The organism is Geofilum rhodophaeum, assembly GCF_002210225.1.
Classification (GTDB): Bacteria; Bacteroidota; Bacteroidia; order Bacteroidales; family Marinilabiliaceae; genus Geofilum; species Geofilum rhodophaeum.
The window spans coordinates 230,686-283,915 of the sequence record NZ_MWUJ01000004.1; the positions used below are offsets into that span (position 1 = coordinate 230,686).

45 protein-coding genes (1 of these 45 cut by a window edge) are annotated in these 53,230 nt (G+C 51.1%); 17 read left to right on the forward strand and 28 right to left on the reverse strand.

Features of this window, described 5'->3' with window-relative positions:
- Both B4W65_RS06020 and B4W65_RS06025 read left to right on the forward strand, forming a co-directional pair.
- Positions 1-1,422, forward strand: partial view of a right-handed parallel beta-helix repeat-containing protein gene (locus B4W65_RS06020; protein WP_088654221.1) — the 3' portion only. Its footprint begins 9 nt before the window's first position; the window shows 1,422 of its 1,431 coding nt (coding positions 10-1,431); its start codon lies off the left edge, out of view; it ends in the stop codon at positions 1,420-1,422.
- 35 nt (positions 1,423-1,457) lie between these two features.
- Complete coding sequence (locus B4W65_RS06025; protein ID WP_088654222.1) at positions 1,458-2,693, forward strand: T9SS type A sorting domain-containing protein; 1,236 nt, start codon at positions 1,458-1,460, stop codon at positions 2,691-2,693.
- Here the strand turns inward: B4W65_RS06025 and B4W65_RS06030 are convergent.
- The 25 genes from B4W65_RS06030 to B4W65_RS06150 all read right to left on the reverse strand — a co-directional run bounded on the left by B4W65_RS06030 (position 2,685) and on the right by B4W65_RS06150 (position 27,620).
- The gene (locus B4W65_RS06030; protein ID WP_088654223.1) at positions 2,685-3,248 is read right to left on the reverse strand and encodes an acyltransferase; all 564 of its coding nucleotides are present in this window, start codon (positions 3,246-3,248) and stop codon (positions 2,685-2,687) included. The genes B4W65_RS06025 and B4W65_RS06030 overlap by 9 nt on opposite strands.
- Before the next feature lie 16 nt (positions 3,249-3,264).
- The gene (locus B4W65_RS06035; RefSeq protein WP_146697722.1) at positions 3,265-4,071 is read right to left on the reverse strand and encodes an SGNH/GDSL hydrolase family protein; all 807 of its coding nucleotides are present in this window, start codon (positions 4,069-4,071) and stop codon (positions 3,265-3,267) included.
- Between the two features lie 11 nt (positions 4,072-4,082).
- Positions 4,083-5,345, reverse strand: coding sequence for a glycosyltransferase family 4 protein (locus B4W65_RS06040; RefSeq protein WP_088654225.1), 1,263 nt, complete (start codon positions 5,343-5,345; stop codon positions 4,083-4,085).
- 18 nt (positions 5,346-5,363) lie between these two features.
- A complete protein-coding gene (locus B4W65_RS06045) occupies positions 5,364-6,734 on the reverse strand; it encodes a lipopolysaccharide biosynthesis protein (RefSeq protein ID WP_088654226.1) in 1,371 nt (456 codons plus the stop codon).
- 15 nt (positions 6,735-6,749) lie between these two features.
- Positions 6,750-7,913 (reverse strand): aminotransferase class I/II-fold pyridoxal phosphate-dependent enzyme, encoded by a 1,164-nt coding sequence (locus tag B4W65_RS06050; protein WP_088654227.1) that lies wholly within the window; start codon positions 7,911-7,913, stop codon positions 6,750-6,752.
- An 11-nt stretch (positions 7,914-7,924) separates the two neighbouring features.
- The gene (locus B4W65_RS06055; protein WP_088654228.1) at positions 7,925-8,593 is read right to left on the reverse strand and encodes an acetyltransferase; all 669 of its coding nucleotides are present in this window, start codon (positions 8,591-8,593) and stop codon (positions 7,925-7,927) included.
- 12 nt (positions 8,594-8,605) lie between these two features.
- Entirely contained in the window at positions 8,606-9,367 is a 762-nt protein-coding gene (locus tag B4W65_RS06060) for an SDR family NAD(P)-dependent oxidoreductase (RefSeq protein ID WP_088654229.1), read from the reverse strand.
- An 11-nt stretch (positions 9,368-9,378) separates the two neighbouring features.
- Positions 9,379-10,440, reverse strand: coding sequence for a ketoacyl-ACP synthase III (locus tag B4W65_RS06065; protein ID WP_088654230.1), 1,062 nt, complete (start codon positions 10,438-10,440; stop codon positions 9,379-9,381).
- A gap of 7 nt (positions 10,441-10,447) precedes the next feature.
- Entirely contained in the window at positions 10,448-10,678 is a 231-nt protein-coding gene (locus B4W65_RS06070) for an acyl carrier protein (RefSeq protein ID WP_088654231.1), read from the reverse strand.
- 30 nt (positions 10,679-10,708) lie between these two features.
- Positions 10,709-11,311, reverse strand: coding sequence for a sugar transferase (locus B4W65_RS06075; RefSeq protein WP_088654232.1), 603 nt, complete (start codon positions 11,309-11,311; stop codon positions 10,709-10,711).
- Positions 11,292-12,158, reverse strand: coding sequence for a polysaccharide deacetylase family protein (locus tag B4W65_RS06080; RefSeq protein WP_158522787.1), 867 nt, complete (start codon positions 12,156-12,158; stop codon positions 11,292-11,294). The genes B4W65_RS06075 and B4W65_RS06080 overlap by 20 nt, the downstream gene beginning before the upstream one ends.
- Before the next feature lie 37 nt (positions 12,159-12,195).
- Positions 12,196-13,182 (reverse strand): GNAT family N-acetyltransferase, encoded by a 987-nt coding sequence (locus B4W65_RS06085; protein WP_088654234.1) that lies wholly within the window; start codon positions 13,180-13,182, stop codon positions 12,196-12,198.
- Between the two features lie 11 nt (positions 13,183-13,193).
- Positions 13,194-13,982, reverse strand: a complete 789-nt coding sequence (locus B4W65_RS06090; RefSeq protein ID WP_088654235.1) for a glycosyltransferase family 2 protein — start codon at positions 13,980-13,982, stop codon at positions 13,194-13,196.
- Entirely contained in the window at positions 13,969-15,231 is a 1,263-nt protein-coding gene (locus B4W65_RS06095; RefSeq protein WP_088654236.1) for a glycosyltransferase, read from the reverse strand. The genes B4W65_RS06090 and B4W65_RS06095 overlap by 14 nt, the downstream gene beginning before the upstream one ends.
- Positions 15,228-16,313: a glycosyltransferase gene (locus B4W65_RS06100; RefSeq protein ID WP_088654237.1), complete on the reverse strand. Its 1,086-nt coding sequence runs from the start codon at positions 16,311-16,313 to the stop codon at positions 15,228-15,230. The genes B4W65_RS06095 and B4W65_RS06100 overlap by 4 nt, the downstream gene beginning before the upstream one ends.
- Entirely contained in the window at positions 16,310-17,338 is a 1,029-nt protein-coding gene (locus B4W65_RS06105; RefSeq protein ID WP_088654238.1) for an ATP-grasp domain-containing protein, read from the reverse strand. Before B4W65_RS06105 ends, B4W65_RS06100 begins: the two co-directional genes overlap by 4 nt.
- Complete coding sequence (locus B4W65_RS06110) at positions 17,335-18,465, reverse strand: CapA family protein (RefSeq protein ID WP_088654239.1); 1,131 nt, start codon at positions 18,463-18,465, stop codon at positions 17,335-17,337. Before B4W65_RS06110 ends, B4W65_RS06105 begins: the two co-directional genes overlap by 4 nt.
- A gap of 9 nt (positions 18,466-18,474) precedes the next feature.
- Complete coding sequence (locus B4W65_RS06115) at positions 18,475-19,611, reverse strand: hypothetical protein (RefSeq protein WP_146697723.1); 1,137 nt, start codon at positions 19,609-19,611, stop codon at positions 18,475-18,477.
- Positions 19,601-20,737 carry a polysaccharide (de)acetylase gene (locus B4W65_RS06120; RefSeq protein WP_088654241.1) on the reverse strand — a complete coding sequence of 379 codons (1,137 nt, stop codon included), beginning with the start codon at positions 20,735-20,737 and terminating at the stop codon, positions 19,601-19,603. Before B4W65_RS06120 ends, B4W65_RS06115 begins: the two co-directional genes overlap by 11 nt.
- Positions 20,734-21,942, reverse strand: coding sequence for a glycosyltransferase (locus B4W65_RS06125; protein WP_088654242.1), 1,209 nt, complete (start codon positions 21,940-21,942; stop codon positions 20,734-20,736). The genes B4W65_RS06120 and B4W65_RS06125 overlap by 4 nt, the downstream gene beginning before the upstream one ends.
- Positions 21,939-22,571 (reverse strand): acyltransferase, encoded by a 633-nt coding sequence (locus B4W65_RS06130; protein ID WP_240509495.1) that lies wholly within the window; start codon positions 22,569-22,571, stop codon positions 21,939-21,941. Before B4W65_RS06130 ends, B4W65_RS06125 begins: the two co-directional genes overlap by 4 nt.
- The gene (locus B4W65_RS06135) at positions 22,568-23,794 is read right to left on the reverse strand and encodes a hypothetical protein (protein ID WP_088654243.1); all 1,227 of its coding nucleotides are present in this window, start codon (positions 23,792-23,794) and stop codon (positions 22,568-22,570) included. Before B4W65_RS06135 ends, B4W65_RS06130 begins: the two co-directional genes overlap by 4 nt.
- A gap of 76 nt (positions 23,795-23,870) precedes the next feature.
- Positions 23,871-26,231, reverse strand: a complete 2,361-nt coding sequence (locus tag B4W65_RS06140; RefSeq protein WP_088654244.1) for a GumC family protein — start codon at positions 26,229-26,231, stop codon at positions 23,871-23,873.
- A 19-nt stretch (positions 26,232-26,250) separates the two neighbouring features.
- The gene (locus B4W65_RS06145; protein ID WP_158522789.1) at positions 26,251-26,949 is read right to left on the reverse strand and encodes a polysaccharide biosynthesis/export family protein; all 699 of its coding nucleotides are present in this window, start codon (positions 26,947-26,949) and stop codon (positions 26,251-26,253) included.
- Positions 26,950-27,209: 260 nt separating this feature from the next.
- The gene (locus B4W65_RS06150; RefSeq protein WP_088654246.1) at positions 27,210-27,620 is read right to left on the reverse strand and encodes a bacteriohemerythrin; all 411 of its coding nucleotides are present in this window, start codon (positions 27,618-27,620) and stop codon (positions 27,210-27,212) included.
- 141 nt (positions 27,621-27,761) lie between these two features.
- Here B4W65_RS06150 and B4W65_RS06155 point away from each other — a divergent pair, with 141 nt between their 5' ends.
- A complete protein-coding gene (locus B4W65_RS06155) occupies positions 27,762-29,096 on the forward strand; it encodes an MATE family efflux transporter (protein ID WP_088654247.1) in 1,335 nt (444 codons plus the stop codon).
- 79 nt (positions 29,097-29,175) lie between these two features.
- Positions 29,176-29,682, forward strand: a complete 507-nt coding sequence (locus tag B4W65_RS06160) for a flavodoxin (protein WP_088654248.1) — start codon at positions 29,176-29,178, stop codon at positions 29,680-29,682.
- A gap of 29 nt (positions 29,683-29,711) precedes the next feature.
- Here the strand turns inward: B4W65_RS06160 and B4W65_RS06165 are convergent, their stop codons facing one another.
- Positions 29,712-31,085, reverse strand: coding sequence for a glycoside hydrolase family 43 protein (locus B4W65_RS06165; RefSeq protein WP_088654249.1), 1,374 nt, complete (start codon positions 31,083-31,085; stop codon positions 29,712-29,714).
- 159 nt (positions 31,086-31,244) lie between these two features.
- Positions 31,245-33,317 (reverse strand): hypothetical protein, encoded by a 2,073-nt coding sequence (locus B4W65_RS06170; RefSeq protein ID WP_088654250.1) that lies wholly within the window; start codon positions 33,315-33,317, stop codon positions 31,245-31,247.
- Positions 33,318-33,501: 184 nt separating this feature from the next.
- Between B4W65_RS06170 and B4W65_RS06175 the strand changes: the two genes are divergently transcribed.
- The 11 genes from B4W65_RS06175 to B4W65_RS06225 all read left to right on the forward strand — a co-directional run bounded on the left by B4W65_RS06175 (position 33,502) and on the right by B4W65_RS06225 (position 50,360).
- A complete protein-coding gene (locus B4W65_RS06175; RefSeq protein ID WP_088654251.1) occupies positions 33,502-33,912 on the forward strand; it encodes a hypothetical protein in 411 nt (136 codons plus the stop codon).
- A gap of 27 nt (positions 33,913-33,939) precedes the next feature.
- Positions 33,940-34,764 (forward strand): hypothetical protein, encoded by an 825-nt coding sequence (locus tag B4W65_RS06180; protein ID WP_088654252.1) that lies wholly within the window; start codon positions 33,940-33,942, stop codon positions 34,762-34,764.
- Between the two features lies 1 nt (position 34,765).
- Positions 34,766-35,443 carry a response regulator transcription factor gene (locus tag B4W65_RS06185; protein ID WP_088654253.1) on the forward strand — a complete coding sequence of 226 codons (678 nt, stop codon included), beginning with the start codon at positions 34,766-34,768 and terminating at the stop codon, positions 35,441-35,443.
- A gap of 16 nt (positions 35,444-35,459) precedes the next feature.
- Positions 35,460-36,776, forward strand: coding sequence for a sensor histidine kinase (locus B4W65_RS06190; RefSeq protein ID WP_088654254.1), 1,317 nt, complete (start codon positions 35,460-35,462; stop codon positions 36,774-36,776).
- A 118-nt stretch (positions 36,777-36,894) separates the two neighbouring features.
- On the forward strand, positions 36,895-37,821 hold the full coding sequence (locus B4W65_RS06195) for a DUF4382 domain-containing protein (protein WP_088654255.1): 927 nt from the start codon (positions 36,895-36,897) through the stop codon (positions 37,819-37,821).
- A 187-nt stretch (positions 37,822-38,008) separates the two neighbouring features.
- On the forward strand, positions 38,009-38,518 hold the full coding sequence (locus B4W65_RS06200; protein ID WP_088654256.1) for a hypothetical protein: 510 nt from the start codon (positions 38,009-38,011) through the stop codon (positions 38,516-38,518).
- Between the two features lie 137 nt (positions 38,519-38,655).
- Entirely contained in the window at positions 38,656-43,029 is a 4,374-nt protein-coding gene (locus tag B4W65_RS06205; RefSeq protein ID WP_240509496.1) for a CusA/CzcA family heavy metal efflux RND transporter, read from the forward strand.
- A 6-nt stretch (positions 43,030-43,035) separates the two neighbouring features.
- Positions 43,036-44,154 (forward strand): efflux RND transporter periplasmic adaptor subunit, encoded by a 1,119-nt coding sequence (locus B4W65_RS06210; protein WP_088654258.1) that lies wholly within the window; start codon positions 43,036-43,038, stop codon positions 44,152-44,154.
- A gap of 126 nt (positions 44,155-44,280) precedes the next feature.
- Entirely contained in the window at positions 44,281-47,154 is a 2,874-nt protein-coding gene (locus B4W65_RS06215; RefSeq protein WP_088654259.1) for a PAS domain S-box protein, read from the forward strand.
- A 158-nt stretch (positions 47,155-47,312) separates the two neighbouring features.
- Positions 47,313-49,652, forward strand: coding sequence for a glycoside hydrolase family 3 N-terminal domain-containing protein (locus tag B4W65_RS06220; RefSeq protein WP_088654260.1), 2,340 nt, complete (start codon positions 47,313-47,315; stop codon positions 49,650-49,652).
- A 312-nt stretch (positions 49,653-49,964) separates the two neighbouring features.
- On the forward strand, positions 49,965-50,360 hold the full coding sequence (locus tag B4W65_RS06225) for a bacteriohemerythrin (RefSeq protein ID WP_088654261.1): 396 nt from the start codon (positions 49,965-49,967) through the stop codon (positions 50,358-50,360).
- 111 nt (positions 50,361-50,471) lie between these two features.
- Here B4W65_RS06225 and B4W65_RS06230 read toward each other — a convergent pair whose 3' ends face one another.
- Complete coding sequence (locus B4W65_RS06230; RefSeq protein ID WP_088654262.1) at positions 50,472-51,782, reverse strand: methyl-accepting chemotaxis protein; 1,311 nt, start codon at positions 51,780-51,782, stop codon at positions 50,472-50,474.
- A 482-nt stretch (positions 51,783-52,264) separates the two neighbouring features.
- On the opposite strand from B4W65_RS06230, the gene B4W65_RS06240 reads away from it, so the two are divergent.
- Positions 52,265-52,807, forward strand: a complete 543-nt coding sequence (locus B4W65_RS06240) for a hypothetical protein (protein WP_146697724.1) — start codon at positions 52,265-52,267, stop codon at positions 52,805-52,807.
- A 4-nt stretch (positions 52,808-52,811) separates the two neighbouring features.
- Positions 52,812-53,213 carry a helix-turn-helix domain-containing protein gene (locus tag B4W65_RS06245; RefSeq protein ID WP_088654265.1) on the forward strand — a complete coding sequence of 134 codons (402 nt, stop codon included), beginning with the start codon at positions 52,812-52,814 and terminating at the stop codon, positions 53,211-53,213.
- The last annotated feature ends 17 nt before the right edge of the window (positions 53,214-53,230 follow it).

The window sequence follows — 53,230 nt, forward strand, 5'->3', positions numbered from 1 at the left end:
CCCCGTTTTTACAAGCTGCTCTTTTTGCTGGTTCTGGCCCTTCCTTTGCTGATGACCTGCGATAAAGACAAAACAAAAGAAAAACCGTTGATCCATGAAAACGGCAACGCTGATGACAATGGTGAAACCCCACCGCCCCCTGAACACATAGGCGGACAATACTTTGTTGCTCCCACTGGATCGGACAACGGCCCCGGTTCGCGCGAGCAACCCTGGAAAAGCTGGAACAAAGCCTTTAAAACTGCTCAGGCGGGAGATACGGTTTACTTCAGAGGCGGGGTTTACCATTCATCGGCCGACAATGGTGGCGAGCGGGATTTCAATTCCGGCACCGATGAAAAGCCCATTTGCTTTTTCAACTTTCCCGGTGAAATTCCCATTCTGGATTGCAGTCACCGTCCCCTTGATTTGGGTTACAACAAAGGCATAGCCCTGTGGCACGCCCAAAACATTCACATGAAGGGCCTGCAAATACGCAATGTTTTTCAACGTATGGATGCCCATGCCGTTGGTCTTGAAGCCTGGAATGTGGCCAACATCACCTTCGAAAACATGACCATTCACAACGTTTCGGGCGAAGGCTTTTTGGTGGCCGACTATCACGGAACCATCCGCTACCTAAACTGTGACGCCTATGCCTTATGCGACACCCTGCAATCGGCCGTGTATCCCACACCCGGCTCGCCGGGACAAAACGGAGCGGGTTTTCACTTCCGCGCCTACAGCGACACTCCGGGGGCCACCGAGTCAAAACTGCTTTACGAAGGTTGTCGTGCCTGGCAGTTTTCGGACAACGGTTTTGCAGGAACCTCGGTGGGCTATGTGGAATGGAACCATTGCTGGGCCTTTAACGGAGGAGACTTCTCAGGCGAAGGCTGTGGCTTTAAATACGCCTCCACATACCGCGAAAACAACACCCTGGAACTGGCGCGCGTAATCAAAAACTGCATTGGGGCCCACAACGGGGCCTATGGCTTTTCGCCCAACAACTCGGGCGATGCGCCCATGACGGGACGCTATTTCCACAACACCGCCTATTACAACGGCTATAAAGAAGACATTGGGCACGGACTGGGCTATGGCTGGATCATAATGCAGACCAACAGCCCACAAGCACCCGAAGGGGAGCTGTACGCCAACAATCTGTCGTACGACAACCGTAAGGGCGACTTCCACCGGGTACGCACCCAGGAAACCCACGACACGCACAACAGCTGGAACATGGATGTAACCCTGAGCGATGAACTCTTCGAGAGTGTCGACTGGGACGAACTTCGTCGCCCAAGGAAAACCGACGGCAGTCTGCCCGATATCGCTTTTATGAAACCCAAAAGTGGCACTCCGCTCATTGATGTAGGACGCGAAGTGGGCTTGGATTTTAGAGGCGAAGCCCCGGATTTGGGCGCTTTTGAAATTGAATAAACCTGGATGGCAATGGCCTCCTAAATACAACTAATATGACCAAAACAATCCGATTGCTGTTGGCCCTGGCGTTGCTGCTGCCAACCAAGCTGCACAGCCAGCTTATTGCCGACCATACCATTGTGGAAGACTATGCCTTAATTCCGGAGTATTACCGAAACGAGGTAAAAAAGATGCTGGTCTCCATTCCCGGAGCCTCTCATTCCACCGCCTATCGGCTGGGACTTCAATTTTTGGAAGAACTGGATGCGCGCTTTGCAGTAAACATAGCTTACGAAGAGAGCTATACCGAAAATCATCTGCGCTGCAACAGCATTGGTCGTGATTTTTTGGACGATGAATGGTACACTTGGTTTGCATGGCCCGATGGTCAGCGACCAGCTGAAGCCAATAGTGTTAAGGATATGATTCGACGCAATTACGAAAACAATCGAAATCTTGCAGCCATAGGCTACGGCTGGTGTTGGATCATGATGAGCAGCTATCACAGCCGGGAGTATGATCCCGAACACAATGTCAGGTGGTGGGGAAGCACCCGGGGGGGACCCGATGCAGGAACCTTGGGCTGGGGTTTAGATGCCGGGGATTTTGACATTACAGGCAACCGTGTCAATCTGGACACCTACCTGGAGGCTACATTGGAGCTGATGGAGTACTGTCGGACCAACAACTACCCAACCAAAGTGCTTTTTACGACCGGACCGGTAGATAAGTATAATGGTGAAGCAGGATATCAGGCCTGGCTCAAACACGAAAAGATCCGGGCCTTTGTTAATGAGGACCCGGACCGCATTCTGTTCGACTATGCCGACATTTTATGTTACAATACCGACGGCAGCACCAATACCGAAAGCTACAGCTATGAGGGAGTAACCTACACCTACCCCTTTATTACCGACATCAACCTGGGTGATGAGGCGGTGGGACATATAGGTCGCGAAGGAGCCCTCCGCTTGGGTAAGGCTATGTGGTGGCTCTTGGCTCGTATTGCCGGATGGGACGGAATATCCACCGGAGTCAGCACACAACTGCCTCCTTCCCCTTCCGATTTTAACTTAACACAGCACCCGGGTGAGATACAAATCCTCTGGACGGAAAATCAGGTACAGTTCACGACCTATTCCCTATTCAACACCACAGGGACTTGCGTACTTCGCGGCACGATCTCCGGTGCCGAGTTAAACATCTCCACCAGTCATCTGCCAGCTGGAGTCTATATTCTCCAATTGGAAGGCGACTTAAAAGCCCATCGAAAATTGGTATTAAACTAAATTATTAGAAGGCTTGTGGTTCAGTTGGGCAGAAAAATGCTTTTTCAATAAACGCACGGTATCTGCCATATTTAATTGGAGGGTGGCACACAAACCAGGACTCATCTTATAAAGCAGTTTTTGAGCATTCATCTTCATAATGACTCTGGCCGGATTACCCATAATCACAGAGTTGTCGGGAAAGTTGCCCCGCACAACACTTCCGGCGCCTATCAGACAGTTGTTACCGATACTGGTATTGGGTAATAGGATACTATTCATGCCAACAAAAACGTGATTGCCCAAGGTAATGGTACCAAAAACGCCGGCCTGCAAATCCTCCCGAAAAAACCAGGAGGCCGCACCGTCGTGGGTAATAAACTGCACACCAGCTGCCACGGCCACGTGGTTGCCCATTTTTACTAAAAAGTGTTCATTGGCAATCTTAAGCGTCTGCACAAAACAGCCCTCCCCAATACCAACCCCTTTCTTTCTCAAGTAACGAATAATGGCGGGACTGCCCGAATAGGCAGCCCAATAACGCTGTAAAGCATCCCATGCACGCGATGGTTTCATATCAAATGGTTTTAAACTATTGTAAGGTTATTTTTGGGGGGTAGTGACTCGCACAATCCACAACAAAGCTTGCAAAGAGCGGTGCCATGCGAGCAGCAAAGGCACGATTGGGGTGCGAATCACCGGGTCCGACAGCATACTCCGGTTTCAGATACAAAGAGCCCTCGGTTTCCAAGGCATAAAAATCCCACAGGAAAATATTGTCCCCTTCCTCATCCCACTCGCGAACCATCCACAAATAAAAATCCCGCAAACGAAGAGCTTGTTCCTCTGAGGTGGCCTCCTTCAGCAAAGCAGGTGGCGTCCAGACCACAAAAACCGTTTTCGGAAAGCTGTGCATTTTTTGCTTAAGTGCATTGTACTGCATCTGATAATTCTCCAAGCGCTTTTCCGGATCGTCGGCCGAAGGCTGCCCAGTGTCCTCAAGCATCATCCCTACCGGAAAGCAGTGCTTGAACACCACCACATCGAACTGTCTTGTGAGCAATTCAAGCGTCTCCTGGCCTTTATAAGGCAACTCTCCCGCATGCTTAACCCAAATATTGTAATAATCGTAGGGATAATTATAGCCTCCATACCCCGCCTCTCCGGGATAGTCCTTGGCTTGCACAGCAAAATCCGTTTTGTACTTACGGTTGTATCGCACCAAAAAATTATACACATCCCCTTTGCCTGTTAAACGGTACCACAGGGGCGATGTGCCGCCACGCAACACGGCACGCCCCGTGCTGTGATGCAAAAAAACGATGGATTGCATAGTCTCATTTTTTTCAGAACCACAGCTCCCCAACAACAGGAGAACCAACAGCCACAATGCCTTCATGTCCTCAATTATTAAGCTCCGGAATTTAATACATCCGCATACATTTTGCGAACGGCCCCAACCACACAAAGCGGGTCGTGTCGTTGCAACGCCCTTTTCCTGGCAGCGCGTCCCATACCGGCGGCTCGCTCAAAATCATTACCCAGCGCCGTCACTGCAGCCGCAAGGGCATAAGGGTCACCGTCCTGTACCAGCCAGCCCTCCTGCTCATGTTCCAGTATGGAAGAGGTTCCCCCTACAAAAGATGCAATGCAAGGCAGACCAACCAGCATCGCTTCACAAAGACTGTTGGGACTGTTTTCGATATGACTTGTTTGGCAATAAAGATCAGAATCAAGCAAAAGTGCACTTAGAGACTTTTCATCCAGTGAACCTAAAAAAGACAAGGGGAGTTCCGCCAAATCCACCTTGAGCCAACGGGCAACCGTTCGACACAAAGGATGCGTGGCGGAGAGTCCCGCCACTCGCCATTCCACTTCCATTCCTCGCGCTTCTTTCAACACCACCAAAGCTTGCACAAGGGTTTCCAACCCCTTATAAACGCCCGGCCCCAATGTAGAGACCACACGTAAAGGCCGACCAAATGTTTTTTTGGACCAAACCTGATCAAAAAAGGAAGGACGCAACAACTCCTGAATCTCAAAATACCAGCTCCGAGGCGCCAACAAACGACTCACCTGCTGATCCCACAAAGTTCGTCCAGCTACAAAACGAGTCATAGCCAATATTTGTCTTTCACGCAAAGCTCCCTGGGCTATACCCTTATAATGCCGACCTATGGTGGCCGCCTTTAATCGTGCTCTTAATACGTCAGAATGCCTTAAAACCGAAAAAGGGATGCCGGAAAAATATTTCAGGGCAATCACACTCAGTATTCCTTGAAGCGAGATCACCACAGGCACCTCAAGCTGTCGCTGTATCAAGCCATAATTTTCTTCGGTACCATGAATGTGAACAAGATCGGGAGCCACCTGTCTCACCACCTCCATGAGTCGTTCCAATTCAGCCTTTTGATTGTTCCAACCTAAAAACCGCCCCATAATTCGTTGCAGCGGCCTTCGTCCCCCACTTCGCAACACCGGATAATACCTGGTTCCATCCGCAGCAAAAGGAGCCAGGGGTTTGGGCCAGTAAAAGGCAACCGACAGACTAATGTCCACATTTTTCACCAGCTCACCCTGCAAGGCGTTGAGCCATCCTCCTTTGCTGTATGACTTCCCAAGGAGCTGTGCGGAAGCACTGCAAGGGGTATTGCTGAACCAGAGTATCTTCATTTACTTTAGATTTTTCAATTATTGGTCCCACAGGCCCCTTGCCTTGCCCGACAAAATGCGATGGGTTTGCAAAGGAACATAAAGCAGTCCCACACCATTGACCAGAGCAATGGCCAGGATGACACCGGAAACCCCCAGGGGCGATTTTACCAGGGCCACTGCCAGAGGAATAAAAACCAGGGTTTGTACCACCACCACCCGAATGGTGAGTTTGAGTTTGCCAAAACCATTTATGAATTGCGTGTAGGGCGACAACACGACATTGACCAGGGCATAAAGAGCCATACAACACGACAACAGCCAGGGAATCTCAACCCTGCTGCCCACCCACAGCTTATAAACCAGAGAGCTGCACGCCAACATCAAAAAAATACCTGCGACAAACAAAAGAGAGGCCCAATTCAGTCGTCGAAGCGTATGCTTCAGCCAGGGAAAATCACCTTTAACATAGGCCTCGGTAACCGCCGACCAAATGGGCGTCATGATAATGGCATAGACCATTACCGGAAGTGAAAAATACTTATAAGCCACATTATATACAGTGACCGCCTCGGGCCCCAACAATTGAATGATGATCATATTGGAGGTCATAAACAAGACCACTGCCGACATTTGAATCACAAAAAACTTTTGGCCCAAAGTCATCAAGTCGCGCGACAAACTAAAATTGATACAACGCCACGAGGGCCGGTAAGACCGGTAGCGCCCCCTAAACAGTACCACCGTAGCCACCAGCAGAATCATTGCTGGAATTACACTCAGCAACAAACCCAAAATAATGAGCGATCCTTGCTGATTGACTTTTATCAACAGCACAATCAATACCAGGGTAAGCACATTGCCCAAGGGCATAAAAGCGTTGTAAACCGCCGGACGCTGATCGGCAATAAGTATAACGCCAATGAGTTTAAGCACAAAACGGAGAATAAAAAAACCAAAGACCAAAGCGGCCAAAAGCGACAATTCTTCAGGCGGCACAGAAGTGGTATTCAAAATCTTGTCCCAACTCAAAAACGGATTCACAACAAAGAACAACAACAAAACGCCCGAAAAAATCAGTCCCACTACCGCATAGGTCGTACTGACATACACCCGGGCCAATTCGTGCCTGCCCTGGGCCACCGTTTCGGCAAATTTATTGCGCAAACCGCTGCCCAGTCCGACATTAAAAAACTCAAACCACCCAATAATCGAAGTCATTGTCAACCAAATACCATAACGCTCACTGTCGAGGTAATCCAGCAAAAGCGGAACATATACAAAGCCGATCAACACACTCACGCCCTGTAAAAAAAAGGAGTACAAAATATGCTTTTTGGCCCTGACGCTGCGTTCGGGGCCCCGACCAATGAACCGGGTAAGGACTTGCTGCCAAATTTGCTTGCTCATCAATTTTTCGTTGGCTTAAACCGAGGCTCCGGCATGGTGGGTGGTAAAACAATGCGACAATAAGGCGCCGACTCGTTCCAGATCATCGGCATCCATGTTGGTGGCGGAGGGCAAACAAAGCCCAAAATCAAAAATATGCTCGGCCGTACCGTTGATGTAGGCCGGACAATCTTTAAAAACGGGCTGCAAATGCATGGGTTTCCAGGCGGGACGTGACTCTACATTGTCGCTTTCGAGATACAGGCGCAAGTCCTCCCGCCCAAATCCACAAACCAGGGGATCAATCAACACCGTGGTCAGCCAGTAGTTGGAAAAATAATCCCCAGCGGGTTCTGAAAGGAACTGCAAACCCGGCACCCCTCCAAATCGCGCCAGATAGAAGTCGTGCAAAGCTCTTTTTTGTGCCACACGCTGCTCCAGGACCTCCATCTGTCCCAACCCGATACCCGCCAAAACATTGCTGAGTCGGTAATTATACCCAATGCAGCTGTGCTGGTAGTGGGGCGCATGATCGCGCGCCTGAGTGGCATAAAAGCGTGCTTTGGCGATCAACTCACCATCGTCGCTGGCCAGGGCCCCTCCTCCTGAGGTGGTAATGATTTTATTGCCATTGAACGAAAAAGCCGCCACACGCCCAAAAGACCCCACCGCCCGACCTTTGTAGCGACTGCCCAGTGCCTCCGTGGCATCCTCAACGACGGGGATTTGATACCGGTCTGCAACGGCCATTATCGCTTCCATATTGGCCGGCATTCCATAAATATGTACCGGCACAATGGCTTTGGGCAACTTACCCTTGACCAGTCTGTCCAAAATGGCCTCTTCGAGCAAAACCGGATCCATATTCCAGGTGCCCGGCTCTGAGTCGATGAGTACGGGAGTGGCCCCCAAATAAACAATCGGGTTGACGGTCGCCGCAAAAGTCATCGTAGCGGTCAGCACCTCATCTCCGGCTTGTACGCCACAAAGCAAAAGACCCAAATGAAGGGCTGCCGAGCCCGAAGACAGCGCAGCGACATGCTTCACCCCCAAATAATTGGCCAAGACCTGCTCAAACTTCTCAATATTGGGCCCCACAGGGGCAATCCAATTTTGTGCAAAAGCCTCGCAGATGTATGGCAACTCCTGCCCGCCCATATGGGGACAAGCCAGGTAAATACGCTTGTTTTGTTTATCCATAGCTTTTGGTGTTAATCCTGATTAGCGAGCGGTTGTCCCACAGCCACCAATCGTTCTTTGTAACGAAAAAATACAACGGTATCGTCCTTAACCTTGCGGTCGAGGACCATACCTGCAGCTATCTGATTGCGATCCCCTATTTCTGAATGGGGCAGGGTGGCGCTGTTGATTCCGAAAAGATTGTCGCTGCCCACCCGGGTAAAACCGGAAAGAGAAACATTGGGACCAATAAAATTGAAATCGCCCAGGCAGGTGTCGTGCCCGAGACTGCAGCGGGCATTTAAAAAATTGAAGGCCCCAATCCGTACATTGGGCCCCAGATTGGCGTAGGGACCAACCACATTGCCGGGCCCTATTGAAGCGCTGGGAGACACCCAGGCGCTGGGATGAATAAAAGTGGCAAAGCGGGCTCCTTGTTCTAAAAAGAGCTCCACAAAGCGCCGACGGTACTTCAAATTGGCAATACCTATCAGGTAATGGCAATCGCTGCGCACCCGATGCGCAGCAATGCTGCCCAGCCAGGGTGCTGAAAAGCGATAACGCTCGTAATTGGCCGACGAATCGTCAAGGTAACCCAGGAGCTTCCACAAACCGCCCTCTTCGGGGGACTGGGAAAAATGCAGATAGTCGTCCAGCTCGGCACCGTGACCACCGGCACCTATAATAATGAGATTTTTCATAGAAAGACTGGTTTATTGACTCGTATAGCCCCCGTCCACCACCAGATTGCTACCCGTTATCCATCGGGCCGCATCCGAAAGCAAATAAACGCAGGCTGCCGCCACATCGTCCGCCTCACCCAGGCCCAAAGGATGTCGGGCCCGGATTTCGGCCAGCGCCTGTTCGTCACGGCTGTAAACTGCTGCGGCCGACATGGGGGTAGCGACTACACCGGGACTGATGCAATTGAAGCGGATTTTGCGCGGAGCGTACTCCAAAGCCAGGGAACGGGAGGCCGACAGCAAGGCCCCTTTGGTCATTCCGTACAGGGTTTTACCCGGGCTGCCGGTGAGGCCCATAACCGAGGACAAAAAAACCACACTGCCTCCGGCTTCGGAAAACAAGGCGGGCTTTAAGAGGCGACGGGTAAGGTGCAGGGCCGCAAAAACATTGGTTTCGAAAAACTGTTGCAGATGCTGTTCACGCACCATGCGAAAGGGCAAGGTGGTAGAGATACCTGCACAGTGCACCATTCCCGAGAGAGGGGACAGCAAAACACCGGGCAGCAGGGCTTCCAAAGCCTCCTGATCACAAAGGTCCACACTCAAAACCCGGTGAAAATCCGGCCTCCCGGTCATCCCCAGGGTCTCGGCCAGTCGTTCGGCATTGCGACCCAACATCAAAACCCGCGCGCCCTGTTGGGCACACAACAGGGCTGTGGCCCGACCTATGCCTGAAGAAGCACCGGTAACCAGAATGGTCTTATCTGCTAAAGAAAAAGGGGAAGTTGTCATAGATTCTCCGCTTAATCCACCTCCACAATGCGACTCAGGTGACAATTGTGCAGGTCGAGGACTGCCGAAGCCCAGGACATTCCCACGCCAAAACCGCTCATCAGCACCCGCTGATGAGCTTTCAGCTTTCCACCCAATTCAGACACCAGGGTAAGGGGAATAGATACCGACGAGGTATTGCCGTACTTAGCAATGGAGGAAGGTACCCGCTCGCGGTCCAGTTTGAGCTTCTTAATCAAATAATCGTTCATGTAGTTGTTGGCCTGATGCAGCAGCACATAATCCATTTCGTGTGCGGTGCAGCCCACCCGCTCCAACAGCTGCCTAACATCGCGCGGCACCTCACTGAGTAAAAAGTTAAACACATCGGCACCATGCATGTAAGCCTGCTCATCGGACCGGATGTTGCCTTCCTCATCGACCACCCGCTCGACCAGGGTATCCGGAGAACTGGGCTTACGGTAACCGCCTGCCTCAATCTTAATCAAATCAGCCCTGGAACCGTCGGAATTCAAGGAGAACCAACTGTGTCCATAAGCGGCATCCCTATCGATGAGGGCAGCAACGCCCCCATCTCCAAACAGAAAAGCAGTCTTGCGGTCGCGCGGCGAATACACTTTACTCCGGGTCTCCCCATCGAGCAACAAAGCCTTTCGCAAACCCTGCTGCTGCATTAAAGCATACACCACAGAGAGTCCGTACAGAAACCCCGAACAACCCAGGCCGATATCGAAGGCTATGGTCGATTTACTCAGGCCCAACCGTTCCTGAAGAAGAATAGAGGTCGCAGGCATCCGATAATCGGGGGTTTGAGAAACAAACACCAGCAAATCAATGTCGCTGCGATCCACCGACATATCGTTCAACAAGCTGTCGGCCGCTGCAAAGCAGAGGTCCGACGCGCAGGTGGTGGCGGCGGCAAAACGCCGCTGCCGAATACCTGTCTTGGCCACAATATCGGCCGCATCCTGCGCACTAAAATGAGTGGTATACTTCAGGTTATCAATAATCTGCCGCGGAACCGCAGCCCCCAAACCCGCAATACCCACTCCTTCAAATTCGAGATAAGCCATAATGCGTTCAACTTGCCAAACGTTTTTGGACTTCCTTAAGCACATCGCCTACAGTAAGCAGACGCTCAAAGGCTGCATGCTCAATAACCACCTCGTACTCCTCGTCGAGCATAGCAATAAGCGAAAGCTGTCCCAACGACGACCACTCGTCAAATTCTCTAAAAACATCATCGAGTGCCACATCCCGATCTTCGATCTCCAGCGCCTCCTTAAAGGCATTCAAAAATTGCTTTTCCATAGTTCTTTGATTTAGTAATGATTGTTTGTTCTATTTTCCAGTAAAAGCCGGCATGGTGGTCTGCTCATCGCGGTCGACCGACTCCCGCAAGAGCACTTTCAGCAACGTCCGCCACAAGATTTTTAAATCAAGGACCAGACTCACATGATCCACATAGTAGATATCCAATTCAAACTTTTCGTTCCAAGTGATGGCATTGCGCCCATTAACCTGGGCCCAGCCGGTAATACCCGGTCGAACCTCATGCCTTCGTTGCTGCCTGCTGTTGTACAAGGCCAGGTAGCGTACCAAAAGGGGGCGGGGACCAACCAGACTCATATCGCCTTTGAGCACATTCAGCAGGTTGGGCAGCTCGTCGAGCGAGAGACTGCGAACCAGGCGACCCATGGCGGTCAGCCGCTCTTTATCGGGCAACAAACGCCCGTCGCTGTCGTAAAGCTCCCGCATGGTTTTGAGCTTGAGCAAACGAAAAACCTGGCCCCCCTTACCGGGCCGCTCCTGTACAAACCACGGTCGCCCATGAAGTCCCGGAGCCAACAACAACAAGAGCAATAAAAGCAGGGGCCACAAAAGCAGCAACAAAATCAAGGCGACTATAAAATCAAAAAAGCGCTTAAAAAAATGCCGGTACATCTTCCCGTTTTTTACCATAAGGCAGGGCCCCCTCCTCCAACAGCGAAAGGGCCTCCCCCACGCTCACAAAAGAAAAATCAAGACCCAGACGTTTAAACTTTTCAAAGGCCTGACCAACGCCGAAGTACGACTGGATATAATGTCGTGAAAGCACCCGTTTCTGTCTGCCATCAAAGTCGCGCAGATGAAAATAGGTCATATTGTAGACAGAACGACTCATCAACCTATGAATCAAAGCATAAGGCAGCAAGCGAAAATAACCCCCACCCGAAAAAAACACCTTCTGCCCCCCCAAGCGACCAAAGCTCATCGGCAACTCCCACAAGGGACCACCCGAAGTGGACCAGCGAAAGGGTTGCCCCTGCTCCAATGAAGGCCATCCGCCGCCCCGGCGATTTCCGGGAAAAAGGGAGCAATCGCAGCGAATACCCTCTTGAATCAACACCTCAAAAGCCCAGGGAGTCGCCGCCGTAATGGAAAATGCCGGCGCCCGGTAAAAATCGATGGCGGAACCGACCACTTGAGCAAGTCCGTCAATGGCCCGATGGGTGTCCTCTTCAAAAGCGGAGCGACTGAGTTGCGTTACACGCCGGTGCAAGTCGGAGTGGCAGCCCACCTCGTGCCCGCGCCCGGCAATGCTTCGAATAACCTGGGGGTGACTGCGAGCCACTGCACCCAGGCAAAAAAAGGTAGCACGGAACTGCCGCTCCTCCAAAAAATCGAGCAGTTCATTCAGCAAGCGGTCCAGGATGGGCAAATAATAGGCACTCCCTCCCTTGGCGTAAAGCTGGTAAACATACCACTCTTCCAAATCAAAAGTCAATACATTTAAAGACTCATCTTGCATCTGCCCATCCATTTTTTGACTGTGTACGAATAAAGGCTTAAACCGAATCGTGTAAGCCCGCCACCAAACTCCACCTGTCGTAGGTCCTCACCTGAGTCTCCAAACCCCAATCTAAAGGCAGCACCACCATATTTTTATAGGCGTAAGGCACAAAACCCTGGCGCCACAAACCCGCAGTCCCGTAAAAGCTGTTCTGCATAAGCGCCACATAATTGGCCCCCAAATGGCGGCCTGCACCAACCACCTCTTGCATCACTTTTGGGAAAAGAGAAGGCGCCCCCAATAAATCAACCACCACCAACTCCCGGTGTGGGCCCTGCTCATTCACCGTAAACACAGCGGCACACGATTTTCGGCCCTGACTCACCGCCACCATGCCGTAATGCCTAAAAGGATGTTGCAAATAGCGCCATTCAAAAAATCCATTTACCAAGTGGGTCCGGAGCACAGCGTCGTAGGGACTGATTTGCTGTCCGGCCTCTTCCAAAATATCGACTTGCAAAAGATAGGCATCCTCTAAGGGAAGCGAGCGGGTTTTTCCCCCTGCCTTAAAAGAGCGCAAGGCGGCCCAGGGACGCAACACCCTAACCATCCAGGGCAGACTGGCTTGCCGGTGCCAACCCAGGGAAAGGTAACCGGGGAGACTGTTTTGATTGGGGAAATTATAGATCAGACCGATGCCTTCTTCCCGGGCCATTCGCAAACCCTCCAATCGCAGGGTTTTGAACAGTCCCTTTCCACGAAAATCTTTCGCCACAGCAGTATCGCAGGGCTGGTAGGCCCTAAGCACCTTACCCCGGAGACTAAAAGACCAACTCCACCAATTGTTGACGGCAACCAGTTGCCCCTGACTCTCGGCAACCAGGAGCAGCGAAGGGCCAAAGGGACTGTCACAAAACTTCCAGTCCCAATACGCAGCATCGCGCTTTGAGGCGGTGCGCTGTCCCTCCGAAAAAACCTCATTAAGCAAGGCCAACACCGCAGTCTGGTCGGCCTTTTCGGCCTTTCTCATCACCAAATCCATAAGCCCTGAATTCAATTAAGCGGTAAAGCTCCTCGGAGTCGCCATACCGCAGCTCGTACAAACTGCAACGGCTTGCGTAAAAGTTTTAAAGGCACCAGGTAAAACGGGGGAGCCTCCCCGTTTGTCCGCCAACAGTCCTTGTGCTGCTTTTGCGCCCGAATATTATTGCGGTAATCACGCGTACTGCGACCACCAATGGCAAAACGAACCACATAGGCATTGAGCCGTTCGATGCGCAGACGATGAAAATAGAAATAGCGCAGAAAAAACTCATAATCGGCCCCCGGATGCAGCTCAAGACGATAAAGCCCCAGGCGATCGAGCAGTTCGCGTCGCAAATAAATGCTCTGATGGGAGGGCATCCAGCCCAGGGGGATGCGCCATCGGCGGAAGGCGGGACTGCGGTTGATGCGCACCGCCCGGCCTTGTTCATCCACCATCACGCTGTGTCCGTAAATTACATCGGGCTGTTTGCGGGCAAACAGCGCAACAATACGAGCAATGGTATCCTTATCGTACAAGCGGTCGCCCCCGTGAATGAGTCCCACCACCTCCCCGGTAGCGGCACGCAAACCCTTATTTATGGCATCGTACAAACCCTTGTCGGGACCGTATAGGATCCGCGCAATTTGGCCCCGATAACGCTCTACCAGCTCCAGGGTCCCATCGGTCGATCCCCCATCCACCACCAGGTATTCGATATTGGCATAGCTCTGTTGCAATACCGAAAGCAGGGTGGCCTCAATGACCAAGGCATTGTTGAAGCAAATGGTAACAATGCTGACTTTAATGTTCTCCATTAACCAAGGCTTTAGTGTTTGGAAGAAAGGGGCTCCCTGATGTGCTCATACGCAGCCTTTGGTACAAATCTACATAGGCCGCCATACTGTCCTCCTTATCAAAATATCTTTGTGCCCACAGCCGATATTCGCTCCGCAAAGTGGCCGAGGCAGTCAACACCTCCACGATACGGGCGGCCAGACCGGCCACATCGCCGCGCGCCACTACTCCGTTCCATGCAGGATTCAAGGCTTCGGGACTCCCTCCGCTGCGGTAAGTGAGCACGGGTGTACCGCAGGCCAGAGCCTCAAGGTTGGTGGTGGGAAAATTATCGATGTAGGTAGGGTTGACAAAAACCGAGGCCAGACTGTACAAAGCCGCCAATTCACCTAAATTTTCGGTCCGCTCGAGTCCCCGCACTCCCCTGGGAAGACTTTTAAGCTGGTGGGCTTGCAGGCCCACCAAAACAATTTCCACCTCCTCAGGCAAAAGGGTTCGCAAGGCCAAAAAATCACCCAAGCCCTTGCGACGATCCCACTGCCCCGCCACCCCCAGAACAATCTTCTTATTCTCCAAGCCATACTTCTGCGCCGTAGCCTTTGCATCGGTCGGACAAAAAGCGCCTAAGTCTATCCCATTGGGAATTACCTCAACGGGATAATCCTGTAAAAAGGATGTTTGCAAATGACGCCCCAGCCATTGCGATGGGGCCACCAATACCATGCGGTCGATCCCCTGAAAAGCACTGCGTTTTCGCTCAAAATTACTGAAAGACCGATCGAGTCCCCAACTCTTGGGGTAGCCGTGGGTATTGGGACAATGGTGACAGTGGCTCTGCCAGCGGAGACAGGCATAGCGATCGAAATAGCTGCAATGCCCGGTGAAGGGCCAGCAATCGTGGAAAGTCCACACCACCGGCAAGCCCTTATCTTTCAGCCAATCGCTCAGCATTTCTACCTGAAGGTAATAGCCGTGCAAATTGTGCAAGTGCACCAAGTCGGGCTGCAAGCGATCCAGCTGCTGCAAAAAAGATCGGGTAGCCCGCTTTGAGGCAAATCCATGCGCATCCAACAAGCGGGTTTGCAAAACATGCCAACGCCTATCCACCCCGTTTCCTATGCGCAGCAATTGCGACGCACTGGGTTGCATTCGCCCGCCATAGGCCACAATGCTTTCGTGTCCGCCCGCCAGCAGCACTTTGCCCAGATCCTCAGCAATGCGTCCTGTGCTGCCGGTATTTACCGTCGTATTGATTTGAACAACCCTCATTTACCGGACATAAAATCGTAATACGCCTTCCCAATGTGCTCGAGACTGTAACGGGCAATTCCGGCACGTGCATTTTGTCCCATTCTCTGGCGCAGATCTTCATCATCCATCAACTGTTTCAGGCGCTGAGAAAACAAAGGATAGTTGTTCAAAGGGACCAGGAAACCATTGTGGCCATCGATGAGCAAGTCGGCGGGACCGGCCACGCAGTCGAAAGCAACAGCAGGAAGACCAAAAGAAAGCGCCTCGGCCAATACGTTGGGGAAACCCTCCGATTCGGAAGTAAAGGCAAAGACCTTGGCCCTGCGATAGTAGGAGGCCACATCGGTCTGATCACCCGCCAATTGAATACTGTCCGTTGCATCGAGCTCCTCAATTTGCTTTTGCAAGCTGTTGCGCAACTGCATTTTCTGAGCATCTCCGCCCACAATTATCAGGCGCCAGCCCGGCTGATTCAGCGCCGCAAAAAGCGCAATGAGGCGATCGTGGTTCTTACCCGGGATCAAGCGGCCCACCGAAAGCACCAACTGCTCTTTGGGCACACCGTTGGTCGATTCCGGAATACGAACCGGATTGGCAATGACCCTGATGTTGCGGTGCCTCAATTCACGAAAATAAATATCCCGTGCCTGGCCTGTTTGCGCAATCATTCCCTTAGCCCCCGGATATAAACATCGCCGCAATACAAAATGCATCAGCGACATTTTTTTCCCGGGCTGGCAACGGTCCGACACATACACCGGATAAGGAAGGCCCAACAGAGCCAAAAGCACAAAACTGTTCCAATACTCCCCGAAACTCAGAATTTTTTGGGGCTGTAGCATTTTTACGGTGCCGCGCAAAAACATAAGTCGTTTAAACATAGCCACAAGTCGCAGGCGATCATTAAACACAGCATGGGGTTGATGCACCACCAATCGCTCAGGTAAGGGATAATAAAACCGAATGTTCCTGCCGTATAAAATGAGATGCACCTCATCCCGATGTCGGGCGCAGAAATAGCCGGCCAACTCGGCCATTACCCTTTCCATCCCACCGGCCTGAAAAGTGGGAAGCAGCAAACACAATACGGGTCGTTTCATAAAGACACTTCTGTTTTGGGTGCTTCTTTTAAGAGACTTTCTATCATCCAGCCAAAGGGATTAAAGGGCCCCTTATGGAAAACCAACTCAGTGTCCCAATAACCCCACTCGAACTGTCCGTCGGCGTAACCAAAAACACAACTGACTTCTACAATAAGCGGCCGATCCTGCTCAAAAACAAAGTCATAGGCCGCTGACTGCAGCCCTAATCGGCGGGTAAAATCCAAGGCCATTTGTAATGCATCTTTCGGTATCAGGTGCTCCTCAAGTCCAACCAGTCCGCTGCCCGAAGCCCGAAAATCTCCGGGACGAACACCACGACGTGCAGCAAAAAGGCGGTCATTAACACAATTTACCCGCACATCGTAGTGATTATTGGGAATAAAATCCTGAAAATAAACGTAGCCCCGCTCCCGTCCGCTCATACGGGCATAGGCCGGCGGGAAAAACAAACGCAAGACCCCGGCGAGCACCTGAGAAAAACGATCCTTCCCCTGACGAAAATGCCGCCAGCGCTCCACCAAACTGCGCCATCCATTATAGGGCGAAAAGCCACGACCAAAGGCCCTTTTCACCAGACGACGGCCCTGCCGTTCATTTTTTACCAGTCGCACATTGAGCGAGCCGGCTCCTCCCCGCAATTTGAACACCTTCGGGTAACTGCAGGCCCTGAGCCAACGGAGAGCCTCCTGCTTGCGATAAAAAACAGTACTGGGGACCAGCGGTGCACCAACAGCCTCAAAAAGATACTTCTGAGCCACCTTATCGTCGAAATGCCATACTGTTTGAGGGTTGGGGAATACACGAATGGGCAAACCTTCCAGAGCAAACAACAACTGCTTGGCCATCAGTCGGTCGGCCACCTTATTCTGATGTACCTGCCACAGCAGGACCCGACAAGAGCGCAATTGCTCCACAATATCGCTGCTGTAACAATCTACTTCAACAAAGGGCAGTTTGTTGTCGCGGCAATAGGCCGCCCACCGGCTGCCAAAATCGCCCTTTGTATTGTGAATGGCTATCATAATTGAGAATTTTGAAAAAGTCGAAGCAAAACCTCGTGGTGTGACTCGCAACGCAATAAATTGTGGTACAATCGCTTTTTACGGGGCGACAAAAGGGAGGGAAATAGTTTTTGCCTTTGTAAAATTCCCAACCAGGTGCCGGAAAGGGGTTCAAGGAAGGCCCGATAACGCCGGGCCACCTGAGCGCAAAATTCATCGAAAGCTGCCTCCAGCAAGTTCGAATCAGCTATTATTTGATTCAATCGTGCCAAATTCTCCTCAAAAGCCGCCAGTTCCTCTTTCTCGAGAAGTTGCAGTCCCGGCTTCTGCCGGCACTGTGCATAAGGGTAGCATTTGATTTCCACTCGCTCACCCAAATCCAGTCCCACCATAAAACCCAAATGCCAATCGGCCCTTTGCACCCGCGGATCATCAAATAAGAAGTTTCCCAGGCTGTAAACCAATGGTACCCCGTGATAGTACTCATAACCGCTGGACACATGCGGATGGTGACCGACAACGGCACAGGCGCCGGCATCGGCAAAAAAACGAAACAGTTGTTGTATGCGGGGACTGGGTAAGGCATACATCTCGTGTCCGCCGTGAAAAACAACCACCACGTAACGAGCCCTTGCAGCAGCAGCTTTAATGGCTGCGAAATTACGAATGGGATTCAGGGGATGGGCTCCGACACCATTATTCTGAACGGTAGAAAATTCGTTTTCGGTAAGGTTAACAAGGGCAACTTCCTTACCGGCCAATTGAAAAAAGTTGGTGCTTTCTGCTTCCTCCAGATTGAAACCAGCCCCTACGGTAGTCAAGCCCGCCTCCCTGCAATGCACAAGGGTGGATTCAAGGCCGGCCCGACCATAGTCCATGATGTGGTTGTTGGCCAGGGTAGCCAGGCCAAAACCAGCCTCCACCAAAACTTGGGCAGCAGCGGGATCGGCCTGCAAGATGGGACCAATTTTCGCGAGCCCGACTGAGGCCGAAGTAAGGGGGCATTCGAGGTTGACAATGGACAAACGGGCTGCTTGAATGAGCGGCAGCGCAGCACCAAATATTTCGGCGCCCGACTGCGATTTCAGAACAGGAGCCAAGCGGTTTTGGGGACAAAAATCCCCGGCTATAAGCAGGTCGTGCGACATATACAATATTCAGGCAGTAAGAAAGGCGGCGTGGTGGGTCATGCAGCGCCCCAATTCATCGCTGGTGACAAATTCCACATCGGGCCAACGTTTTAAAACAGCATGCAACAAGGCGCGCAGCTGACGCAAATTGCGACGGCGGTTTTCCTCATCCAATGCGCCAATAAAATTCAGGCGATGCACCCCAACCACTGCGGGCCGGTTCCAGGCAAAAGCAGCAGATATGCGGGCCAAACAGGTGGCTACGGCATCGCTGTGGGGATAAAGACTGGGTTCAAAATAGGCGTTGCGAACCAGGTAAACTTGCCCCAGTGCATTGCGCTGCCCCTGATGATGGGTCAGCGCCGGCTCCCCTGCAATGGCCGGCAACTGCCGGCGCTGGCCCTGTATAAAGCGGACTCCGGCGGCTGCGGCCAATTCTTCGTGGCGGGGCGACCAGCAATAGTTCGGGGCGATCATGCTCTGGGCCGGCTCCCCAAATACTTGATGAAACATTTGCAGGCCTTCTGTAATACTTTGGTTCACCCCTGCCTCATCTTCGGGCCGGTCCACGGCCCAAGCCTCCAGCAAGCTGTTTGGCAGCTCCTTGCAAACGGTGCGACTGATGCCAAAAAGCCGCAAATCAAAGGCTTGTCTGACCACCGGCAGCCCACCTTGTAAGGCCCGCATCCATCGGGCTACATTCAAATGCTCACGTCCGTGAAACTGAGGCTGAAACAAGCCTTCTCGCCGGCCTTGGTTCCAAAGGGCGAAGGCGCCTTCCCTGCCGGGGTAGGCGGCCAGGGTTTTTGTCATACTTTCGAAGTGATAATGCTGAAAACCGTTTGCCCGAATGGCCTCAAAGTCGGGATTGGCAAGCACACAATTGGCCGTGAGCACAGGATGTTGGTGCCTGTGGTCGCGAAAGGAAGCGAGCACCTCAAACAAAGCCTCCAGGTCCTCTTCCGTAGCCAGCGTGTCGTAGCGCAGGTAGGGACAGGCATCTACACGCAAACCACCCTTAAGCAGGGCCTTGTAACTGGTCCGGTCGGGCATGCGAACACTGCCCCAGTCGTCGCTTTCCAGCACCAAAAAACGACGACTCAATTTTTGACCGCGCACATTGACCCAATGCCTGCGCAAGCCCTCTTTCCAATTATTCATCATGGGAAGATTCTATTAATGCCCCCAATTCGGGGGAGCTCATAAATTCCAAATCGGGCCAACGTTTCAACGCGGCCCTCAACAAAGCATCCAATGCTGTTAGTCCCCGCTCTCGATTGGCGACATCCAGTGCCCCTACATAAGATACCCGGTGGGAGCTGATGACGGCCGGTTTGTGCCACGCAAAGGCTACAGCCATTTGCTGCAGACAGCTGTTGACCCAGTCGCCCCCCTGCCAGGGCTCAAAAAAACAGTTGCGCACCAAATAACGCTGGCCCAGCTTATTGCGCTGGCCCAACCAGTGCAACACACGGCGATTGCGCCCCTTCCCCAGGGGTTCGTGTTGGATTTTTGCCGTCGACATATAGCGAATACCGCACTCTGCTGCAACAGCTTCCAGGGTCCGGTTAAAGGGACCGTTCGGGGGGACAAAAAAATTGGCTTTATAGCCCATCAAATGCGCAAAGAGTTCGAGGCCTTCCCGAATGGCCTGGGACTGGAGGGACAAATCCGCAGGATCCTGCAAATCAAAGGCAGCCTGAAAGGACGCCGATGCAGCGCCCTGCTTACGAACATAGCCCCAAAAGCCCCCATTAAAAGCTTGGTGCGCATCCTGGTCTTCTTGTTGAAGGGCGCGCATCCATTGGGGCACATTCAAGTGCTCCCGACCGTGAAACTGAGGAACAAACCACCCTCCGGCAATTCCACTTTGCCATTTGGCAAACACCTTTTCACCGGGATAATAGCGCGCCAAAGTAGTGGTTACCGGCTCAAAATAATACTGCTGAAACTGCTCCCGGGCAATGCGCTCAAAATCGGGATTGGCCACCAAACAGAGCGGCGTCATGATGCAACATTGCCCTTTGCAATCGGAATGCGCCTGCAATACCGAAAACAGTGCATCCAGGTCTGCCACCCCCGCAAGGGTATCGTAACGATTGTAGGAAGGCTGCCCCGCCAGACCCAAATTCAATCCCCCCCGTTGTGCGGCTTCATAAGCCTTCAATGAGGGCATACGGATACTGCCCCAGTCGTCGCTCTCCAGAACCATAATTTTACGGGAGCTGCGCCAGCCCGGGATATTGCTTGCATGACGCAGCACTTTTGTAACAATGGGGGAAACTTTCACAGCACAAAAACTTTAGGGTGGGCTACACGCCGAAAAAAAGCAAAAAGGGCCGGACTGTGCTGCTGATAATGCAAGCTTTCCTTTGCCAAGGCTTTGCCTCCGAGCGATAAGGAAGCAGCCAGCTCAGGCTCCTTTAAAATACGCAACATACAGGCTGCCAAATCGGCAGCATCATTAGGCCGGGCAACCAGTGCCTGTTTTCCATGCTCAAGGTAGCGGGCCATTTCGCCACCAGAGGAAACAACCAGCGGAATGCCGTCGCTTAAGTACTCCGCCAGCTTAGTGGGAAAATTGTAAGCATTCTGGCGGTTCATGGGCTTGTTGACTACGGCCAGGGCGCTGCCCTTGCGTAAAAGAGCCAAGGCCTGGGGCGACAGCAATCCGGTAAAATGTACCCTTTGCCTCAGTCCGCTCCTTTCGATTAGGGCTTCAACCCGCCTCGACAGTGCGGGCGCCATAGCAGAACTGGTGAGATAAAAGTCGAACCGAACAACTGTATTTACCTGCGTAAAAGCTTCAAAAACAGCCATCACCCCGTCTTTGGTCTCACTTAAAGCACCGGCATGCAACATATAGGGGTTGCCGTTGGTCAACACCGTGTCGGGAGGACAATCAGCGCCCTGCTCAAAAGTCTCGTCGCAATTGGCCAAAACCGGCACGCGCAAGATTTGTGCGGCACTTCTTTTATAGCGACGAACAAGGGTCTCCAGCTTTTCGGAAATAACCACAAAACCATTGGCCAGGGGAAAGACCAGGTGCAAAACCAGCCAGCGCCGAATTATTCGTAACCAGAGTGGATCCAGACGCCCTCCCTCGGGCGCATAGGGATTCTCGTTGACCTCCAGAATGCTTTTTCCTCCTGAAAAACGTAAGCTTGTCAGCATACAGAGACTGCTCCACCACCCAAAGCCACATAGAAAAATCAGCTTTCCCTGACGACTCCAGCGCCTGCAGGTGCGGGCATACATCACAGCCCAAAAAGCACCAAGCACCTGACGCATCCAATACGAGCGGCCCACCACAGGTGAGGCCAACACCCGATAAGGCACACCTTCGTACTGCTGGTTATTGCTGCCTCGGCGACCAGGCACCACAACTTCTACCTGACTGCCCGATTCTTGCAGCGCTTTGGCATAGAGCTGCAGTCGCCGGGTCATGGCCATCCCCCGGGGATAAGAACCGTTGTAAAAAAAGAGCACTTTCATGAGGGAGAAGAAGAAAAAACAGGCAGCTGTCGCAGCACTTTACAAGGATTGCCCGCCGCCACTACGTTGGTCGGCACATCTTTAACGACCAGACTGTTGGCGCCTATCACCGAATTGGCGCCTATCCGCACACCTTTTAGCACGGTAACGTTCACTCCCAACCACACATTATCTTCGATAATCACTGGAGCGGGACTGCCCGAACGTGGATCGTCGAGGTGCCAGTCGCTGTCGGTAATAAGAGTATTTGCCCCACAGCGCACAAAATGACCAATATGAATTTCCTGGAAACAGCCTATTACGGTTCCGCTGAAACCGCAATGGTCGCCAATGACCAGACGGCTCCCAGGCTGAAGTGCCGTGAGGATGCAGGGACGGTTGACGCCGATAAGGTTGGAAGCGGGGGAGGAATGAAAAACACAGGCGCGGCCTATCTGCATCCGTGCCTTATTGGCTCGTTTAAAACGAGCCAGTCCGTAAAACCGGAGTCCTTTGCCGTAACGAATCCCTCTAAGACACATATTCATGCGCATAAGACCTCCACAAAGGTGCCTTTGCAGGTTGCGCAGCAGTTTGTCGCTCAAATTGGCCAGGGTATTTCCAGCCGTTCTCCAAAAACCAGAAGTCATAAACGTTCTTGTTGCTGATAAATGAGGTACAATTCTTGATTGCTCAATCGGCGCAAGGCAAGAGAGTGGCAGCCGGCCATCGCAATCCAAACCCACAAATACTGGGTGGCATAATCGGGCAGTCCAAATAAAACCATACCCACAATCTGCACCAACACCAACAAAGCCAGAGCACGAGCCAGATCGTTGCGGCTGCGTACCAATCCCAGCCAGGCGGACCGCAACATAAGCAAAAGCATGGGAATCAGATAAAGGAGGCCACCCTTAAGTAAAACAGTCAAAAAACCGTTTTCTATCAACTGCTCGCTTTCATCCTCCGCAATGGTCCGAAGGATATGACCGTCTAGTCCCCGACCAAAGAGCCAGTCGCCGGGCTTCCCAAAATCCAGGAAAAAGTCTGCAAACACTTGCCCGCGCGAGGCATCGATGGCGCCCTGATCAAAGCCCCGCTGAAAAATAAAGGCACGACTCAACACTGGCTCAAAAGATACCATGACCAGCAGACCCAACACAACTATTCCAAAATAAAGCACCATACGGTCGCGCACGCCACTGAGGGGACTGCGTAAACGAAGCACCAACATGGCTAAAAGCAGAAGAAGGGATTCGAGAAACAAACCTCTGCGTCCAAATTGCGCGTACAAAACTATGGCCAAAATAAAATAAGCCAGGGTGAGCCAGGTGGCCCACTTGTTTTGCGAAAGATGTGCGGTGAGCAAAAACAAGGCACTTCCGGTATCGAATAACAATATTCGGTGCAAGGCTTCATACATTCCACCGCCCAAATTAAAAGCCAGAACATAAAACTGCACCAGAACAGACAAAGCCAACAAAGGCACACCCACTTTAAGCAAACGAGCAAAAAAAGAAGCTTCGTAGCGGGTGTACAAAACAATAAGTGGCAACAAATAAGGCAGAAAAAAATAGCGCTGACCCAAGACACGCTGAATGCTGAACAGACCGTCGAACCCCAGTGCAGCCTGCCCTAAAAGGAACAGCGACCAGGCAACAAAAAACAAAATCAGGGGCTCAAAGGTGATGGTCTCGGCGCTTTTAACCGGGAAACGAAAGCGATACCATAGCATACTCCCCAAGGCAAAAACCGAAAATATATACTTAAACGCCTGAGGCAGGCCATACTCAGGTTCTACAATGGCAATCCATTGCAGAAAGTTCAGCGACAAGAAAATCCATAGATAAAGATTGTACGACGATGCTCTCATTTTCCTATTGCTTGGGCAAAGCTCCGCCCGGTCAGTCACATACCGGCCACGCACCACCCTATAAAAAACCATCTGCTTAACGCCAAATCCTCTTGCGGTTACCATAGCCATAGGGGCTCTGGTCGCTGCTTGCGTCGTTAAGTAAAACACCAACATTGGGCACCTCTTTGAGGCGCAGTTCTTCCATTATCCCGACAAAAACCCTTTTGGGAGTATGATGGTATCGGACAACCACCATGACCACATCGACCTGAGAAATATACAAATAGGCATCACTTACCTGTGCCAAAGGGGTCGCATCTACCACCACGCAATCGTACTGCTTACGCAGGTGCCCAAACAGCTCATTGTAATTGATCTGAGCCAACAACTCTACCGGATTGGGCGGCAATACTCCGGCAGGCACAAAATCGAGACGTTCATGCCCGGTTTTCCGACACACCTCCTCAAAGGTCGACAGTCCCGACAGCCAGGAACTTACTCCTGGCAAATCTTTTTCCTGCTTTGAAAAGTAGGCAGAATGTTTTCGCAAGTCGAGGTTCAACAAAAGGGTTTTCTTATTCAACTGGGCATAACACATGGCCAGATTAAGGGCATTAAACGACTTGCCCTCCCCCTCAAAAGCAGAGGTCACCAAAATCACCTTGCGGTTAATGTGTTTATAACTGAACTCAATATTGGTGCGCAAAGCCCGGTAGGCTTCGGCAATCCCGGACCGTGGCAAATCCTGCATCACATTACTTATGCCCTTGCGGTTGCGCATAATTTTGCCCAAGACCGGAGCATCGGTCAATTCACCTATGGCGTCCTGCGGGACCAATTTATTGTTAAGAATGCTGCGCAAAAGCAAAAAGGCAAAAGGGAAACCCAGGCCCAGCACCACGGCAAAAAGATAGTTTTTACGGCGATTGGGAGAAAAGGGACCTGTCCCCATCATTTTTGCGGGTTCTATCACCTGATTGTCGGGCAGGTTAGAGGCCTGGGAAATGCGTGCTTCAGCACGCTTTTCGAGTAAATAATTGTAAATGGCATCGTTCAGGCGGTACTGCCGCTCAATGCCCCCCAAACGCAATTCGTTGCGCGGCAAACGGGCCATCTCCCCTTCGATGCGACGAATCCGCTTATCCATCTCATCAAGGGCGATGTCGGTGGTTCGGTTCACTGCCGATACATTCTCGTAGATGGTACGACGCAGACTCTCTATTTGCTGCCCCAGACGCTGAACCATTGGATTTTTCTCCTGTCTGTTTTGAATCAGGGCGGAGCGTTGTGCATGTGCAGCAATAAGCTCCGACATCAAATTATTAAGCAACTGATCGCTAATCCCCATCGACGAGGGCAGAATCAACTCAGAATAATCGTCGTTGGCGGCCGACATATAATCCGACAAATAGTCATAATAGCGCTTACTGGTCAACAATTCTGCCTTCTGGTTTTGCAGGTCGCGGTATTGGCCCGACAGTTCATTGGTTTGTGCGGGAATATTGAGCAACTGGGAGGAGGACCTAAAACTTTGCAGACTGTGCTCTGTTTCGCTGAGCGAGTCGGAAATTTCGGCCAGCTGTGCATCAATGTAGGCAATGGTAATGTCGGCAATGTAGTTTTTCCGCTCCAGGTTCTGCTGGGCGTAAACCGCCATGATTTCATTGAGTAAATCCTCTGCTTTGGCCACGGAAGTTGAGCGCAACACCAACTCTACAATGGTGGCATCGCGTTGAACAATATTGAATTCAATTTGCTGCTTATAGCTGTTGGTCAGGGCCGTCACCTCTGAAAAAAGAAAACCAAAGGTAAGATCAGGACGATACAGCTGCCTAAAAGCCGAATCCAATTCCACCACAAAAGCCATCTCCTCATTCTCAATCAGCTCCCCAAAACGAGCCTCCTGCTCAAAGCTCCATTTTTCCTTCTGGAAAGTAGGCTGCAAAACGTCGGGCTCTCTGAAGGTGGCCCGTTTGGAACGGGACTGGATGAGAAAACGGGAAGAATCGATCCAGCTGATGTAAAACCATTCATTTATGGGCTGAACATGGCCACGGGCACGCAGAACCCGGAAGGGGGTGTTTTTATAGGCGTCGATCTGACGGTAACCGCTTTCCCGGCACCAGCTCACCGACAAGCCAAGGTTTTCCACAGCTTGCGCGATCACCGGGGAAGATTTCAGGACCCATAGTTCATTCTGAAAATTCTGGTCGACACCCAGCAGGTTGCTGTTGAGAAAATCGTTCATATTTTGCCCCTGAACAGGCCGCTCCTTAATAAGCATAGAAGCCGAAACACGGTACATAGGCACGGCCACCCTATTCTGAACCCAGGCGTAGGCCAGTGCCAGCAATAAAGCCACCACATAGACCCGATAGTGACCGACCACCAGCTCCCAAAGCCGACGCAAGTCACTGTCGTCCTGGTACCGTTTTGGAGATGAACCTGTTGCCATGGCAAATCGATTAATGGTCTCAGCGGCTGACGTTGTAAATCAGCAAGCCCGTTGTAATGGTGGATAAAATAACAGCATAAGGAAACTCTCTGAGTCCCCAGAAACGACGACGCATGGGCTTAACGTAGACCATGTCGTTGGGTCGCAGATAGTAATACTCCGACGACAGCATCTCAGACTGAGTCAAATCGATGCAAATACGACTGTTCTTCCCACCCTCATTGCGTGTCAAGATCACTTCCCGGCGATCGCCGTAGTGGGTAATGTCTCCTGCCAGTCCCAGCGCATCGTAAATGGTCAGCTTTTCCTGGGCATAGGGAAAATGTCCCGGAGTCTGCACTTCGCCCAGCACCGAAACATAACGATTCACCAGCTTTACGGTGACTACCGGCTGATTCAGCACATTCTGCAGGGCTTCCTCAACTGCTGCGCCTACCTCGTTCAAACTGAGATCGAGCACATTCAAGCGACCAACCACCGGGAGATGCAAAAAACCGTGCTTATCTACCGTATAGGCGACCAATGAAGCGCCATAGGCCTGCATGGCGCCGACCTGGGGCGACTGCTGGGCATTGGTGCCGGCAAAAACATTGGATGAAAGATCATCGAGACTGCTGATCTGAATGAGTACATCGTCGTTGGGCTGCAAGCGGTAGACTTCAATGCCCGGTTGTTCAAAATAAATGACCGTGGAACTTTTATCCTGCAAATACTCCACCTGCCGTTGGGTTAAACAGGAGGAAAAAAACGAGGAACCAATCACCCACAAAACAAAGCAAAATAAATCCGGTCGGATTTTAGGATAAGAAAACATATGCATTGCCTTTCAAATTCCAACTAAATTTAAGGCAATGGCTACGAATAGTTTAAATAAAAACGGCTGCATTTGATAAATCAGACCAAAATGCTGTTGAAACAAAAAAAGACGGTGACGAGCATAAGCTCAGCCACCGTCACCTCTTTCTCTATATTCCCAATTTAACCCACTAATGATTTACGCTGTAATTGCTCCACCATGTGTGCATACTGCATGTCCTCATCCCTAATGTGACGGTACAGCCAATCCTCCACAAAGGACTGCAGCTCTTTTTCGGAAGGAATGAGCCCTTCTCTTATTTCGTCAATAAAACCGTTAATGTGCTCCATTAAAATTTTATGCTCGGCTATGTGCAAATCTATTTCGTGATAACCGAGCCACTCCATCAAAGCTTCCTCACCGGCAAAATGAAGCCTGGCTTCCTTACGAATCAAGAGCGCCTGTTCCAGCATGTCCTCGTGCAAACCGCCTTCTTTGAGCAGATAGTACAACTTCTCCAACTCCTCAAAAATCACCTCGTGATCCTTGTCAAGCTGGGGTACGCCTACCAAATATGTTACGGTCCAATTCATTATCGGCTGTGTTTTAGCAATGCTTTTGTTTACTCGAAACCACGTCTTAAGGTTCCGCTTTTTCTGATCTTTCACAATATTTAACAAGTTGCATATCCTTTAAGCGGTACATTTGCAGCATTTTGTAGCGCAAGGAGGAGAATGGAAAGATATTGGAGACTGCACAGGGGACATTACCGGGAGACTTTACGACTGGGTGTGCCGGTGGTTATTTCACAACTGGGTCAGATAACGGTGGGACTGGCCGACAGCATTATGATTGGTCGTTTGGGCGCCACCGAACTGGCTACCGCAGCTTTCGCCAACACTTTGTTTTCGCTTCCCCTGATTTTTGGGATGGGCTTCGCCATGTCGCTCACCCCTTTTACCGGGCGTGCCTGGGCGCGTAAAGATTATGCAAGCATACAGACTTTGTGGAAAAACGGACTGCTTGCGAACCTGCTTATGGCGTTTGTATTGCTGCTGGTGGCTGCAGGTTTGTATCTGGCTATGCCGCTGATGCAGCAGCCCCTCCACCTGGTGGCGCCGGCGCAAAGCTACTTTCTTATCCTGGCCTCCTCGCTGTTGCCCCTCATGGTGTTCTTCAGTGGAAAACAGTTGCTCGAAGGGCTGTCGAACACCCGCATCGCCATGATCATTACCTTGCTGGGCAATCTGCTTAACATCCTGGGCAATTATCTCTTGATATACGGCAAGGCGGGCTTTCCTGAACTGGGCCTCAACGGAGCGGGCATTTCCACTCTGCTGGCGCGCCTGGCAATGGCGACAGTCATGCTGCTTCTGGTGGTACGACATCGTGCACTGCGACAGGGCATCCGGGCGGGACTGTACTTTTCCCGAAAAGAAGTGCAGCGTTTGTATCGCCTGGGGCTTCCTATGGGACTGCACCTCTTCTCTGAGTCCTCGGCCTTCATTGTTTCAGGAATTATGATGGGCTGGTTGGGCGAAACCGCCCTGGCTGCCCATCAAATTGTGATGAGTCTGAGTACGCTGGGCTTCATGCTCTATCAGGGCATCGGTGTCAGCAGCACCATACGCATCAGCCAGCTCTCGGCGCACCAGCAGCCGCTTTTGCTACAAGCTGCTGCCAGGGCATCGATCCACATTGTTTTGCTGATGGTCCTGCTCATCAGCCTCTTCTTCCTTATTTTCAGGGTTCAACTCCCCTTTCTATTTACACCCGAAGCAGAAGTGGCACGCTTGGCAACGGACCTCATCCTTATCCTGATCATCTATCAATTGTTCGATGCCCTGCAGATCATTTTTTCCGGAATACTCCGGGGCCTGGCCGATGCACGTATACCGGGCCTTCTCACCATCTTCTCCTATTTTGGGGTAGCCATTCCTTTGAGTTACCTCAGCGCCTTTCATCTGGACCTGGGTCCCGCCGGCATTTGGCTGGGTTTTCCGGTGGGACTGGGTGTTTGTGCGCTGCTGTTCTATTTTAGAATTCGGAAGAAGCTGGCGGGTTCCTGAACACAACCCCCAAAAGTGGTTATTGCACAGCTGAAAAAAATCCATTTTCTTTGTTTAGAATTATTCTAAATAAATAAACATGAAAAAACTGGGTATATTTTACGGTACATCTACGGGCAACACCGAATACGTGGCCAAACTGCTGGTGAAGGAGCTGGGCGACTACGATGTGCATTTGGCCGATATTGCAAGAGTAAAGAATGTCCGACTGCTGGAAGATTTCGACTACCTCATTCTGGCCTCCTCCACCTGGAACTTTGGGGATTTGCAGGACGACTGGATGGATCGGAAAGCGGTTCTGGAAGGCTTAAACTTAAAAGGGAAAAAAGTGGCGCTCCTGGGCCTGGGCGACGCTTCGGCTTACCCGGAAAATTTTGTAGACAGCATCGGCATCCTCTACGACCTGGTCAGCGCCTGCGGAGCTGAGGTGGTGGGAAAAGTGGCCATTAAAGGCTACGATTTTGATGAGTCAAAAGCCCTGCGCAACGGGAGCTTTGTTGGTCTGCCCATCGACGAAGAGAACGAAGGGCACCTGACAAAGGAACGCTTGAAGCAATGGGCTCTTCAGCTGCACAAGGAATTTTAAACAACAAAGGGGGCCTGAGCCCCCTTTGCTTATTCTAAGGTCCACCAGTCAAAATTGAACAGGTCGCCTTCGCCGCCTTTAAACACAAAGTAAAGATCATGTACTTCTTTGGCTTTTGAAATCTTGGCGGCTTGAACTTCCCAGGTGTTCCATCCACCGGTATTGCTTACGGTGCATACGCCCAGCAATTTTCCGTCGAGGGCACCCAGACGGAGTTCTATACTTCCACCTACTGCTCCTGAGGCAACACCTGCCAAAAAGCGCTTTGCACCGTCCCCAAAGTCTACATCCCTTACCATAAGGTAGTCGCCGTTGTTAATGCTGCTGACATAAACGCCAGTTTTGCTGCTCTTGGTGGTCTTTAGTCTTTCGGACCAGGCCATGGTTTCGGCCTCAACACGTTGAAAAGGATTCAGAGGAGATAAGCTTTCTGTAACACCCGCTTTGGTAGGCTTCAACAAGGGAATGGATCCATCTTCGTTATAAGTAAAAGGCTCTACACTTACCGAGCGTTTAAATCCTTCGCCATTGGACAGCTCATGCGTATGGTAAAAGAAGTAAGAGTTGCCCTTAAAGTCAATGATGCCTGGATGGTTGGTAAAAGCCAGGTGAGGAGCCCTTTCCATGATATAGCCCTGGTAGGTCCATGGCCCCTCGATGGAGGGCGCAGTGGAGTAAGCAATGTACTCGGGAATGCCTGCAGCGGCATAAACCAGGTAGTAAAGATCCTTGCGCTTGTACACCCAGGGACCCTCGGTGTAGTTGCTACGAAGAACGCCGTTCTCGTCCTTCTGACTACCAAAAGCTTCCACGCTCATGTCGAGCGCCATAATGCCTTTTTCCCCTACACTGCGGTCGTAAGAAGTCATGTCCTCATTCAATTTCACATAGAAAACTTTGGGATTTCCCCAGAACAGATAAGCCTGTCCATCGTCGTCGATAAAAACCGTTGGATCAATGTCGTGCCAAATATCCGGGGTGTCTTCTATCAGACGCTTCCCAAGGGGATCGTGAAAGGGACCGGTCGGCGAATCGGCAACCAACACCGCCACACCATCACCGTGGATGGGGCAATAGAGATAAAACTTTCCGTTGCGCTCGATGGCTTGTGGCGCCCAGGCGCCATTGTCCTTATCGCTCCAGGCGAAATTCTTCAACGAGGCTACTACACCATGGTCGGTCCAGTTGACCATATCGGCCGAAGAATAAGCACGCCAATTGTGCATGGTAAAAAAATTATCAATGGTCTCGTCCTCGTCGTGGGTGGTGTACACATACACCCGACCCTCATGAACCATCGGCGCCGGATCGGCCGTATAGTAGGTCTGTACAATGGGATTCTGCGCCTGCAAACCCAACACAGCAGAAACCGCCAACAATAAAATCATCTTTTTGAAAGGCATAGTTCAATTTTTTAATATCTATAAAATGCATCCCGGGTGATACAGACCACCCAGAGATGCATTGCGACTCCACCCCTCATCGATTCTTCTCTAATTCAAGCTCCAGTGCTCAACTGCATACGCCAAAACGAATCAGCATATTAAGGGGTTTGTCTCCTTCTATTCTGTTTCAAACACAAGCTGGTAGGTTTTCACAACCCCATTAAAGTCAAAAGCAACTTCGGCAGTTCCGGTTGACTTCTTAGCCTGAACAACAGCAACCTGCACATCCGGGTGATCGCTGGAAGCAGTAACTACACCTGCTGCACCATCCACCTTGGCCCGATACAGATCATACCCAACTATTCCATTGGTGTCGGTAGACCTGACAGGAGTTTGAGGCAAACTGATCTCCTCGCCATCAACCAAAACACTAACCTGAGGAACCATCGGCCGCTCAATAGCTTTATCCTTAGCGCTGAAACCAAGCCCAATAAGATCAAAAAGCGCTGCTTCAGAGCCCCCCTCAGCAACCAGAAAAACAGCGTGCTTCTTATCCAGGTGGTCAACAAAGTTGGCCACATCAACGGTAAACCGTGTAACTTCCTGCTTGGAATTGGCAGGTACCACAATCTCACCAATCTTTGTCCCTTTCCAGGTGGCATTGTCCCAGGGACCATCGAGCCATACACTCACTTTAAAGGATTCTAAAGCTAGGGGCTTCAAAAACAAATTGAAAGCAGTTTGATTTCCAGGTTGGCTGGCCGCGAAGGCTTTAATGCCTTTAGTGTCTTCTTTTAGTCCCCCAAAACCAAAATACTTGTAACCTATAATGTGCCCATTTCTCACCTTTTCAACAGGCATGTGGTTGTCCCAGATGTCCCAGGCATCCTGCTGAATGCTGATATCGGAAAGATAGGCGGCATAACCGGCTGAATAATATTGATAGGGATCCAATCCATAAATATGAAAGCCTTCAGAAGTCACCTCAGCACCGGTATAAGCCCGACCTTGGTTATCGACAACTTCCCAGACATTATCCTCGGCATAAGGATCGTAAGCTCTGATGGTAACCGTTCCGCCTTTAGAAACAGGTGCTTCATCCCACTTGACCATAACAGGAGCCACCACCGGTTGACGGGCAAAACCAAAGCCGCGTGGCGGTCGGTGATAAAAAACATACCATTGGCCATTGATCTCTTCCAGACTGCCGTGCGTATTATGTCCGCCATTGGTAACCTGCATTCCTGAGCCGTCTTCATTTAAAACGATGCCTCGTGAATCAACGAGAACACCACCCGCGCGCCAAGGCCCCAACGGAGAATCACCCACGGCGTAACGCAAAGTGGAGTTGGTGCTGCTTACGCCATACTCAGGACCGGAATAACCACTGAAAACAGTTACGTACTTATTCCCAATTTTACGAATGGAAGAAGCTTCAAAGAAATTAAAGCCCCCCAGGTCCTCACCGGGGTAAATGGCCGGATACTCCGTCCCCTCCGGGTCTCTCACAACGCCATATCTCGAACTGGCGGGCAGGAAATAATCAATCACCTCGGTTCCTGGACGCAGGGTGTACATGGTGGTCTGATCCAACTCAGCCGCCAGTGACCTTTGAAAACCCCAATAACCATAAGCCCTAAAACCAATCTCGAAATCGGGGTCATTGGGATCGTCGATGTATTCAATATAAACGGCAGGATCGAAACCCAGAATACTTCCGGGTAGCGTGCTTTTGCCGTCGGCAGTCAGGTTAACGGGTGTAAAAGGGCCATCGGGGCGACTCCCTTTGGCAACCATCGCTTCTCGATTTGGGCCGCGACTGTGCGGATACAAATAATACTCCCTACTGCCGTCTTTTCTATTCACTTCTACCAGATCAGGCGCATACATAACGTCCCATTCACCTTCGATCTCATAGGTGAAAACAGGACCCTCATCTCTCCATTGCGAAAGGTCTTCCACCGGGGCCGACCAAATTCTGATGTCGGGTCCACAATAGCTGGTAAACCGCAGATCGTGGGAACCTATAATGTAGGCCCTGAATTTGCCGGGATTATCGGGGTCTTCAAAAACCCGGGGCTCTCCATCGGGCAAGTGCTCCCAAAGGGGCAAGTAAGGATTTCCGGCACCATAATGAACAAAACGCTCCGCAACGGGCACCGGGCCCTCCTGAGGCTTGCCGGTTTTACAACTCAGAAACAAAAAAGAAAGGGCGACAGCCCACCCCAAAACCAAAGATTTTTTCAACATAGCTTTATCACTTTCATTAAGACTTATTTTCAATCACTCAAAACTATCGCTTTCAAGCGATCCCAATTTTCACTTTCAGACAAATCTCCTTTAATTACGGACATCTTTAGGATCCTCTGCCTTTCATCAAAAATTCATAAATTGCCCCTACCTTTGTTCTTGCAACCCCCAAAACGCAGACAACATGAAACTTAAACTACTGCTCACCAGTCTCCTCCTTATTTTTGGCCTCGCCCAGGCAGCAGCGGCCATTCAAGAGCCGGAAAAACCAGTTAAAGAGGAGACCACCGGACAAAGGGAGCCGGATGCTCCCGGCGAGGGCCCTTCAGATGCGGCAAAAGAAAAAGCACAAGACTCCCAATCTGTGCAAAGGGAGAAGGCCGATGCATCGGTCCGACAAAACGGTGCAGCCGCAAAAGAAAAGGGTTTAAAATCTGCCCGTCCCAACATGGAACGCAGCAACCGGGGTGCCCGACCGAACATTGAACGCCCGGCTGGGGCCGGTCGTCCCGCCGGAGCTGGTCGCCCGGAAGGCGCCAGACGCCCCGATCGCCCGGAACGTCCAGGCAGACCCGAAAACCCGGGAAGAAGATAAAGGCTCACCTCTAAACCACATTTGGTAATGACCTATATTATACGCCCGGAGCGTTTCGTGCTGCTTGTTCTCTTGCTGATGTCTCTGACCCGGACGCAGGCTCAGGAGAGCGACTCTACCCGTCAGACCGCCAGACATGCCTTGTATGGGGGACTGGGTTTTGGGAGCGACATGACCTACTCGGGCTATTCCCTCTCGGGCACCCAACCCTACTATTCGGCCGATCTGCTGTACAGTTACAATCGAACATGGACGGCAGCCTTTATGGCCTATCACCTGGCCGATACAAAACCCACCATAGCCTTCTACGACTTTTCCCTGGGTTACCGAAAAACCTTCAACTCATGGTGGGATGTGAGTGCATCCCTGGCGGCATATTTTACGGCTAAGGAATTAAAGGATCAGTATTTCAGCAACTTTGCCTATTTGAGTGTTTCGGGGGGCTTCGATTGGCGAATACTCTATACCCGGGCCGTTTTCAGCACCATTTTGGACGACAGCAACACCCGCTATTTTCAACTAAAAAACAGTCGCTACTTCAGCACCCGCGACTTCTGGAAAGATAAGGCTTACATCGACTTCAATCCCACCGCCAATTTATTGTGGGGAAAGCAATACACCATTACCGACACCTACACCGAAGAAACCGAAGCAGGACCTGTTGACTACTACACCTACGGTACTTCTTTTGGCCTGCTCGATGCGGAGTTTTCTCTGCCCGTTTCCTTCAATTACAGCCAATTTACCCTCGAAGTTGAACCACTGTACAACTTACCAGTGTACAAAGACCCGGACTTCCCGGCACGTGAGGGACTGCTGCTCTTTATCAATCTCTACTTCAAAATACTGTAGCATGAACGTACTAATTGTAGAGGACGAACAGCAACTGGCCGAAGAAATGGCCGCCTACCTGAGTAAGGAAGGTTTCCTTTGTGAAGTGGCCCTTACGGGTGCATCCGCGTCGGAGCAGATTGCCGTAAATCGTTACGATTTTGTGCTGCTCGACCTGGGATTGCCCGATTACGAAGGCCTCGACCTGATTGCCGAAATAAGAGTGGGGAATGCCGATGCCGCGCTTCTGATTACCACCGCCCGGGGGGCGGTAGAAGATAAGGTGAAAGGTCTGGATCTGGGGGCCGACGACTATTTGCCTAAGCCCTTTGCCTTAATGGAGTTGCTGTCGCGTATGAAGGCCGTGGCACGCCGCAAATTTGGCACAGCATCCTCCCTGCTTCAGGCAGGGAGCTTCACCCTCGATTTGAATGCCCGCACACTGTTGCATAAGGACCAGCCGGTAACACTCACCAAAAAACAATTTGACCTGCTCGAATACCTGGTGCTCAACAAAAACAAAGCCCTTTCGCGCATTCAGCTTTATGAGCACATTTGGGGAAATATGCTCGACGACCAGTACGACAGTAACTTTATAGATGTACACATCAAAAACCTGCGCAAAAAATTAAAAGAATACGACCAGGTCGACTGGCTCACCACCGTTAGGGGTGTGGGCTACAAGGCCGACCTCGAATAAAATCCACCGCCTGCCCATGAAACTCCGCACCAAACTCACCCTGGCCAACCTCCTGTTCAAAATACTGTTCATCAGCATTTTTGTGGCGGTCACCCCCTGGCTGTCGCAACGCATTAACCTGTACCAGACCGACAATGAATTGATCGCAAAGCGGGAGGCTGTGATCGACCTGATTGCCCAATATGGCGTGGAGCCCTTTATTACCGCCGACTCCGAAAACCTTTTTGCCAGCTACAACATTCTTAAAGAAGAATACATCGTTTTGGAGCAAACCCCGCTGGAAGAGTACTGGAACTACATTGAGGTAAGTCCCCGCCAATTGGGCGACGAAACCATCGATTACCGCGTGCTCAATTACGGCTTTTTGGTAGATGGACAAAGTTACTTGCTGGAGATCGGAAAGAGTCTTACCAGCATAGCCAATACAGAAGCCAACGTGCGACGCATCACCTGGTTTTTCCTGCTTGCCTTTCTGGTCATTTCCTCCCTCTTCGAACTGCTTTATACCGGAGCCATTTTACGTCCGTTTAAAATCCTGACCAAAAAAATCAGTCAAACCAACGACCCCGAAAAATTTGACGCCCGTCCACTATCCACTACCACCAGCGACTTTCAAGTACTGGATAAGACACTCCATGCGCTGATGGAAAAAATCAACACCCAGATTCGCAACGAAAAGCAAATCACCCAAAACATTTCTCACGAATTGTTGACGCCCGTCAGCACCCTGCGCATAAAACTGGAAAATGTATTGCAGGATCCCAGGCTACCAAACAAGCAAATAGCCAAAATCGAAGACGCCCTGCAAACCCTTTATCGCTTGAAAACCCTGGTCAACACCCTGCTGAAAATCGCCCGGATTGAAAGCAGCCAGTACTTGAAAAACGAGCGCATAGAGCTCGGCACCCTCCTCCACCAGGTGGTGGAGGAGCTGGATCATCTGGCCAAAGACAAGCACATCGATGTACAAGTCCTGAATCTGGAAAACCTGGAGTTGAAAGAAGGCAATTCTCCCCTGCTCTTTTCCATGTTTTATAACGTCGTAAACAACGCCATAAAAAACACCCCGGAATACGGCCGGGTCATTATTGAAGGCCTTCACAGCACAACCAGCCAAGCCATCTGCATCGGCGACAACGGTCCGGGTATACCGGCCGACCTGCTGCCCCACTTATTCACCCGCTTTAAAAAGCAAAACCCTGCCGACCACAGTGGCAGTGGACTGGGACTGGCCATTACCAAAGCCATTGCCGACTTTCACCAGATCGATTTAAAGGTGGAATCTGCCGTAGGTGAAGGCTCCCGTTTCATTTTTGCCCTTCCCGCCCTTTGAGCTTCTCAGAAGAAATCTTGACAATTTTCTGGTGTTTTTTTGGGGACTCAAGCCCATTCTTCATCCTTTATTCATAATTGGGAAGCCATCTTTGTTGAGAACTTAAAACAAAGCGACCATGAAAAAAATTCTTTTCTTATTGGCTACCGCGGGCAGCATATTGCTCTATGGAGCCTGCGAAAAATCAGAAACCGGCAGTGGAACCCTTAATTTGTCGATAACCGATGCACCCATCGATTCGGCAGGCGTAACGGGTGTTTACATAGCCATTAACCGCATCGAATACCACAGCGCCGCTGAGGGCTGGGTAGATTTGGATACTTTTGCCACCCCGCTGAGTTTTAATCTGCTCGAACTGACTCGTGGCACGGCCGAATTATTGGGCAGCTACGAACTGCCGACAGGCACCTACAGCCAAATTCGTTTCCATCTGGACCAGCCCAACCAGGACCAAGGTGTTGTGGCGAACCCGGGCTGCTACCTCGAGTGGGCCGACGGCAGCACCCAGCCTTTGTTTGTCCCCTCCGGTGCCCAATCGGGTTACAAAGCCGTTGGCGCCTTTCACATTCCGGTAAACGGCACGGTAGACTTGACGGCCGATTTTGATGTACGAAAATCAGTTGTAGTAGCCGGCAACAGCGGAAAACTCATCTTAAAACCCACCATTCGTCTGGTAGCCAACAATCAGGCCGGAAGCATAAGCGGTACTGTAAGTGGGTACGATACGGACGCCACCACTGTGGTGTATGCCTATGAAGCAGGTACGTTCACCGAGGAAGAAGCGGCTGATCCGGCCGAGGAGCAAGCCCGCTTCCCCAATGCCATCAGCAGCGATGTGGTAGATGAAGAAGGCTACTACCATCTGGCCTATCTTGCCCCAGGCAGTTACGACCTGGTGGTAGTAGGCGCCAACGAGAACGGCGTTTCCGTGCTGAGTATTGAAGAACAGGTAGGTGTAGAAAGCAGACAAAACACCAACTACGATATTGTTTTGGGTGTAGAAGTTGAGGTCGAAATTGAAGCGGGCACCGCTACAGAAGAATAAACCGAAGCAAAACCCATTACTTAGTTCCTTACCGTACACAAAAACAGTTTTTGGGTAGAGAAGGGTTCCGGGGGAAGACAAGACCATCTTGTTCTTCCCCCGGATTTTTTTCACATAAAACCCTCATTTTCATCATAATTTCATAATCGCGGGTGCATCTTTGATCTGTACTTAAAAACCATACACCATGAAAAAATTAGTCTTTTTGGCAGCCTTTGCACTGATAAGCGCAAACGCCATGGCACAGGAAAGCGAACCGGTTCAGGAGCAGACCCGCAACCGCATTGAAAACCGGACTCAAAATCAGGAAGCCTTGCAAGCCGGAGAAGCCGATGGGAGTGAGACCGCCACTCAGGCCCGGCAGCGCCTGCAGCAACAAGAAAACGCAGGACAGGCTGAGGGCACCCAGACTGCCGAACAGGCCCGGGAACGAAAAATGGACGGTGAAGCTGCCGCAGCACAGAGAGGTGACAATAGGAGTGAAAAAGCAGTTGAGGCCCGCAACCGAAATGAAAGAGCCATAGAAAACCGCAACCGCGCTACAGAACGGCGAGCTGCCGCTAAGGCCAGAAATGAGGCACGCAGACAAAACGAAGGCATGCGGGAGAGCGTTCGGGAGCGTCAACAGGCCCGTCCACAAACTCCGGCCGGAGACGGTCAAAGACAGCCGGCTGGAAGTCAGCGTAAGGGGCGTTAAACAAAATAACCTAACGCTTTGCGTTAGAAGGAGACAGCGGGGAGCAGCAAGTCCAGACTTGCAGCTCCCCGGTGTGTTGTAAAACACAATTCATATACAAATATCTAAATTGTTCGATTAAATTAATTTCTGTAACTTTGAATTTCATCGAACAACCTGAAGCTATGTTGGAGAAAATCATCGATTTCAGCATCAAAAACAAGCTGATCATTGCGCTCTTCACCCTTACCATTGTGGGGTTTGGACTCTATGCCATCACCCGCATTCCGGTAGGTGCCGTCCCCGACATCACCAACAACCAAGTGCAGGTCATCACCACCTCACAAAACCTTTCTACTCAGGAAATTGAGCAATTCATCACCGCTCCGGTTGAAATGGAGATGGCCAACCTTCCGGGTGTCGAGGAAATACGCTCGGTGTCGAAATTCGGCATCTCGCTCGTAACCATTGTCTTTGACGAAAATATGGGCACCTACCTGCCCCGACAACTCATTGCCGAAAAAATAAAAAGCGCCGCAGCCAGCATTCCCGAAGGTTTTGGCGAGCCCGAAATGGGGCCCATCACCACTGGTCTGGGCGAAATTTACCAATACACCCTGGATGTGCGCGAAGGTTATGAGGACCAGTACACGGCGTCCGATTTACGAACCATTCAGGACTGGGTCATCAAGCGCAGGCTCTCGGGCATCCACGGTGTAGTAGAGATCAACAGTTGGGGCGGCTTTCTGAAACAATACGAGGTAGCCATAGACCCGGTGCAACTCTCGGCCATGAACCTGACCCTGATGGAAGTCTTTGAAGCCCTGAAAGCCAACAACAGCATTTCGGGCGGCTCCTACATCGAAAAGACCAACCAAAGCTACTTCATCCGGGGCGACGGTCAGGTCAAGTCGATACAGGACATCGAAAATATGGTGGTAAAAAATGCCGACAACACGCCCATTCTGCTCAAGGATGTAGCCAGGGTGCAAATCGGCCACGCCAACCGCTACGGCGCCATTACCGCCGACGGCAAGGGAGAAACCATATTGGGTCAGGTCATGATGCTGAAGGATGCCGACTCCCGCCAGGTCATCAACGAAGTAAAAAGCAGGGTAGCCGAACTCCAGAAAAACCTGCCCGACGGCGTTTACATCAACCCGATTGTGGACCGCAGCGACCTGGTGGCCAAGACCTCGCTCACCGTAATTGAAAACTTACTGTTGGGGGCCCTCATTGTTATGCTCACAGTGCTGCTGCTCCTGGGCAATTGGCGCTCGGCCCTGGTCATCACCTCGGTCATTCCCCTGGCCCTGCTCTTTACCATCTCCATGATGTACCTCTTCGGCATCGATGCCAACCTGATGAGTCTGGGCGCGCTCGACTTTGGCATCATCATCGACGGAGCCGTAATCATTGTAGAATACATTGTGCTGCGCATGGCCCTGCGACAAAAAGAACTGAGCGTGGGCAGCCCCGACCAGCGCCAGAGTCTTATGGACAAGGTGGCTGCCGAGGGCGCTACCAAAATGATGAAGTCGGCCATTTTTGGGCAAATCATCATTTTGATTGTCTTCATCCCCATTTTATCCCTGACGGGCGTAGAGGGAAAAATGTTTAAACCCATGGCTATGGCCTTCAGCTTTGCCATCATTGGCGCCATGATTATGGGGCTTACCTGGGTGCCGGTGGCGGCCTCCCTATTTTTAAAACCTTCGGCTTCTAAAAAGCGGGGGTTGTCGGACTGGTTTATGGGTCTGGCCCACCGATCCTATTCGCCGGCCATTCACTGGGCCTACGACCACAAACGCATTGTGCTGGGCGCCGCCCTGGTGTCGCTACTCCTGACCGGCTTTCTTTTCAGTCGCATGGGCGGCGAGTTTGTGCCCACCCTCGATGAGGGCGACTTTGTGATTCAACCCGTGTTAAAAACAGGCACCTCCCTGACCAAGACCATAGAGACTACAACCCGCATGGAGCAGATCCTTCTGGAAAAATTTCCGGAAGTGGAAAAAATCGTCAGTCGCATCGGCGCCGCCGAAGTGCCCACCGACCCCATGTCGATGGAAGAGATCGATATGATCATCAAGCTCAAGCCCCGAAGTACATGGGCCACGGCCAGCGACAAAGAGGAACTGGCCGAGCGCTTCAAAGAAGCGCTCATGGTCATTCCCGGCATCGAGTACGAGTTTACCCAACCCATTGAAATGCGCTTTAACGAATTAATTACCGGAGTACGATCCGACATTGCCATTAAAGTATTTGGGGAGGATCTGGAATACATCGACCAAAAAGCCAATGAAATCAAAGATCTGATTACCGGCATCCCCGGTGCCGGGGATGTTATTCTGGAAAAAACAGCGGGCCTTCCCCAGATAAAAATCGACTACGACCGCAGCAAGATTGCCTGGCACGGGGTGGACCTCTCCACGCTCAACCGCTACGTAGCCACCGCCTTTGGCGGAGAAGCAGCCGGCGTGGTGTTCGAGGGCGAACGACGCTTCGACCTGGTGCTTCGCTTTGACCAACAAAGTCGAACCGACATTGAGGACATTCGTCGCCTGCAAGTGCCCTTGCCCAACGGCTCCCTGCTGCCCCTTTCTGAGTTGGCCGACATCCACTACACCGAAGGACCCGCCAAAATATCGCGAGAAAACACCCACCGCCGCGTAGTGGTAGCCGTTAACGTGCGTAACCGCGACCTGCAATCCGTAGTGGAAGACATCCGCAGCAGCATCGACACCCACATAAAGCTGGAACCCGGCACCTACATTGCCTATGGCGGCCAGTTCGAGAACCTTGAAAATGCGACCAATCGCCTGCTCATAGCAGTCCCCGTGGCCCTCCTCCTGATTTTCATTTTCCTGCACTTTGCCTTTAAATCTATGAAAGACGCCCTCATGATCTTCTCTGCCATCCCCCTGGCCACCGTAGGTGGTGTAGTGCTGCTTTGGTTGCGCGGCCTGCCCTTCAGCGTATCGGCCGGAGTGGGTTTCATTGCCCTCTTTGGTATTGCCGTACTCAACGGCATAGTGCTTATTGAGCATTTAAAAGAGCTGAAGGAAAGCAAGGAGCTGAGTATGCGGGAACTGATTATTCAGGGGACCCGCGACCGCCTGCGACCGGTAATGCTGACCGCCGGAGCGGCAGCCATGGGCTTCCTACCCATGGCCCTGTCGACCGGTGCCGGTGCCGAAGTGCAGCGGCCACTGGCCACGGTCGTTATTGGGGGACTCTTCACCTCTACCCTGCTGACCATGATTGCCCTGCCTTTGCTGTTTGAGATATTCTACAAAATAAAAGGCATACAACTGTTCCCCTTCCGCATCATCCGCAGCAAATCGTCAGCTCTGCTGCTCTTGCTGCTCCTTCCGGCCGTTACGAGCCGGGCGCAGGAAGCACCCACTGAATTGAGTATGGAGCGTGCCGTGGAACTGGCTCTGGAGAACAACCTCGAACTAAAAGCACAAAGTCTGAATACGGCAGCAAAAGAAGCACTTATTGCTACAGGGTGGGACCTGGGAAGCACCACCCTCAGTTACGGCAGCGACCAAAACAACATTGCCGAAAACGGGCACCCCCTGCAGGTATGGGGCCTTTCGCAGGAACTGAGTTTCCCAAGTCTTTACAGCGCCGAACGCAGCGCCAGACAAACGGCCCACAGTATGGCCCTGCATCGACTGAGTCTGCAAAAAGAGCAAATAATTCGAGAAGTGAGTCAGACCTACATGAGCGTACAGGTACTGGATCAAAAAGCAGCCATTTACCTCCAAATCGACAGCATGTACCGCCAACTGCTCAATGGGATGGAACTGAGACATCAACAGGGAGACATCAATCGCCTGACCCTGCTCAACCTTAAGGCACGTCAGCAACAACTCCAAACCCGCCTTCAAAGCATACAAAATCAGCAACAAGCCGCGCGCAGACAGTTAAACCTGCTCACCGCCTATGCCGAAGACTATACCGTAAGCGCACAAATCCCCCTACTTGAGTACAGTCCCCGTGACCCCGAAACCAGTCCCACCTACCAACTGATGCAAAGTCAACAAAACCTTGCCCGTAACGAGTTGCGCATTGAAAGGAACAAACTCCTGCCCGATTTTTCCCTGCAATATTTCATAGGCAGCAATGCCTTCGAAGGCGCCGAGAATTATCACGGTTTTGAAGTAGGTGTGGCCCTGCCCCTCTTTTTCCATGCCCAAAAGGCACGCATAAAGTCGGCCCGACTCACCCACGATGCCAGCCTGCAACAAGGCGCCTACCTAAGCGAAGCCCTGAAAACCAAACAACAAGAGCTGCGCAACACCCAACTACAAGTAAAAGCGCAAATCGAGTATTACCAAAAAGAAGGGCTGAACCTTTACCAGGAATTACTGCGCAGTGCTCAGGTCGGTTTCGAAAACGGAGAACTGGATTACTATCAATGGACCGCCAGCACAGAAACGGCCCTGCAACTGCAACTCGATTACCTCGACCAGCTTTTGCACTACAACAGTCTGACACTCGAACTCAACTACCTCAACAAATAAAGCACCATGAATACACTAAAAACAATAGCCCTTTTGGGCATCGCCCACCTTATTATAACCGCCTGCAACGGTCCATCTGCGGCCCCTTCCACAACAAGTCAGGAAGAGGAAGAGCTGCGCATTGCCCCCCAACAATTTGCCCAGGAAGGGATGCAAATCGGTCGGATCCAAACCATCGCTTTTGAACAGAACCTCGATTGCAACGGCAGTCTGCAAGCCCGGCCCAATGGAAAAGCCTTATTGAATGCCCCCCTGCCCGGCATCATTCAAAGCATCTCCTGTCAAAACGGTCAAACAGTAAGGGGCGGACAAAGCCTTTTCGAAGTGGGTGGCACGCCCGTTATTGATCTGCAAAAAGACTTTGCCGAAGCAGCGGCCGAATATGGTCGACTAAAAAGTGAATTTGAACGCGCACAAACCCTCTTTCAGGAACAGGTCAGTGCCGAAAAAGAATACCGAGCTACCCAAAGCGCCTACCTGGTGGCGCGCGCTCATTATCAGGGACTAAAATTAAAGATAGAAACCCTGGGCCTCTCCCCCCAAAAAATTGAAGCAGGCGAATTTTATGCCAGCTACCCGGTAAAAAGCCCCATCGGTGGCAGGGTGTCGGGACTCCAAGCCAATATTGGCACCCATACCGACGGCAGCACAGCGCTGGCCACCGTAATAGACGCTGAGCGCATGCAACTGCAGCTGAACATCTTCCCCAAGGACCTGGCGGACTTGCGCGAGGGACAAAGCGTGCGCTATCGATTGGCCCACAGCGACTTGCTTTACCAGGCCCGGCTCCACGCCATCGGATCGGCCGTTAATCAGGCATCCAGGGCGGTGGACTGTTATGCCACCCTCAGCGGTCCGCTCCCCGAAGGGGCCATTGCCGACCAGTTCATCAGCGCCACCATTGTCACCCAAAGCGACAGCATTCAAGCCCTGCCTTCCGAAGCCATTCTACAAACGGAAGCAGGCCCCGTCGTTCTTCTGCTGCAAAAGCAGGACGATGAAGGCTACCACTTTGTCCCCACACCCATAAAAACCGGGCGACAATACAAAAGCCACACCGAAATACTGGACGGCCCTGTCCAGGGGCAATTCCTTACCGCAGGCCTCTACAATCTGGTGCTGTAAAGTGTCCCCGTTTTAAGATAACCCTTCGAACAAGACCGACTTACCACCCTTAATATTTAGTTAAAAAAAAAACGAGACTGAACTTTTTTCTTTAACTTGCTTGCCTTAAACCAACTGCCATACCCCATGCCTATCAGTTTAATCCACAACCTGGTATTACTAATTGCCCTTACCAGCTTTTACGGCTTCTTTTTGCAGCAACTGCAAAACAAACCACGCAGCTTTAAGGTGGTCATCGGACTGTGGTTCGGTCTGGCAGCCATTGCCGGTATGATGCTGCCCTTTGAATTTCAAAAAGGCATTTTTTACGATGGCCGTTCCATTATACTGGGCCTGATCGGTCTGTTTGGTGGATGGCTGCCCGCCCTCCTTTCTGCCCTACTGTCTGGCGCCTACCGTATTTACCTGGGCGGACCGGGCGTTTATGCCGGGGTCAGCACCGTAATACTGTGTGCACTCACCGGCTTGGCTTTGCGCCACTACTACCGTTCCCAGGTCCTGCAGCTGAAATTATCCCGCCTCTTCCTCATCGGTCTGCTCGTCTCCCTGGCCATGCTGGTCAGCCAGCTGCTGAACCCCTGGACGCAGGCCCTGCAGGCCCTCCATCACATTTGGTTTCCTGTTCTGCTGCTCTTTCCCACCGCTTTCATGCTTATCGCAGCCATGCTTATACGGGAAGAACAACGAATCATCGGTGAAAAAGAACTAAAGGTTTCCGAGCAGAAGATAAGAACCACCCTCTACAGCATAGGCGACGGCGTGATAACCACCGATCATCTGGGGCACATCACCATGATGAACATGGTGGCCGAGGAACTGACCGGCTGGAGTGAGCAAGATGCCCTTGGCAAGGACATAGAGGAAGTCTTCGCTATAGTGAACGAAGATACCCGCAAGCAAGTCGAATCACCCGTCCGAAGAGTGCTTGAAGAAGGCGTAATTGTCGGTCTGGCCAACCACACCCTACTTCTGGCGCGCGACGGCAGAGAACTGCCCATTGCCGACAGCGGAGCACCCATCGCAGACGAGCAGGGAAACACCTCCGGGGTGGTCCTGGTATTCCGCGATCAAAGCGAAGCCCATCGTTACGAAAAAGAATTGCGCGAAAAGGAGTACTTTTTGCGCGAATCGCAGAAAGCCGGGAAGGTGGGCTCCTATTTGTTCGACATCAAAAACAACTTGTGGACGGCTTCTCCTGCTCTGAATCAGATTTTTGGAGTGGATGAAAACTTCACCAAAAATGCCGAATCGTGGCTAAAGCTGGTGCATCCCGATCAGCAGGAGGAAATGCAAGCCCATTTGATGCAGGAAGTTATAGAAAAAGGCAAGCCCTTTAACAAGGAATACCGCATCATTCGCCAATCGGATGAAACCATACGCTGGGTGCACGGCCACGGAGAGCTGGAACTCGATGCTGCCGGCCACCCCCTTAAAATGATCGGCACCATTCAGGATGTCACCGAAGCCGTGGAGGCCCGTGAGCGCTTAAAGAAAAGTGAAGAAAAATTCCGTAAGCTCTTCGAAAACCATTCGGCCATTCACATGCTGCTAAATCCTGATACGGGACAAATCATATCGGCCAACAAAGCGGCTGCCAATTTTTATGGCTGGAGCATGGAAGAGCTGGAGAATATGAACATTCGAGAGATCAACACCATGGCGCCCGAAGAAGTCGCGGAGATCATGCAGAGTGTTAAACAAGGCAGCAGCATGCACTTTGAGGTACAACACCGACTGGCCAACGGTCAGGTGCGCGATGTAGAGATTTTCACCAGCAGAGTAGATGTATTCGAAGTGGCCTACCTCTACGCCATTATTCACGACATTACCGACAAAAAGCGCTTGTTGAAAGATTTGGTGAAAGCCAAGGAAAGAGCCGAAGAGAGCGACCTCCTGAAATCGGCCTTCATGGCCAATATGAGTCACGAAATACGTACCCCCCTCAACGGCATACTGGGCTTTACCAGTCTCCTTACCGGCGAAGAACTGCCACCTCCCGACAAGCGAAAAGACTATGCGGCCATCATCAACCGCAGTGCCGACAGTCTGATGCAACTGATCAACGACATTTTGGACATATCCAAAATGGATGCCGGTCAGCTGACCATTGAACACCGCGAGTTCAATCTCTTGCACACCCTCAACTCGCTCGACATTCTTTACCAAAAACGTCTGGTGGATGTGCAAAAAGATCAGATTAAGCTGCGCGCAGAATTTCCGCCGCAGAATATGTTGATGAAGGGCGACGAAAACCGGCTCACGCAAATCTTCACCAACCTGCTCGACAATGCCATCAAATTTACCAATCAGGGAGAAATCGCTTTCGGCATTAGAAAAATCACGGAGGCAAGCATCACCTTCTTTGTCTCCGATACCGGCAAAGGCATAGCCCCCGATCGGCAGGCACAGATCTTCGACCGCTTTGCCCAGGAAGACGACAGCATTTCCCAACACTACGGGGGGACCGGTCTTGGTTTGGCCATAGTAAAGCGACTGATGGAGCTGATGCAGGGAGAAATCACCCTGCATTCAGAACAGGGCCAGGGCGCCTGCTTCGAATTTTCCATCCCGGCGCAAGTCAGTGCCGCCTCCTCCGATCAGCAAACAGCCGATTCCGAAAAAGAAGAGCGAGCACCCGGTGAACTCAACATCCTGCTGGTTGAAGACGATCCGGTGAACCAACTCTTTTACCGCGAAGTACTGAACGAGCCCAACTTTAACCTGTTCCAGGCCACCAATGGACGTGAAGCCCTGAAAATGAACGAAAAACATCGACCCGATGTCATTTTGCTCGACATCCGCCTGCCCGACCTCAACGGACTGGAAGTGGCACGACAAATCAGGGCCTCGGGCAACCAGGTATGGATCATTGGCCAGTCGGCCTACGCCATGGCGGGCGACGAGCAGGCGGCATTGGATGCCGGCTGCAACGAATACCTCACCAAACCGGTTAAAGCCAGCCTGCTGCTGCAGCGACTGAACACACTGGCCGGGATGTAGTTCCTCCCCCCTTCCTCCCACAACCAAAACCCGACCGTCTTGCTGTAGGACTTTGGCCCCAATTTACTTATTGTGTATTTTACACTAATTAATTATCTTGCGGGCATTGAAGTATTAAAAACAGGTTGACTAACACAACCACTTAACATTTTCACACCATGAAGATCAAACAGTTACTGTTTTCAAGCGCAGCAGCCTTGCTGTTGGCTGCCTGCGGAACTCCGCCCAAGACAGATCCGGTCATTCCGGCCAATGCCGAAATTGAGCAGAAGGTAGAAGCCCTGCTTAAAGAAATGACTTTGGAAGAAAAAATCGGCCAGATGACCGAATTGGTAATCGACGTAATGTGGGATCCCGCCACCCGCGGCACCGACACCTTTACCTTCAACGAGGCCCTGCTGGACACCGTTATCGGAAAGTACAAGGTCGGCTCCATCCTCAATGCCCCCGGCACCGTAGCCAAAACCAAAGAGCAATGGCAGGAAATCATCACCGTGATCCAGCAAAAATCCATGGACGAAATCGGCATTCCCTGCATTTACGGTCTCGACCAGAATCACGGCACCACCTACACCATGGGCGGCACCATCTTTCCCCAGCCCATCAATATGGCTGCAGCCTTTAACCGCGACCTGGTGCACCGGGCCGCCAGTATCACCGCCTACGAGACCAAGGCCAGCAGTGTACCCTGGACCTACAACCCGACGGTGGACCTGGGACGCGATCCCCGCTGGCCCCGCATGTGGGAAGCCTATGGCGAAGACGCCTATCTGAATGCCGAAATGGGTCGCCAGGCCGTCCTGGGTTTTCAGGGCGAAGACCCCAACAACATCGGCAAAGAAAAAATTGCCGTATCGATGAAGCACTACATGGGCTACGGCGTACCGGTGTCCGGTAAAGACCGGACCCCTTCCATCATCAGCGAGCAGGACTTGCGCGAAAAGCACTTTGCCCCCTTCCTGGAGGCCGTTAAAGCCGGCGCCCTCACCATCATGGTCAACTCGGGATCGGTCAACGGCATGCCCGTGCACGCCAGCTACGAGCTGCTGACCCAATGGCTCAAGGAAGACCTCGGCTGGGACGGTATGATTGTTACCGACTGGGCCGACATCAACAACCTCTACACCCGAGAGAAGGTGGCGGCCGACAAAAAAGAGGCCATCAAAATGGCCATCAATGCCGGCATCGACATGGCTATGGAGCCCTACAACTGGGACTACTGCATCCTGCTCAAAGAGCTGGTAGAAGAAGGCGAAGTACCTATGAGTCGCATCGACGACGCCGTTCGTCGCGTACTGCGCCTCAAATACCGTCTTGGCCTGTTCGAAACACCGGTGTACAACCATGAGGACTTCCCCCTCTTTGCCAGTGAAGAGCACTACCAGGTAGCGGTACAGGCCGCAGAAGAATCAATGGTGCTGCTCAAAAACGAGAACCAGATACTTCCCCTCGGCCAAGGCAAAAAGATTTTGGTCACCGGTCCCAACGCCAACTCCATGCGCACCCTCAATGGTGGGTGGACTTACACCTGGCAAGGGCATCGGACCGATGAGTTTGCTACCGAACACAACACCATTCTGGAGGGACTCACCAATAAATTTGGTGCCGCCAACGTGATTTACGAGCCGGGCGTGACCTACAACCACCAGGGCAACTGGTGGGAAGAAAACACCCCGGAAATTGCCAAAGCCGTTGCCGCAGCAAGGGCTGCCGACGTAATTTTCGCCTGCATCGGCGAGAACTCCTACTGCGAGACACCCGGCAACCTGACCGACCTGACCCTCTCTGCCAACCAGCTCGATTTGGTCAAAGCCCTCGCCAAAACAGGCAAACCCATCGTGCTGATTCTGAATCAGGGACGCCCCCGCATCATCAAAGACATTGAGCCCCTGGCCAGTGCCGTGGTGCATACCCTGCTGCCCGGCAACGCCGGCGGAGATGCCCTGGCCAAGCTCATCAGCGGTGATGCCAATTTCAGTGGCAAGCTGCCCTTCACCTATCCGCTCGAAGTCAATTCACTGACCACTTACGACTACAAGCCCAGCGAAGAGTCGGCAACCATGGAAGGGGCCTACAATTACACCGCAGCCCGCTCGCTGCAATGGCCCTTTGGACACGGCCTCAGCTACACCACATTCAGCTACAGCAATTTGAAAGTCAACCAAAACACCTTTACAGCTGGCGACATCCTCGAGTTCTCTGTCGACGTAAGCAACACCGGCAAAGTAGCAGGCAAAGAAAGCGTGTTGTTGTTCAGCAGCGACCTTGTGGCCTCACTTACCCCCGATGTGCGCCGCCTCCGTGCCTTCGACAAAGTTGAACTGGCACCCGGGGAGACCAAAACGCTCACCCTTAAACTGAAGGGCGCCGACCTGGCCTTTGTGGGTCCCGACAACAAATGGGTACTGGAAGCGGGCGACTTCCACATCAACGTGGGCGACCAGCAGCTGGCACTCAGCTGCACCACCACCCATAAGTGGGACAGTCCCAACCGCTGATCATCAGCAAACCTCAATACTTAAAAAGCCTGCCGGGATGCACCCCGGCAGGCTTTTTAAAGCAGGTTCAACAATAGTCTATTAAAATCCATTAAAGTTCTGCGCCCTCAAAAACTCACCAAGCTCAGCATCGAGCTTTTGCGCGTGACCTTTCATCCAATTGCTCCACATCATACACTCCGATAATGGAACGCAACTGTTCGAACATCCGCTGATGATTCAAAACAGCAACAAAAAATAATCAAAACAGCAACAAGCACTCAACAGAACACGTATATTCACATCAATTATTAACCACAAAAATCTAGGACAATGCCTGTAAAATGGACCGCCGACTTATCGGTTAAAAACGAAACCCTCGATGCCGAACATCAAAAATGGATCGAGATCCTGAATAATTTCTATCAGGGACTAATGGACAAAAAGCCAAAAGAAAAACTTTTGGAGCTGGTTACCGCCATGCTGGACTATACCAAGTACCACTTTGCCAGCGAGGAAAAGTATATGAAAAGCATCAACTACCCCAATCTGGCAGAGCACCAGGAAAAGCACCGTTTCTACGAAGCTAAGATCACCGAATACCATCAACGAATTAAGGACGACAAGATGGTATTATCACTGGAAGTAACCAACTTCTTAAAGACCTGGCTGATCAACCACATCAAAGGCGTTGACCAGAAGTATGCGGATTTCAACGAAAAAGAATAGCCAATGATACAATGGGATCCCAGCTACAGCGTAAATCAGATCAAAATAAAGCCCCTGCAACATTTACTTTTGTTGCAGGGCCTTTTTAAGCTTCTTCCTCAAATCCAAGGCTTAAAAAGATTCATACTCGGCCAACTCCATTTCCAATTCTTGCAAGCCTTTTTTCTTCTCCACAACCGGCTTTACAGCCGCAGTAGAGCCAGGCTTAAGAGCAACAGACTTCTGTTTCTCCCTCTTAATGCTTGCCTTTTCCGATGGAACTTCCTGGCTCGCCACCGACAAATCTTCGGTCACGCCTCCAAACTTGTATAGCGCCAACAAGGCACGAAGCTCCTGAGCATGCACATTCAAGCCTTCGGCCCCGGTCGCCATTTGAATACTGGCCGCCGCATTTTGTTGCGTAATCTTATTCAAATGCTGAACCGAAGTGTTGATCTGGTCGGCACCTGCAGCCTGCTCCATACTCCCGGCCGCAATTTCCTGAACCAAAACTCCACTCTTTTCAATCTCCGGAAACAAAGCCTCCATCAACACCGCCGCCTGTTCCGTCGACGACAAAGTAGAAGCAGCCAAAGCAGTGATCTCGTCGGCCGATTGCTTACTCAACTCAGCCAATTTGCGCACCTCCTGGGCCACCACCGAAAAGCCCTTACCGTGCTCCGCAGCACGTGCAGCCTCCACCGAAGCATTAAGGGCCAATATGTTGGTCTGGAAAGCAATATCGTTGATCACCTTTATTTTATCATTAATGGTACGCAAAGCCTCCAGATTGATGCGAGAGGCCTGCTCCATTTCACCGATGCCCGCCTGAATTTCCTCAGAAATCTTACGGGCAGTCTGCGCATTATCGGTATTCTGATGAATATTGGCAGCCATCTCCTGCATCGAAGAACCCACCTCTTCGGCACTGGCCGCCTGCTCGCTCGCCCCCTCGGACAACTGTCCCGCTACCTCCTTTAAGTCCTTGCCAGAGGCAAACAACAACATACTGCGCTGTTGAACCGCCGTCATTATCTCCGAGAGATTGTTTTTCAGCTTGGCGATCGACAGCAATAAGATGCCCAAATCGTGTTTGTCGTGCATTTGTCGCTCATCCAACTCCAGTTCCAGATCGCCCTCGGCCAACTGATTCAGCTTGGTAATGGCAGCACCCAGAGGCCTAACCACCCAATTGGAAGCATAGTAAAAGCACAGCACGCTCACAAAAATGTTGATAAAAGTAATGGAAGCACTTACAAGGGTGTTCTCCTCAAAAAACTTGTACTTTACCCCGGTCATAAACATCAGGAAAAGCAAATTAAAACACCACACTATGCCTACACGCACAAAGACCGACTTCCTGAAAAAACGATTCAACAGAAGTCCTGCAGCCGTACAGGCAAGAGCAATGCTGATGCCATTGCTCACTAAAAAACTGGTCATAATTTTTGGTTTTGGTTATAGTAGATGAAGCCACAAAAATAAAGGCTTCCACCCAAACAGCTACGGCCCGACCCCAGAGAGGTTGGTGCTTTTTGACCAAATAAGCAAATCTGTTGACATATCATCTGCAGCAACCTTACATCCTGTCCATACAAAATTCTTTTGCCGGGCATTCTGGTTTCCAAAAACTCAAACATTTTTGTCGATTGAATTCGATAAAAACACCCAAAAAATGTCAATTGCAAAAGACTGTTTATTTCAACCCAAAAGTATACCATTCTAATACTCTTTTAACCATTAACAATGAGGGAAACCCTCCAGTTTGAGGGGCGGGGGTAACAGAGGTTCATTTCATGAACTTTTAGCAAAAAACTGTGACGGAGTTTTTGTGTTTTGATGCTATTGTTCAAATATGTAAATTAGACACATACATAATTCCTTTAATCTTGTCCACAAAAAAAATAAACCTACAGGTTGATTTTATGGAAATAGTCCGTATCTTTGGAGAAAAATTATTTGCTTTTAAATATAATGGTGAATCAGAAGATGAATTTAGGCGCATTTTTAATTTATGGGCCGACCCTGAACACCTGGAAGCATTTTTTGAAAACAATAAGTCAGATCTTACAGATGGCTATTATGGTACATTCAGTGTTGAGGGCGCAATATTTGAAACATACGAAGATGCTGAATATCTTGAACAAAGATTACTCTTACTATCAGAACAAAGCTCATCAGAACAGTTAAAGGGATTGGAACAAATTTTCAAACCTTTGCACAATTCACAAACAAAAATACTTCAATTAAATAAATGTAAAGCACGGCAAAACTGGCTCAGACTATATGCGCTCAGAGTTGACAAAAATGTTTACATCATCACTGGTGGGACCATCAAATTAACAAGAACCATGCAGGAACGGGCCCACACAATGCAGGAACTGGATAAAATTAATCACTGCAGGAAATTTCTTCTCAGTAAAGGGATTGTTGAAGTTGAGAGTTTAATAGAAGAAACCGAAATTTAAAGTCATGACCAAGTCAATAGAAAACATCACACAGATTGCATCAGAAGAATCCTCAAAATGGATTGATGATGCAAAAAAAAGGCAAACAAATAAAACATGGGCGAAACGTTCTTTTCAGATTGCTGTAAGGATTTTGCGCGAAATAAGAAAGCAAAAACCCCTGAATGGAATGACTCAGAAAAGCCTTGCTGAAAAGATGGGTGTATCTCCTCAGTATATCAACAAAGTGGTAAAAGGTCAAGAAAATCTGACACTTGAAACCATCGCTAAAATTGAAGATGTTTTAGGGGTAATACTTATAGAAGTTTTTAAAGGCGAGAATTCAATCAATGTACCGGTAGGGAACTTTTCCTCCGCAGGGAACATCAATCGGAACCGGTCAGTACCCATAGCCGATAAAACGTAAGCATTCGGTCTGCCACG

Excerpts from the sequence above, each read along its gene's own strand:
- B4W65_RS06035 (WP_146697722.1), bottom strand. The coding sequence starts at position 4,071 with ATGAAGGCATTGTGGCTGTTGGTTCTCCTGTTGTTGGGGAGCTGTGGT.
- B4W65_RS06155 (WP_088654247.1), top strand. The coding sequence starts at position 27,762 with ATGGAAAGATATTGGAGACTGCACAGGGGACATTACCGGGAGACTTTA.
- B4W65_RS06105 (WP_088654238.1), bottom strand. The coding sequence starts at position 17,338 with ATGATAGCCATTCACAATACAAAGGGCGATTTTGGCAGCCGGTGGGCG.
- B4W65_RS06110 (WP_088654239.1), bottom strand. The coding sequence starts at position 18,465 with ATGTCGCACGACCTGCTTATAGCCGGGGATTTTTGTCCCCAAAACCGC.
- B4W65_RS06135 (WP_088654243.1), bottom strand. The coding sequence starts at position 23,794 with ATGAGAGCATCGTCGTACAATCTTTATCTATGGATTTTCTTGTCGCTG.
- B4W65_RS06070 (WP_088654231.1), bottom strand. The coding sequence starts at position 10,678 with ATGGAAAAGCAATTTTTGAATGCCTTTAAGGAGGCGCTGGAGATCGAA.
- B4W65_RS06175 (WP_088654251.1), top strand. The coding sequence starts at position 33,502 with ATGAAACTTAAACTACTGCTCACCAGTCTCCTCCTTATTTTTGGCCTC.
- B4W65_RS06200 (WP_088654256.1), top strand. The coding sequence starts at position 38,009 with ATGAAAAAATTAGTCTTTTTGGCAGCCTTTGCACTGATAAGCGCAAAC.
- B4W65_RS06220 (WP_088654260.1), top strand. The coding sequence starts at position 47,313 with ATGAAGATCAAACAGTTACTGTTTTCAAGCGCAGCAGCCTTGCTGTTG.
- B4W65_RS06090 (WP_088654235.1), bottom strand. The coding sequence starts at position 13,982 with ATGGAGAACATTAAAGTCAGCATTGTTACCATTTGCTTCAACAATGCC.
- B4W65_RS06055 (WP_088654228.1), bottom strand. The coding sequence starts at position 8,593 with ATGAAAAATCTCATTATTATAGGTGCCGGTGGTCACGGTGCCGAGCTG.
- B4W65_RS06195 (WP_088654255.1), top strand. The coding sequence starts at position 36,895 with ATGAAAAAAATTCTTTTCTTATTGGCTACCGCGGGCAGCATATTGCTC.
- B4W65_RS06080 (WP_158522787.1), bottom strand. The coding sequence starts at position 12,158 with ATGCAAGATGAGTCTTTAAATGTATTGACTTTTGATTTGGAAGAGTGG.
- B4W65_RS06170 (WP_088654250.1), bottom strand. The coding sequence starts at position 33,317 with ATGTTGAAAAAATCTTTGGTTTTGGGGTGGGCTGTCGCCCTTTCTTTT.
- B4W65_RS06225 (WP_088654261.1), top strand. The coding sequence starts at position 49,965 with ATGCCTGTAAAATGGACCGCCGACTTATCGGTTAAAAACGAAACCCTC.
- B4W65_RS06190 (WP_088654254.1), top strand. The coding sequence starts at position 35,460 with ATGAAACTCCGCACCAAACTCACCCTGGCCAACCTCCTGTTCAAAATA.
- B4W65_RS06180 (WP_088654252.1), top strand. The coding sequence starts at position 33,940 with ATGACCTATATTATACGCCCGGAGCGTTTCGTGCTGCTTGTTCTCTTG.
- B4W65_RS06095 (WP_088654236.1), bottom strand. The coding sequence starts at position 15,231 with ATGAGGGTTGTTCAAATCAATACGACGGTAAATACCGGCAGCACAGGA.
- B4W65_RS06045 (WP_088654226.1), bottom strand. The coding sequence starts at position 6,734 with ATGAGCAAGCAAATTTGGCAGCAAGTCCTTACCCGGTTCATTGGTCGG.
- B4W65_RS06100 (WP_088654237.1), bottom strand. The coding sequence starts at position 16,313 with ATGAAACGACCCGTATTGTGTTTGCTGCTTCCCACTTTTCAGGCCGGT.
- B4W65_RS06215 (WP_088654259.1), top strand. The coding sequence starts at position 44,281 with ATGCCTATCAGTTTAATCCACAACCTGGTATTACTAATTGCCCTTACC.
- B4W65_RS06160 (WP_088654248.1), top strand. The coding sequence starts at position 29,176 with ATGAAAAAACTGGGTATATTTTACGGTACATCTACGGGCAACACCGAA.
- B4W65_RS06050 (WP_088654227.1), bottom strand. The coding sequence starts at position 7,913 with ATGGATAAACAAAACAAGCGTATTTACCTGGCTTGTCCCCATATGGGC.
- B4W65_RS06140 (WP_088654244.1), bottom strand. The coding sequence starts at position 26,231 with ATGGCAACAGGTTCATCTCCAAAACGGTACCAGGACGACAGTGACTTG.
- B4W65_RS06040 (WP_088654225.1), bottom strand. The coding sequence starts at position 5,345 with ATGAAGATACTCTGGTTCAGCAATACCCCTTGCAGTGCTTCCGCACAG.
- B4W65_RS06085 (WP_088654234.1), bottom strand. The coding sequence starts at position 13,182 with ATGGATTTGGTGATGAGAAAGGCCGAAAAGGCCGACCAGACTGCGGTG.
- B4W65_RS06060 (WP_088654229.1), bottom strand. The coding sequence starts at position 9,367 with ATGACAACTTCCCCTTTTTCTTTAGCAGATAAGACCATTCTGGTTACC.
- B4W65_RS06150 (WP_088654246.1), bottom strand. The coding sequence starts at position 27,620 with ATGAATTGGACCGTAACATATTTGGTAGGCGTACCCCAGCTTGACAAG.
- B4W65_RS06245 (WP_088654265.1), top strand. The coding sequence starts at position 52,812 with ATGACCAAGTCAATAGAAAACATCACACAGATTGCATCAGAAGAATCC.
- B4W65_RS06230 (WP_088654262.1), bottom strand. The coding sequence starts at position 51,782 with ATGACCAGTTTTTTAGTGAGCAATGGCATCAGCATTGCTCTTGCCTGT.
- B4W65_RS06130 (WP_240509495.1), bottom strand. The coding sequence starts at position 22,571 with ATGACTTCTGGTTTTTGGAGAACGGCTGGAAATACCCTGGCCAATTTG.
- B4W65_RS06025 (WP_088654222.1), top strand. The coding sequence starts at position 1,458 with ATGACCAAAACAATCCGATTGCTGTTGGCCCTGGCGTTGCTGCTGCCA.
- B4W65_RS06075 (WP_088654232.1), bottom strand. The coding sequence starts at position 11,311 with ATGTACCGGCATTTTTTTAAGCGCTTTTTTGATTTTATAGTCGCCTTG.
- B4W65_RS06240 (WP_146697724.1), top strand. The coding sequence starts at position 52,265 with ATGGAAATAGTCCGTATCTTTGGAGAAAAATTATTTGCTTTTAAATAT.
- B4W65_RS06125 (WP_088654242.1), bottom strand. The coding sequence starts at position 21,942 with ATGAAAGTGCTCTTTTTTTACAACGGTTCTTATCCCCGGGGGATGGCC.
- B4W65_RS06030 (WP_088654223.1), bottom strand. The coding sequence starts at position 3,248 with ATGAAACCATCGCGTGCATGGGATGCTTTACAGCGTTATTGGGCTGCC.
- B4W65_RS06165 (WP_088654249.1), bottom strand. The coding sequence starts at position 31,085 with ATGCCTTTCAAAAAGATGATTTTATTGTTGGCGGTTTCTGCTGTGTTG.
- B4W65_RS06210 (WP_088654258.1), top strand. The coding sequence starts at position 43,036 with ATGAATACACTAAAAACAATAGCCCTTTTGGGCATCGCCCACCTTATT.
- B4W65_RS06065 (WP_088654230.1), bottom strand. The coding sequence starts at position 10,440 with ATGGCTTATCTCGAATTTGAAGGAGTGGGTATTGCGGGTTTGGGGGCT.
- B4W65_RS06115 (WP_146697723.1), bottom strand. The coding sequence starts at position 19,611 with ATGATGAATAATTGGAAAGAGGGCTTGCGCAGGCATTGGGTCAATGTG.
- B4W65_RS06185 (WP_088654253.1), top strand. The coding sequence starts at position 34,766 with ATGAACGTACTAATTGTAGAGGACGAACAGCAACTGGCCGAAGAAATG.